This is a genomic window from Nostoc sp. S13 (assembly GCF_029379315.1).
Classification (GTDB): domain Bacteria; phylum Cyanobacteriota; class Cyanobacteriia; order Cyanobacteriales; family Nostocaceae; genus Nostoc.
The window spans coordinates 57,672-115,342 of sequence record NZ_JAQYWQ010000008.1; the positions used below are offsets into that span (position 1 = coordinate 57,672).

At 41.8% G+C, this 57,671-nt stretch carries 51 protein-coding genes and 2 pseudogenes (2 of these 53 cut by a window edge); 32 read left to right on the forward strand and 21 right to left on the reverse strand.

All coding sequences use genetic code 11. The features are described from left to right. From PUQ00_RS04600 to PUQ00_RS04610, 3 genes are all read left to right on the forward strand, one after another. A protein-coding gene (locus PUQ00_RS04600; RefSeq protein WP_300413603.1) for an SDR family oxidoreductase crosses the window boundary here: on the forward strand, nt 1-419 show its 3' end. 454 nt of this gene lie to the left of the window's left edge; the window shows 419 of its 873 coding nt (coding positions 455-873); the start codon falls outside the window, past its left edge; the stop codon is at nt 417-419. A 274-nt stretch (nt 420-693) separates the two neighbouring features. Beyond that, complete coding sequence (locus PUQ00_RS04605) at nt 694-951, forward strand: hypothetical protein (RefSeq protein ID WP_300413605.1); 258 nt, start codon at nt 694-696, stop codon at nt 949-951. 1,681 nt (nt 952-2,632) lie between these two features. Then, the gene (locus PUQ00_RS04610) at nt 2,633-5,686 is read left to right on the forward strand and encodes a PA14 domain-containing protein (RefSeq protein WP_300413607.1); all 3,054 of its coding nucleotides are present in this window, start codon (nt 2,633-2,635) and stop codon (nt 5,684-5,686) included. Between the two features lie 333 nt (nt 5,687-6,019). On the opposite strand, the gene PUQ00_RS04615 is transcribed toward PUQ00_RS04610, so the two are convergent. Together PUQ00_RS04615 and PUQ00_RS04620 are read right to left on the reverse strand one after the other, a co-directional pair. Then, complete coding sequence (locus PUQ00_RS04615; protein WP_300413609.1) at nt 6,020-7,573, reverse strand: mercuric reductase; 1,554 nt, start codon at nt 7,571-7,573, stop codon at nt 6,020-6,022. A 235-nt stretch (nt 7,574-7,808) separates the two neighbouring features. Continuing rightward, on the reverse strand, nt 7,809-8,555 hold the full coding sequence (locus PUQ00_RS04620; protein WP_300413611.1) for a TVP38/TMEM64 family protein: 747 nt from the start codon (nt 8,553-8,555) through the stop codon (nt 7,809-7,811). A gap of 345 nt (nt 8,556-8,900) precedes the next feature. On the opposite strand from PUQ00_RS04620, the gene PUQ00_RS04625 reads away from it, so the two are divergent. After that, complete coding sequence (locus tag PUQ00_RS04625) at nt 8,901-9,191, forward strand: hypothetical protein (RefSeq protein WP_300413613.1); 291 nt, start codon at nt 8,901-8,903, stop codon at nt 9,189-9,191. 12 nt (nt 9,192-9,203) lie between these two features. On the opposite strand, the gene PUQ00_RS04630 is transcribed toward PUQ00_RS04625, so the two are convergent. Then, nucleotides 9,204-9,914, reverse strand: coding sequence for a TIGR04283 family arsenosugar biosynthesis glycosyltransferase (locus PUQ00_RS04630; RefSeq protein WP_300413615.1), 711 nt, complete (start codon nt 9,912-9,914; stop codon nt 9,204-9,206). A 195-nt stretch (nt 9,915-10,109) separates the two neighbouring features. Here PUQ00_RS04630 and PUQ00_RS04635 point away from each other — a divergent pair, with 195 nt between their 5' ends. Both PUQ00_RS04635 and PUQ00_RS04640 read left to right on the forward strand, forming a co-directional pair. Next, nucleotides 10,110-10,688: a Uma2 family endonuclease gene (locus PUQ00_RS04635; RefSeq protein ID WP_300413698.1), complete on the forward strand. Its 579-nt coding sequence runs from the start codon at nt 10,110-10,112 to the stop codon at nt 10,686-10,688. Between the two features lie 10 nt (nt 10,689-10,698). Beyond that, complete coding sequence (locus PUQ00_RS04640; protein ID WP_300413617.1) at nt 10,699-11,274, forward strand: Uma2 family endonuclease; 576 nt, start codon at nt 10,699-10,701, stop codon at nt 11,272-11,274. Nucleotides 11,275-11,383: 109 nt separating this feature from the next. Here PUQ00_RS04640 and PUQ00_RS04645 read toward each other — a convergent pair whose 3' ends face one another. From PUQ00_RS04645 to PUQ00_RS04660, 4 genes are all read right to left on the reverse strand, one after another. Next, nucleotides 11,384-11,797: an Imm1 family immunity protein gene (locus tag PUQ00_RS04645; protein ID WP_300413619.1), complete on the reverse strand. Its 414-nt coding sequence runs from the start codon at nt 11,795-11,797 to the stop codon at nt 11,384-11,386. 7 nt (nt 11,798-11,804) lie between these two features. Continuing rightward, nucleotides 11,805-11,927 (reverse strand): hypothetical protein, encoded by a 123-nt coding sequence (locus PUQ00_RS04650; protein WP_300413621.1) that lies wholly within the window; start codon nt 11,925-11,927, stop codon nt 11,805-11,807. Between the two features lie 187 nt (nt 11,928-12,114). Next, complete coding sequence (locus PUQ00_RS04655) at nt 12,115-12,678, reverse strand: DUF2808 domain-containing protein (protein ID WP_300413700.1); 564 nt, start codon at nt 12,676-12,678, stop codon at nt 12,115-12,117. Nucleotides 12,679-12,701: 23 nt separating this feature from the next. Then, nucleotides 12,702-13,139 (reverse strand): DoxX family protein, encoded by a 438-nt coding sequence (locus PUQ00_RS04660; protein WP_300413623.1) that lies wholly within the window; start codon nt 13,137-13,139, stop codon nt 12,702-12,704. A 548-nt stretch (nt 13,140-13,687) separates the two neighbouring features. Here PUQ00_RS04660 and PUQ00_RS04665 point away from each other — a divergent pair. Continuing rightward, on the forward strand, nt 13,688-14,518 hold the full coding sequence (locus tag PUQ00_RS04665; RefSeq protein WP_300413625.1) for a lectin ESA-2: 831 nt from the start codon (nt 13,688-13,690) through the stop codon (nt 14,516-14,518). A 154-nt stretch (nt 14,519-14,672) separates the two neighbouring features. Here the strand turns inward: PUQ00_RS04665 and PUQ00_RS04670 are convergent, their stop codons facing one another. Next, the gene (locus PUQ00_RS04670) at nt 14,673-15,062 is read right to left on the reverse strand and encodes a Spx/MgsR family RNA polymerase-binding regulatory protein (RefSeq protein ID WP_300413626.1); all 390 of its coding nucleotides are present in this window, start codon (nt 15,060-15,062) and stop codon (nt 14,673-14,675) included. A 189-nt stretch (nt 15,063-15,251) separates the two neighbouring features. Between PUQ00_RS04670 and PUQ00_RS04675 the strand changes: the two genes are divergently transcribed. From PUQ00_RS04675 to PUQ00_RS04685, 3 genes are all read left to right on the forward strand, one after another. Next, nucleotides 15,252-17,459 carry a DEAD/DEAH box helicase gene (locus tag PUQ00_RS04675; RefSeq protein WP_300413628.1) on the forward strand — a complete coding sequence of 736 codons (2,208 nt, stop codon included), beginning with the start codon at nt 15,252-15,254 and terminating at the stop codon, nt 17,457-17,459. Nucleotides 17,460-17,672: 213 nt separating this feature from the next. Further along, a complete protein-coding gene (locus tag PUQ00_RS04680) occupies nt 17,673-18,062 on the forward strand; it encodes a hypothetical protein (protein ID WP_300413630.1) in 390 nt (129 codons plus the stop codon). Continuing rightward, nucleotides 18,046-18,213 (forward strand): hypothetical protein, encoded by a 168-nt coding sequence (locus PUQ00_RS04685; protein ID WP_300413632.1) that lies wholly within the window; start codon nt 18,046-18,048, stop codon nt 18,211-18,213. Before PUQ00_RS04680 ends, PUQ00_RS04685 begins: the two co-directional genes overlap by 17 nt. A gap of 280 nt (nt 18,214-18,493) precedes the next feature. On the opposite strand, the gene PUQ00_RS04690 is transcribed toward PUQ00_RS04685, so the two are convergent. Further along, nucleotides 18,494-19,369, reverse strand: a complete 876-nt coding sequence (locus PUQ00_RS04690; RefSeq protein WP_300413634.1) for an SMP-30/gluconolactonase/LRE family protein — start codon at nt 19,367-19,369, stop codon at nt 18,494-18,496. A gap of 255 nt (nt 19,370-19,624) precedes the next feature. Here PUQ00_RS04690 and PUQ00_RS04695 point away from each other — a divergent pair. Then, nucleotides 19,625-20,357, forward strand: a pseudogene (locus PUQ00_RS04695) (Uma2 family endonuclease). A gap of 54 nt (nt 20,358-20,411) precedes the next feature. On the opposite strand, the gene PUQ00_RS04700 reads toward PUQ00_RS04695, so the two are convergent. Then, entirely contained in the window at nt 20,412-21,350 is a 939-nt protein-coding gene (locus PUQ00_RS04700; RefSeq protein WP_300413636.1) for an NAD-dependent epimerase/dehydratase family protein, read from the reverse strand. Between the two features lie 43 nt (nt 21,351-21,393). Here PUQ00_RS04700 and PUQ00_RS04705 point away from each other — a divergent pair, with 43 nt between their 5' ends. The 6 genes from PUQ00_RS04705 to PUQ00_RS04730 all read left to right on the forward strand — a co-directional run bounded on the left by PUQ00_RS04705 (nt 21,394) and on the right by PUQ00_RS04730 (nt 26,885). Continuing rightward, entirely contained in the window at nt 21,394-21,585 is a 192-nt protein-coding gene (locus PUQ00_RS04705; RefSeq protein ID WP_300413638.1) for a hypothetical protein, read from the forward strand. 74 nt (nt 21,586-21,659) lie between these two features. Beyond that, nucleotides 21,660-22,802, forward strand: a complete 1,143-nt coding sequence (locus PUQ00_RS04710; RefSeq protein ID WP_300413640.1) for a glycosyltransferase — start codon at nt 21,660-21,662, stop codon at nt 22,800-22,802. Between the two features lie 112 nt (nt 22,803-22,914). Beyond that, nucleotides 22,915-23,673 (forward strand): sugar transferase, encoded by a 759-nt coding sequence (locus PUQ00_RS04715; protein WP_300413702.1) that lies wholly within the window; start codon nt 22,915-22,917, stop codon nt 23,671-23,673. Between the two features lie 377 nt (nt 23,674-24,050). Next, complete coding sequence (gene gmd / locus PUQ00_RS04720; protein ID WP_300413642.1) at nt 24,051-25,130, forward strand: GDP-mannose 4,6-dehydratase; 1,080 nt, start codon at nt 24,051-24,053, stop codon at nt 25,128-25,130. 24 nt (nt 25,131-25,154) lie between these two features. Continuing rightward, nucleotides 25,155-26,099, forward strand: a complete 945-nt coding sequence (locus tag PUQ00_RS04725; RefSeq protein ID WP_300413644.1) for a GDP-L-fucose synthase — start codon at nt 25,155-25,157, stop codon at nt 26,097-26,099. Between the two features lie 210 nt (nt 26,100-26,309). Beyond that, a complete protein-coding gene (locus tag PUQ00_RS04730) occupies nt 26,310-26,885 on the forward strand; it encodes a 5-formyltetrahydrofolate cyclo-ligase (RefSeq protein ID WP_300413646.1) in 576 nt (191 codons plus the stop codon). A gap of 143 nt (nt 26,886-27,028) precedes the next feature. On the opposite strand, the gene PUQ00_RS04735 is transcribed toward PUQ00_RS04730, so the two are convergent. Beyond that, entirely contained in the window at nt 27,029-28,279 is a 1,251-nt protein-coding gene (locus PUQ00_RS04735) for a 2OG-Fe(II) oxygenase (RefSeq protein ID WP_300413648.1), read from the reverse strand. 69 nt (nt 28,280-28,348) lie between these two features. Here PUQ00_RS04735 and PUQ00_RS04740 point away from each other — a divergent pair, with 69 nt between their 5' ends. Further along, nucleotides 28,349-29,185: a carbohydrate ABC transporter permease gene (locus tag PUQ00_RS04740; RefSeq protein WP_300413650.1), complete on the forward strand. Its 837-nt coding sequence runs from the start codon at nt 28,349-28,351 to the stop codon at nt 29,183-29,185. A gap of 123 nt (nt 29,186-29,308) precedes the next feature. Here PUQ00_RS04740 and PUQ00_RS04745 read toward each other — a convergent pair whose 3' ends face one another. Further along, nucleotides 29,309-29,962, reverse strand: a complete 654-nt coding sequence (locus PUQ00_RS04745) for a sugar transferase (protein ID WP_300413652.1) — start codon at nt 29,960-29,962, stop codon at nt 29,309-29,311. A 368-nt stretch (nt 29,963-30,330) separates the two neighbouring features. On the opposite strand from PUQ00_RS04745, the gene PUQ00_RS04750 reads away from it, so the two are divergent. Then, the gene (locus tag PUQ00_RS04750) at nt 30,331-30,534 is read left to right on the forward strand and encodes a helix-turn-helix domain-containing protein (RefSeq protein ID WP_300413704.1); all 204 of its coding nucleotides are present in this window, start codon (nt 30,331-30,333) and stop codon (nt 30,532-30,534) included. A gap of 252 nt (nt 30,535-30,786) precedes the next feature. Here PUQ00_RS04750 and PUQ00_RS04755 read toward each other — a convergent pair whose 3' ends face one another. Next, complete coding sequence (locus PUQ00_RS04755; protein WP_300413654.1) at nt 30,787-34,821, reverse strand: hypothetical protein; 4,035 nt, start codon at nt 34,819-34,821, stop codon at nt 30,787-30,789. 556 nt (nt 34,822-35,377) lie between these two features. Here PUQ00_RS04755 and PUQ00_RS04760 point away from each other — a divergent pair. The 4 genes from PUQ00_RS04760 (at nt 35,378) to PUQ00_RS04775 (ending at nt 39,534) form a co-directional block, all read left to right on the forward strand. Beyond that, entirely contained in the window at nt 35,378-36,079 is a 702-nt protein-coding gene (locus PUQ00_RS04760) for a Crp/Fnr family transcriptional regulator (RefSeq protein WP_292765252.1), read from the forward strand. 13 nt (nt 36,080-36,092) lie between these two features. After that, the gene (locus PUQ00_RS04765) at nt 36,093-36,833 is read left to right on the forward strand and encodes a DUF2232 domain-containing protein (protein WP_300413658.1); all 741 of its coding nucleotides are present in this window, start codon (nt 36,093-36,095) and stop codon (nt 36,831-36,833) included. An 87-nt stretch (nt 36,834-36,920) separates the two neighbouring features. Beyond that, nucleotides 36,921-38,219, forward strand: coding sequence for a nicotinate-nucleotide--dimethylbenzimidazole phosphoribosyltransferase (locus PUQ00_RS04770; protein ID WP_300413706.1), 1,299 nt, complete (start codon nt 36,921-36,923; stop codon nt 38,217-38,219). Nucleotides 38,220-38,946: 727 nt separating this feature from the next. Beyond that, on the forward strand, nt 38,947-39,534 hold the full coding sequence (locus PUQ00_RS04775; protein ID WP_300413660.1) for a PEP-CTERM sorting domain-containing protein: 588 nt from the start codon (nt 38,947-38,949) through the stop codon (nt 39,532-39,534). Nucleotides 39,535-39,667: 133 nt separating this feature from the next. Here PUQ00_RS04775 and PUQ00_RS04780 read toward each other — a convergent pair whose 3' ends face one another. Both PUQ00_RS04780 and PUQ00_RS04785 read right to left on the reverse strand, forming a co-directional pair. Beyond that, complete coding sequence (locus PUQ00_RS04780; RefSeq protein WP_300413662.1) at nt 39,668-41,632, reverse strand: di-heme oxidoredictase family protein; 1,965 nt, start codon at nt 41,630-41,632, stop codon at nt 39,668-39,670. 341 nt (nt 41,633-41,973) lie between these two features. Next, nucleotides 41,974-42,345: a hypothetical protein gene (locus PUQ00_RS04785; protein ID WP_300413708.1), complete on the reverse strand. Its 372-nt coding sequence runs from the start codon at nt 42,343-42,345 to the stop codon at nt 41,974-41,976. 356 nt (nt 42,346-42,701) lie between these two features. Here PUQ00_RS04785 and PUQ00_RS04790 point away from each other — a divergent pair, with 356 nt between their 5' ends. Beyond that, the gene (locus tag PUQ00_RS04790; RefSeq protein WP_300413664.1) at nt 42,702-43,943 is read left to right on the forward strand and encodes an extracellular solute-binding protein; all 1,242 of its coding nucleotides are present in this window, start codon (nt 42,702-42,704) and stop codon (nt 43,941-43,943) included. On the opposite strand, the gene PUQ00_RS04795 is transcribed toward PUQ00_RS04790, so the two are convergent. After that, nucleotides 43,920-44,063, reverse strand: a complete 144-nt coding sequence (locus PUQ00_RS04795) for a hypothetical protein (RefSeq protein ID WP_300413666.1) — start codon at nt 44,061-44,063, stop codon at nt 43,920-43,922. The two genes, PUQ00_RS04790 and PUQ00_RS04795, sit on opposite strands and share 24 nt — an antisense overlap. Before the next feature lie 207 nt (nt 44,064-44,270). On the opposite strand from PUQ00_RS04795, the gene PUQ00_RS04800 reads away from it, so the two are divergent. Next, a complete protein-coding gene (locus PUQ00_RS04800; RefSeq protein ID WP_300413668.1) occupies nt 44,271-44,399 on the forward strand; it encodes a hypothetical protein in 129 nt (42 codons plus the stop codon). Between the two features lie 356 nt (nt 44,400-44,755). Next, nucleotides 44,756-45,670 carry a M48 family metallopeptidase gene (locus tag PUQ00_RS04805; RefSeq protein WP_300413670.1) on the forward strand — a complete coding sequence of 305 codons (915 nt, stop codon included), beginning with the start codon at nt 44,756-44,758 and terminating at the stop codon, nt 45,668-45,670. Between the two features lie 375 nt (nt 45,671-46,045). Here PUQ00_RS04805 and PUQ00_RS04810 read toward each other — a convergent pair whose 3' ends face one another. Beyond that, the gene (locus PUQ00_RS04810; protein WP_300413672.1) at nt 46,046-46,342 is read right to left on the reverse strand and encodes a type II toxin-antitoxin system RelE/ParE family toxin; all 297 of its coding nucleotides are present in this window, start codon (nt 46,340-46,342) and stop codon (nt 46,046-46,048) included. After that, a complete protein-coding gene (locus PUQ00_RS04815) occupies nt 46,339-46,527 on the reverse strand; it encodes a hypothetical protein (protein WP_300413674.1) in 189 nt (62 codons plus the stop codon). The genes PUQ00_RS04810 and PUQ00_RS04815 overlap by 4 nt, the downstream gene beginning before the upstream one ends. 109 nt (nt 46,528-46,636) lie before the next feature. On the opposite strand from PUQ00_RS04815, the pseudogene PUQ00_RS04820 reads away from it, so the two are divergent. Next, nucleotides 46,637-47,260, forward strand: a pseudogene (locus tag PUQ00_RS04820) (Uma2 family endonuclease). Here PUQ00_RS04820 and PUQ00_RS04825 read toward each other — a convergent pair. Continuing rightward, complete coding sequence (locus PUQ00_RS04825) at nt 47,255-49,867, reverse strand: U32 family peptidase (protein WP_300413677.1); 2,613 nt, start codon at nt 49,865-49,867, stop codon at nt 47,255-47,257. The pseudogene PUQ00_RS04820 and the gene PUQ00_RS04825 sit on opposite strands and share 6 nt — an antisense overlap. 312 nt (nt 49,868-50,179) lie before the next feature. On the opposite strand from PUQ00_RS04825, the gene PUQ00_RS04830 reads away from it, so the two are divergent. Together PUQ00_RS04830 and PUQ00_RS04835 are read left to right on the forward strand one after the other, a co-directional pair. Continuing rightward, nucleotides 50,180-51,112: a glycosyltransferase family 2 protein gene (locus PUQ00_RS04830; RefSeq protein ID WP_300413679.1), complete on the forward strand. Its 933-nt coding sequence runs from the start codon at nt 50,180-50,182 to the stop codon at nt 51,110-51,112. A 175-nt stretch (nt 51,113-51,287) separates the two neighbouring features. Then, complete coding sequence (locus PUQ00_RS04835) at nt 51,288-51,494, forward strand: hypothetical protein (RefSeq protein WP_300413681.1); 207 nt, start codon at nt 51,288-51,290, stop codon at nt 51,492-51,494. 190 nt (nt 51,495-51,684) lie between these two features. Here the strand turns inward: PUQ00_RS04835 and PUQ00_RS04840 are convergent, their stop codons facing one another. Both PUQ00_RS04840 and PUQ00_RS04845 read right to left on the reverse strand, forming a co-directional pair. After that, entirely contained in the window at nt 51,685-52,824 is a 1,140-nt protein-coding gene (locus tag PUQ00_RS04840) for a restriction endonuclease, SacI family (protein WP_300413683.1), read from the reverse strand. Next, the gene (locus PUQ00_RS04845; RefSeq protein ID WP_300413685.1) at nt 52,794-53,687 is read right to left on the reverse strand and encodes a DNA adenine methylase; all 894 of its coding nucleotides are present in this window, start codon (nt 53,685-53,687) and stop codon (nt 52,794-52,796) included. Before PUQ00_RS04845 ends, PUQ00_RS04840 begins: the two co-directional genes overlap by 31 nt. Nucleotides 53,688-53,947: 260 nt before the next feature. On the opposite strand from PUQ00_RS04845, the gene PUQ00_RS04850 reads away from it, so the two are divergent. From PUQ00_RS04850 to PUQ00_RS04860, 3 genes are all read left to right on the forward strand, one after another. Beyond that, entirely contained in the window at nt 53,948-55,297 is a 1,350-nt protein-coding gene (locus tag PUQ00_RS04850; protein ID WP_300413687.1) for an FAD-binding oxidoreductase, read from the forward strand. A gap of 84 nt (nt 55,298-55,381) precedes the next feature. Next, complete coding sequence (locus PUQ00_RS04855) at nt 55,382-56,737, forward strand: heterodisulfide reductase-related iron-sulfur binding cluster (protein ID WP_300413689.1); 1,356 nt, start codon at nt 55,382-55,384, stop codon at nt 56,735-56,737. Nucleotides 56,738-57,155: 418 nt separating this feature from the next. Then, nucleotides 57,156-57,671 carry the 5' end (the start) of a P-loop NTPase fold protein gene (locus PUQ00_RS04860; RefSeq protein ID WP_300413691.1) on the forward strand. 789 nt of this gene lie beyond the right edge of the window, so 516 of the gene's 1,305 nt are visible here — the first part of the coding sequence; it begins with the start codon at nt 57,156-57,158; the stop codon falls past the right edge of the window.

Consider the following 57,671-nt stretch of genomic DNA (forward strand, 5'->3'; position numbering starts at 1 on the left):
CTTTTCGCACTAATATATTCTCGATGTTTTTCATGACTAAAGCTGCACTCAAGCATTTACAAGCAGGCAGTTCTATCATCAATACTACATCGGTAACAGCTTATAAAGGCAATCCACAACTACTAGATTACTCATCTACAAAAGGTGCGATCGTTGCCTTTACTCGCTCCTTATCACAGAATTTGGTGTCCAAAGGAATTCGCGTTAATGCTGTCGCGCCAGGGCCAATTTGGACACCTTTAATTCCCTCAACTTTTCCCGAAGATAAGGTTGAAAGTTTTGGCAAACAAGTACCAATGGAACGACCCGGACAACCAGAAGAAGTTGCTCCTAGTTACGTATTTTTAGCCTCCGATGATGCTTCTTATATGTCTGGACAAGTCTTACATGTCAATGGTGGAGAAGTTATTAACGGGTAAGTAAAATAGTTAGGAGTTAGGAATTATAAACGATATGTTAGACATCTCCGAAAAAGAATGTAGAGACGCAAAATTTCGCGTCTCTACAAGGGTTATAGATAACGCATATTTAATTTCACCAGATGTCTATTATGAATTTATAACTCTTAACTTTTAACTCATAACTCTTAACTCATAACTCCACCCTAATTGTCTTCCATTGGAGGGATGAGTGAATATTCAAATATTGATAATCTATCTAGAAGGAAACATTTAAGAAATAATAACTACATCTATGGCATCTCCTACACCACTGCATGGCACGGAACTAGTAGATTGTGCTAGAGCAAATGCCAAGGAAGGCATTGAAACTGCTGCGTATCAGTGTGGCTATGGTCAAGACCTCAACAAATTTGCACAAGAACTCAGACAAGCTTGTGAAGACATGAATTTGCAAGTGAAGGAACTCAGCGGATTGATTACTGAGCAGGACTTGATACTACAATTGGGTACTGGCGAAATTATTGCTCCAGACACGGCATCAGAATTGTAAAAGTTAGTCATTTGTCATAGTAGATTAGTGCCTATAGCGATCGCTACTTCTAATCATCGTTACAGAAAATAAGCCCAGACAATAGCGATCGCACCTAATATTCCTCCCAATAATGCTCTAGCCTAGACGCTTCTTCGGCTTGTCGTCAGACATCGCCTCGTATCCGATTACCTACAACACTCTAGGCTATATTTGATCGAAATATCGCGGACTTCTTGGCTTTGTTTCTCGATTAACCGTTCTTGAACCCTGTAGTCGAGATATTAAACCTCCATCGCCTCATCCTTAGAAAGCAAACAAAAAGCCAAAGTGTGCATTGTTTCTGGGAAACCCTAGTCTAGGCAAAAGTGGGAATGTGCAACGCCACATTTGTAATACGCTTGTAATATTTCCTACTTTCAGTAAATTGAAAACTTTCAAGACTTACGCAAAAAGGCAGTGAAAGCCATGATTTGCCGTAGGGGCAATTCATGAGTTGCTCCTAAATTTTGTACTTGATGCGTAAGTCCTAACTTTGTAAATTAACAAAATAGTAAGGGTTTCGGAGGCTGAGAATTCCTGGTGATTCGCTGGATAGTCCACCTACAACAGGTTTACTCGAAAAATACAATAATTTATTAATTCCAGCAGATTGTGTTTCCTAGCTTAAAGGCATGACTGGTGAGGCTTTTGCAAAACTTTTCGCTCCACTGACTTGAGGTTAGTACTATATCACTGCTGGCTCTTGTAATAAAGATATGAATTGATAATCAAAATGAAGCATAGATAAAGAATACTTTTTAAAATCTTTAAATATCACAAGTTTTATTTATACAAATTTTATACAATTAATATCTAGGCAGAGAAAAAGCATGAGATCATTTATAGCCGTGGACAGATAGTTTAGGACATTTGCAAATCCTAAGAGAGCGGCTGTCACAGCTATCTATAGCAGACTTGTCCTAACCATTATGGCAGCCGCTATATATGTGAGCAATTTTTATTTAAAGCTCATCAAAACTTTGAGATTTCTTTAAAAAGAATATATCAATGTGAATATTTAAACAAAGTTTCACAAAAAAGATAGACACAATACCATGATCTAGTGTCAAATGTGTAGTTGTGTAGTTGATTGATCTCAGCATAATACTTAGGTAAAGTATGTAAAAATTATTACGTTTAGTAGACTTGCTTGCTTAAGTATGTATCTGCCCCGACTGGGCGTTGGTTGGCATCAACTTCATGCATTTGCACATCAGTGAGATTAAAAGCTCTCAATCAATGGTGATTTATAATTTTTTATTAAATTCACCAAACTGAATTTGCATGCATTAAAAATTGAGAAATTTGTAGGAAGAAAACAAAGATTAAGAAGGACTTATACGCCCTTCAACTAATCTTCAGTATTTTTTGCCATACATATTTTTCTATATATCCGCTTTCAGAAAAGATATAGGAGGATATATCACGTCATACTCTTTTATTTTAATGTTGATGCGAATAGGCAGCAGATTAGCAAAAGGGTATACATAAAAAAAAGAATTTGTATCAGCAATTGAGTGAAATAGGATCAGCATTAATAAATATGTTAATAGGCAAACAATAATAGCTTATTAATATGTTGAAAATATTCAACATAAAACTAATCCAGAAGCATTGATTATGGTTTTAGTTTTAGCACTATTGCGAGGCATATATCTGAATGATTGAACAAAATAAAAGTCTTAATCAAGAGTTGTCAACATCTGCAAGTCCAGTAATTGGTACTCAATCACCTCTAGAAAACATTGGTCAGGGACAATCCAGTATTTCTGGTTCGGCTAGCAGCGTGCTCTCTCAGGGAGATGGACTCAAAGCAGAGTACTACGACAACATCGACTTTACAAACCTGAAGCTAAGTCGCACAGATCCGACGGTGAACTTTATCTGGGGCACTAATTCTCCAGATCAGTCTATCGGTGCAGATACCTTCTCAGTGCGTTGGACAGGTCAAGTGCAAGCCGAGTACAGCGAAACTTACAAGTTCTACACCACTAGTGATGATGGTGTACGACTGTCGGTAAATGGTCAACAAATCATCAATCAGTTTAACGATCACTCGGCTACAGAATACAGTGGCTCGATCGCACTGGTTGCAGGTCAGAAGTACGATATTAAACTTGAGTATTACGAAAATACTTACTCTGCCGTTTCTCAACTGTCTTGGTCAAGCGCCTCTCAGGCAAAGGAAATCATTCCCCAGTCCCAACTGTATAGTAGTAATGGCAACGTACCTGGTAATGGTAACGGACTCAAAGCAGAGTACTACGACAACATCGACTTCACAAACCTGAAGCTAAGTCGCACAGATCCGACGGTGAACTTTATCTGGGGCACTAATTCTCCAGATCAGTCTATCGGTGCAGATACCTTCTCAGTGCGTTGGACAGGTCAAGTGCAAGCCGAGTACAGCGAAACTTACAAGTTCTACACCACTAGTGATGATGGTGTACGACTGTCGGTAAATGGTCAACAAATCATCAATCAGTTTAACGATCACTCGGCTACAGAATACAGTGGCTCGATCGCACTGGTTGCAGGTCAGAAGTACGATATTAAACTTGAGTATTACGAAAATACTTACTCTGCCGTTTCTCAACTATCTTGGTCAAGCGCCTCTCAGCCAAAGGAAATCATTCCCCAGTCCCAACTGTATTCACCATATCTTCAGTCCACTATCACCTTAGGATCATCTTCCACGACTGTAAACGAAGGCGATGGTAATGTATCCGTTACTTTACTGAGGAATGGCGATTTAAGCGGCACATCATCAATCAAGTATGCCACCTTCTCTGGTACTGCCACAGCAGGAGTTGACTACGGAAGTGAAGGCATTGAAAGCGCTGGAACAGTTATTTTTGCGCCGGGAGAAAGCAGCAAACAGGTATCCATTCCAATCAATGACGATTCCTTAGCAGAAGCTGATGAAACCTTTAATTTTGTCATTGATCAGTCACAGGGGGCAACACTAGGACTCCAAAGAACTCTCGCAATTACGATTCAAGATAACGATAGCTCTGCACTCGACTTCACTAACCCAACAGTTAATGAGGGTGACGGTTCTGCGACGGTGACAGTTACACGAGGTAACGCTTTGGGGGCTGCTAGTCTGAACTATATAACCGTGGATGGGACTGCGAAAGCGGGATCTGACTATAAGGCTGCATCTGGAACCTTGAATTTTGCAGCCGGAGAAAGCAGCAAGACCATTGTTATCCCGATTATTAATGACACCGTTGATGAGTCAGATGAAACATTTACTTTGAAGTTCAGTAACGCAGTTGGAGTGAAACTAACAACTCAACAGGCAACTATCACTATTCTCGATAATGACTCTGGTAACTTTGCTTTAGATACGGTAGCTTCTGGTTTGACTCAACCCACAGCTTTTGACTGGACATCTGACGGTAAGACCATGTTCATTGCCCAGAAAAATGGGGTAGTGCGAGTCTTGAAAAACGGCAGCTTATTATCAACACCATTTGTCGATATTTCTGGAGAGGTAAATAGTGCGCACGATCGCGGTCTGTTAGGCATTGCCGTAAATCCAGATTTTGGCAAAAGTCCAAACGGCAATAACTATGTTTACTTGTTGTATGCTTACGATCCACCAGAAACTAATCCAAACAATTCTAAGAACAATCCCAATCAGTTCTTAGACAATCCCGATCAGAGTGGGAATCGTACTTCACGGCTAACTCGCATCACAGCTGACCCCAACACTAATTACACTACTGCTATTGCTGGCAGCGAAGTTGTGCTGATCGGCACAAATGGCACTTGGGACAATATCAGCCACCCAGATGGAAATAGCACAGATATTACACTTGGCTATGCACCATCAGGAATTATCAACAAAGATACTGGTAAACGGTTTACCAGTTTGCAGGATTATCTGAATAATCTCGATAAAGTCGAAAATATCCAGAATTTTGTAGCTGGCGATAGTGAATCTCACTCAGTTGGTGCTGTGCACTTTGGTACTGATGGTTCTCTGTTTGTTAGCTTCGGAGATGGCACTTCCTACAATGGGATAGACCCGCGAGCAATTCGCGCTCAGGATGTGGATAATCTGTCCGGTAAGCTCCTGCGGATTAATGCGATTACTGGTCAAGGCTTTTCAAATAATCCTTTCTACAACGGTGATCCCAATAGCAATAGTTCCAAAGTTTATAGCTTCGGTCTGCGTAACCCCTTCCGTTTCACAATTGATAAAAAAACCAATACCCCCTATATTGGTGATGTTGGCTTCAGTCATTACGAAGAAATAAATATCGCAAAACCAGGAGCTAACTTTGGCTGGCCATTCTTTGAAGGCGGCCTTGATGCGAATAATAATATCGTCAGCCTCAAACAACCACAATATTCTACCCTAGATGCAGCCCAAAACTTTTATAGTAGTGGCAAAACTGTTACAGCACCAGCTTACACTTACAAGCATTTTGGTTCCAATTCGATTACTATGGGTGACTTTTACACAGGCAAGACTTTCCCATCAATCTATCAAGGTGCCTTATTCGTTGGTGATTTCAGTCAAGGAACCATCGATGCTTTGACATTCAATAGCCAGGGTAAAGTTGTCTCAATTAAGCGGTTTGCTTCCGATGCAGACACACCTAATCTAGGAGTACCTGTACAAATTACTACTGGACTGGATGGTAATCTCTACTACGCAAACTACACTGACGGCGAAATTGATCGCTTCCGACCTGTTTAGAGATGACTTGAAGGAGGTAAGAGGAGCAAACTCCAAGGAAATTCTACACTTCGGCAAAGCTACAGTGACCACCTTGGATGATTTGGAGCCACGTAAAGAGCCGTACCCTACGGTAAGCTTAGTACAGTATTTCACAAGTTCGTAGCGTTATTAAATCTCGCAAAGCCTTACTAGTCGGTCGCTCAATTCGTCACGGATTTATGAAATGCTGTACTTAGACAACAGTGGGGGTTTAAAACCCTTACTGAAGGCAGTTTCCTCCTGCCTGCTGCCTTTATTGATCAAAGTTATTAGTTATCAGTGAACAGTCAGATAAATGTTCACTGATTTTGGTCAAGAAAACTTGGTCAGAAATCCCAATAATTTTTTAGTATTTGATGTCAGGAGTGTACGACGATAAGCATCAGCTGCTTTTTTAATAGCTTCGGCTTGAGTCGGATAAGGATGAATTACACTGCTTAACTTACTCAAACCGATCTGATTCACCATTGCCGTAGTCACTTCTGATATCATCTCACCCGCGTGACTGGCGACAATAGTTGCACCGATAATTTTATCAGACCCTTTTTTATGGTGAATTTTAAGAAATCCTGACTCTTCACCATCTGCGATCGCTCGATCTACACTATTAAAAGCTATCTTGATTGTCGTCACCTCAATACCCAATTTCTGCGCCTCATGTTCGTACATCCCTACATGGGCAATTTCTGGGTCAGTATAAGTTACCCAAGGCATTACCAGACTACTGAGTTTGGAGCGTCCTAAGCCAAAGGGAGAAAACAGCGTATTTTTAATCACAATCCGCGCTGCGGCATCAGCAGCATGGGTAAACTTCCAGTTCATGCAGATATCGCCAGCTGCATAAATTTTGGGATTGGTCGTCTGGAGATAATCATTTACCTTCACACCTTGGTGCTTGTCGTATTCTACACCCACTGCTTCTAAATTTAAACCTTCCACATTCGGCGATCGCCCCGCACCGACTAAAATTTCATCTACTGTAACCGAATCTCGATGACCATTGGCGGAAAAGTAAAGCCGTTTACCCTGGGTAACAGTTACCACTTCTTCTAATTTGGAATTCAGTACCACGCGAATTCCTTCGCTAATCAAAACCTTTTGGAGAATTTCAGCCGCCTGGGCATCTTCTTTATTCAGAAGATGAGAACCGCTATGCAAAAGTATCACCTCACAACCCAAGCGCCCAAAAGCCTGCGCCAATTCGCAGCCAATGGGGCCGCCACCAATCACCACCAAACGTTCCGGTCGTTGAATCAGCGAAAAAACTGTCTCATTAGTTAGATAACCCGCCTTTTCAATTCCCGGAATCGACAGTTGTGCAGCTCTTGCGCCAGTAGCAATTACAGCTTTTTTAAACCGGAGAGTTTTGTCACCAACTTCCACGGTATTTTTACTCGCAAATCGACCGCTACCCAAAAAGACATCGACACCCAACGATGAGAACCGCTCCGCCGAGTCGTTATGGCTGATATCAGCTCTTATGCGCCGCATTCTGGCCATGACTTTGGGAAAATCAACATCAATATTATTCTGTTGAGGAATATTAACTCCCAAGTCTTGAGCATCCCAGATTTCGCCAACGACGCGGGCAGACCGAATAATAGTTTTAGATGGTACGCAACCAACATTTAAGCAATCCCCACCCATGAGATGCTTTTCAATCAACGCCACTTTTAAACCCAAATCCAGAGCCGCCGCACCCGCCGCCACTACTAATCCCGCCGTACCAGCACCAATTACTACCAAGTCGTAAACATCGGCGGGTTGAGGATTAAGCCAATTTGGCGGATGGACGTAAGACACCAACTTTTGGTTATACTCATCCATTGGGCGAACTGTAACTCTCTCGAATTCTGAATTGGTCATTGGTGGAACCTCATTTGAGAATTAAAAATGCTCAAGTCAGCGCCTTTGCGGTATTCAAAATTAAGAATACCTGTAAATTTAGGCGGCTCAATCTTTTATTTTTAAAGCTTATTTAACAATGAATACAGCCTTTGAACTGTTTTGTCCGTCTGGAATTGACAGATACTATTAAAGCTTTCCTGTATAAAGGTTTCAGCAAGGGATAATTTGTCTTTAGCAGAAGGGGTTAGAATTTTTAATTGCTACTTACCTTCTCTTCCAAAGCTTTCCGCGCAATCCGGGTTACATAAACTGTCACAGCGACTGTAGCAATCAAACCCAAAATCCGAATTGCCCATTGTAAAGTCGGGTTGGTAGGTTGAGCCTCAGTCCCAATCATGGCCAGATTACCCGCAAGAGAACCAATATAAACATACATGATGGTTCCGGGAATCATACCTACAGAGCCGATGAAGTAATCTTTAAGTGAAACTCCGGTAATTCCAAAAGCATAGTTCAACAAAATAAAAGGAAATATGGGAGACAGTCGCGTTAACAGGACAATTTTTAATCCTTCTCTACCAACAGCTTGGTCAATGGCGGCAAATTTTTTGTTATCTGCGATTTTAGCAGCAACCCAGTCCCTTGCTAAATAACGTCCCACAAGGAAAGCAGCAGTAGCGCCAAGGGTTGCCCCAATGAACACGTAGAGAGAACCCCAAACTGCACCAAAAATTACACCCGCTCCCAAGGTGAGAATAGAACCTGGAAAAAGAGCGACGCTAGCAATAATGTAAAGGGCAATAAAAGCTATGATTCCCACCGCACCGAGGCTATCAATCCACTGCAAGGCTTCGCGTAAAATAGCTTGGGGATTAAAAGAATTTAGATTTGCAGATTTTTGTGCCAAGGCAAAGTCTGTGTTTAACAAAAAAGCAAAGCTACTTACTAGTAATATTAATAAAATTAATCTAAATCGATTTGTGATAAATTGCTTGTTCATAACTTGCAGGGGTAAGAGGAATTTTTAAATCAGTTAAAAGGGCAGTTAGAAACCGTACGTCAGTCGCCTCTCCCCCTTGGGCTACGGACACAAGTCGAAAAAAGCTGGACATTATTCTCTCGTTCCCATGCTCTTCATGGCAATGGCTAATTAGGGGCTGCTGCCTCCAGTTAAATATTGAGTCGGAATTGAGTCTCTGACTCAATGAATGCATTCCCATACTGAGTATGGGAACGAGGAAAACCTCATCAAACTACGTTTTTAGGACTTGTGTGTACACCTTAGCCCCCTTGGGAGAAGCACCTGGTGTGCGAATTCTATTTACCCTAGCTCAATGTTGACCTTTTGAGGCTCGACGTTGACCTTCTGAGGCTTGACGTTGACCTTCTGAGGCTCGAAGTTGACCTTCTGAGGCTCAATGTTGACCTTCTGAGGCTCGACGTTGACCTTCTGAGGCTCAATGTTGACCTTCTGAGGCTTAATGTTGACCTTCTGAGGCTTGAAGTTGACCTTTTGAGGCTTAATGTTGACCTTCTGAGGCTTGAAGTTGACCTTTTGAAGCTCGAAGTTGACCTTCTGAAGCTCGAAGTTGACATTTACACCTTAAATCGAATACCGCTAAGATATACTATCTAGATCAGAAATAGCTTAAACCCTCTTAAATTTTTCTCGGCGATACCAGCTACAAATTCGCTTGGGTGAAATACCGAGTAAATAAGCAATAATTACTATTTGATTAAGTATCGTAGTTTTGAAAACTCCTTTTTGCAACCATCTACGGGCTGAAGTTACAACTGGTGTGGGAATAATTACAATGCGTCCGGTGCGTTTTAAACGACGCATGAGTTCAAAGTCTTCCATGATGGGCAATTCAGGAAAACCGCCGATTTGCTGAAATACTGCTTTTGTTAAAAAAATTGCTTGGTCGCCATAGGGCATTTGGCAAAAATGCGATCGCATATTTACTCCCCACTCCACCCATCGTAAACTTAAAAGTGATGCATCAATCCGCAAGTTAAACGCACCAGCCACAGTCCCAGGCTGTTGTAGCGCCATACGAATCATGTCATCAAACCCAGTCGGTAAACGGGTATCTGCATGGAGAAATAACAGAATATTACCGTTAGCAGCTACAGCACCGGTGTTCATTTGAACAGCCCGACCGGGAGATGATGAAATAACTTTGATACCTAATGACTGAGCAATTTTTACTGTGCCATCCTCTGAGCCAGCATCTACGACAATTATTTCTATATTTGTACTCTGTTGAGTAGTTGCAATTGCTTCTTTGATATTCCCCACTTCATTGAAAGTTGGAATAATAATAGAAATTTTCGTACTTCCAATATTCTGATTCATACTTTGACTGACTGCATAAGCTAATCGCCTGTTCTAAATTATGTACAATAATCCACAATAAATCTGTTTACCATAGGTGTGTGGTAGTTCACTCTATTGGTTTTCAATCAGGTAATCTATCATTTAAAAGCGATCGCTACCTACAAGTTCGCTTGCAATCTAGCTAAAGTTGATGTTATCCCCAACATAATTACTATGACAGCTATTACCGTCAACTTAAACCCCATTATTCAACTCACTGACAACCAATTTTATCAACTCTGTCGGCAAAACCCGGAAGTCAAATTTGAACGCAATGCAGCCGGAGAACTTTTAATCATGCCACCCACAGGTAGAGAAACTGGAAATCGTAATTTTGAAATGACGGCAGATTTTGTGATTTGGAATCGCCAAACTCAACTAGGAGTTGGCTTCGATTCTTCCACTTGCTTTAAACTTCCCAATGGTGCAAACCGTTCTCCTGATGTCGCTTGGATTAGACAAGAGCGATGGGATACACTCACACTTGAACAAAAAGAAAAGTTCCCCCCAATTGCCCCAGATTTTGTTTTAGAGTTAATGTCACCCAGCGATACTTTGAGAGAAACGCAAGATAAAGTGCAGGAATATATCGATAACGGAGTGAAATTAGGTTGGTTAATTAATCCAAAAATGCGTCAGGTAGAAATTTATCGTCTTAGTCAACCAGTGGAAATATTAACATCTCCACAACAATTATCAGGAGAAGATGTTTTACCAGGGTTTATTTTAAATTTGCAAATAATCTGGAGATAAATATTTATTTATGACCGCGATTGCTATTAACTTAAACCCCATTATCCAACTCACTGACAACCAATTTTATCAGTTGTGTCGGGAAAACCCGGAAGTCAAATTTGAACGCAATGCAGCCGGAGAACTACTGATAATGTCACCTACAGGGGGAGAAACTGGAAATTGTAATATTGAAATTGCAGCAGATTTTGTGTTTTGGAATCGCCAAACTCAACTAGGAGTTTGCTTTGATTCTTCCACCTGCTTTAAACTTCCTAATGGTGCAAACCGTTCTCCTGATGTCGCTTGGATAAAAAAAGATAGATGGAATGCACTCACACCCGAACAGCAAGAAAAGTTTCCGCCAATCGCCCCAGATTTTGTTTTAGAATTAATGTCACCCAGTGAGAGTTTGCGGGAAACGCAAGCGAAAATGCAAGAATATATAAATAACGGAGTAAAATTAGGTTGGTTAATTAATCCCAAAACGCATCAAGTAGAAATTTATCGTCTTGGTAAACCGATAGAAATATTAGAATCTCCACAAGAATTATCAGGAGAAGATGTTTTACCATTTATTTTAAATTTGCAAATAATCTGGGGATAAATATTTATTGATTTCGGATTACTTGCTCAAATTGAATAATAGCATCGTACTGGTCAGGCATTGCGATATAACGCAGCAGTAAGGCGGGGTCTAAATTTGGAAAAACCTACTATACTGGCTCAACAACTCCATCTTGTTCCCAAATTACTGATTTTTCCATAGTTCCAAGTTCTGCAAATGTCTTAGCCGCTTTAAGGGTTCTATTTAAATCAATGCATGACTTAGCAGGGTAGATACCTTCTTGCCCCCCAACTATTACAGTTTCATCTGTGTCTGACTTTGATGGATCAACAAGGTAATGAAAATTATCATTATCAAACGTCACATACACCATGTATTTTTGTATACCACCACCAATAGCCATATGAGTTTCACCCTCAGTTTCTAGAGTTACAAGGGTCTTACGCTGCCCATTTAATTCTTTAATAGCTGCTTCTATTTCTAACCAACTCTGTGCTTGTTCTACACATCCTCTATTCTGATTTCCGAGCCAATGTTCAACTGAAAACTTAGAAATGAACATATCAACCTCACTTCAGCGTAATAATCTGACGACCGCTAGGGCTAATAACTTCAATTTCTTCGATAGGTTGAGTTTCTACCTGTACTAGACGTTCTCCTTCCCAAACGAAGTTATGCAACTCAAGAGCCATTGCAGCTTTGCCATTAAATAGACGATTTAAAACAGCACTTGGAATGCGATCGCACTTAATATAACTGTAGATGTACTCCTCAGTATTATCCCAAACTTTTGCAAGCGATCGCTTACCCTATTAGTTCTCAATCAGATTAAGCGTTCGTGATTCCACAACAAGCTGTCATTACCAAAACTTGCCTTGTTTATGGAAACCAGCTTCCCCTATTGCTGTAAAACTGAAACCGTCCAAAGCCCAGAAATTGCCCGTGGGATTTCTCACCCACCGGGAACGCTGTGACACCTAATAAGTAGACACCAGAAAAGCTGGGATTATTCACAGGGCGGAGGGCGATTGTAATAATCTGTCCCGGAGTTACAGGCGGGTCAAAGTTCACAGATATTGTGCGTGTTTTGCGCTCGTTTGTGACTGGGCCTAGTTTTAGTCGCGTTTCTTTGCGATTGCTCGTTCCGACAAAGGCGCGGGTATCATTAAGATTGTAGTCGATGTCTTCTGCTCCCTCCTTTTGTGCGATCGTTACCTTCTGAAGGGATTCTCCAGCATTCTCCGGCACGTTAATAGTAAAATAATAAGTTCCGCCCAAAATATTCACATCATTGTAAGTAGTTGTCGCTTTAACAAGTTTCGGCGGTTCGACAAAGTAAACAGTACCATCTCTGAGCTGCACTGCTTGAGTCACCGTCACAGCAACTCCTGCAATACTTATTGCTAACGAGAGTGTTATCCCAAACAAAGTTGCAACGCGCATGATTTTAGATATAAAAAACGCACTCATTTCAATTTTAGTTCTTTGGGAATCAGTGACTTGGGAATGATAGAAGCTTGTTTTTCAGAATCAGAAGATTTCGTGTACCACCAAGCCCAAGCAATTAAAACTGCTTGAAAGGGAAGTCTGACTACGTGTAGCCAAGGTGAGTTTGGTATATGTTCTAGCTGAATATGATTAACCGCCATGTTGATATTGGCAGGGAAAACCGCAATAAAAAGAGCAATAAGTCCCCAAGCAGCAGCTTGACTTACAGGCGGGACTAATAACCCAATACCACCCAAAATTTCATAAAAGCCACTGAGATAAACTAATCCTAAAGGGTAAGGTAGTTGTGGCGGCACAATTTTGACAAATGGTTCTGGAATCACAAAGTGTGTCACTCCCACCACAATAATAGATATAGCAAGGACGACACGTAATATTTCCTGATACTTCTTCATGGTTTTTGCTTCATTATATACTCGCCCTTATTACTTCAGTTTGACTGACGGATGTTAATCTGCAATAAAATCCCCTCCAAAGGAAAAAATCTGAGGGGCTATACAGGACTGCATCAAGCGACTTACTAACTACATCACGGCTCGGTTGGTAAACAAAAACAACATTTTTATTAAAAATTTTCTTAACAGCCCTTGTCATTTTGACTACAATGGCATTAGTATAATGACGGCAGCCTAAAAAGCTAATATTTGCTGCTTAATAATACTTTTGCTAAGTGCTTACTTGATTCTAAGGCAAAATGTAGAAGCTGTACTTAGACGTAACGACACTTAAAACGACTTCGACAAAACCATACAGAACAGAATATTCTTGACTGAATTTTTTGTTAGATGGCAAAAAGAAGCGTTTAAAATCTTAGGTTTTTTCTATGTCAAGCCTTGTAAGTTGGCAAAGGTATTGTTAATTAATTGTGCGTACTTTTTTCCGCAATCAAATCGGATTGCTATAGATTCACTTTGACTAAACGATCAAAACTTCGGAGAAAAAAATGACAACTACAACAACAACCAACGCTAATAATTTATACAATGTACAAAATCAGTGGGGTGGCGCTTCTGCTCCGTGGAATCCTGGTGGAGTATGGATAATTGGAGCTAGAGCAGATCAGCGTATTGTCCAACTCAAAGTTTCATCCAGTGACAACGGCAAGACACTTACTGGAACCACGACATATTCTGGTGAAGGCCCCATCGGTTTTAAGGCTAACTTAACTGGGAGCGACAGCTACAACGTAGAAAACCAGTGGGGAGGCTCATCTGCTGCGTGGAATCCCGGCGGGACTTGGGTACTTGGCTCTCGGGGAAATCAAAATGTTGTTGCGATCGATGTTACATCAAGCGACAATGGTAAAACCCTGACTGGAACTATCACCTATTCTGGTGAAGGCCCCATCGGTTTTAAGAGTGCTGCTGTTGATGGCCGTGTCTACAACGTAGAAAACCAATGGGGAGGCTCATCTGCTCCGTGGAATCCTGGTGGGGCTTGGGTACTTGGCTCTCGGGCAAATCAAAATGTTGTTGCGATCGATATTACATCCAGCGACAATGGTAAAACCCTGACTGGAACTATCACTTATGCTGGTGAAGGTCCCATCGGCTTTAAAGGTAACATTATCGGCAGCAACAATTACACAGTAGAAAACCAGTGGGGTGGTAATACAGCGCCGTGGAATCCTGGTGGGACTTGGCTAATCGGTAGTCGTGTGGGACAGAATGTAGTGGCGCTCAACGTCACATCTAGTGATGGTGGGAAGAACCTAACTGGAACTACAACATATTCTGGTGAAGGGCCTATCGGCTTCCGATCAAGCCAAATCTAAAAAGGCGATCGCGCTATACCGATTCTCGGTTAAGTGAGGTACAAGAACCCCACCCCCAACCCCCTGCCCACGAAACAGTGGGCAGGGGGCTATTGTAACTTGTATGATTAAGAAACGCTATAATAACGCCAAATAATATAGTTACCCCCTAGCTTTAACTATGGGGTAACTCAGCACTCAGCACTCCTGGAGCTAAATCTAATTTTTCTCGAACTATTCCCTTGTCTCTAAAGCCAACCAGCACAGCTGTTCCATTTTTGACCAAAAGTGGACGTTTGAGCAGCATTAGATCGTGAGTAAATGCATCAACCCACTGTTCATCAGCCCAAGTCTTCTTTTCATCTCCTAAAGCGCGGTAAGATTGACCGGAGGTGTTTCGCATGGGAGCAAAACCCAAAGACTTTACCCACTTTTGAATCATCTCACGGGTCGGCGGAGTATCTTTAGTGTTGATAAACTCATGGTCAATGTTGTTGTGTTGGAGCCATGTCAAAGCTTTTTTGCAAGTGCTGCAATTGGGAATTCCGTAGACTTGAATAGACATAAAATAATTAAGCAACAATCTCCATATATCACATAGCAGGTGGAACTTCTGCCACCAATGTTCTTGTCGTTGAATCTCTATGGCAGAAATTTAAGGGTAGCGATCGCTTTTAGCAATCGGTAATTCCAAGTATCGAACTCTCTGAAATACCAAGGAGTAGTTTTACTAACACTTTCATCCATAAAAAACATGAGCGATGCCTTTAGCCGACTCGCACCCTTTATCCAAGAATATATTTATCATCACCAGTGGACTGAATTGCGGCCAGTTCAAATTGCCGCTTGTCAAGTTATATTTGACACTGATGCTCACTTGCTAGTTACTGCTGCAACTGCTGCGGGTAAAACAGAAGCAGCCTTTCTGCCAGTTTTGACTCTATTACATGCTAACCCTGCTGCAACTATAGGGGCATTATATATTAGTCCCATCAAAGCTTTAATTAATGATCAATTTGAGCGCCTCAACCACTTACTCAAAGAAGCAGATATTCCAGTTTGGCACTGGCACGGTGATGTTTCTCAAAGTCGAAAAAACAAGCTTTTAAAGAATCCTCAAGGCATTCTCCAAATTACACCAGAATCTTTAGAAAGTTTGTTAATCAACAAAAATAATGACCTACTTCGCTTATTTGGTGATTTAAGATTTGTGATCATTGATGAAATTCATGCATTTATGGGTTCAGAACGTGGTTGTCAAATTATATGCCAATTACAACGTTTAGCAAACTTGACGCAAAAACAACCGCGCCGTATTGGTTTGTCGGCGACTATTGGTGATTACTCAATAGCTGAAGAGTGGTTGCGTTCTGGAACAGACAAGCCAGTGATTACACCGCAAATTGACGGAATAAAACGTCAAATAAAACTAGCTGTAGAACATTTTTATATTACTGATGAAGTAGATGAATCAGAGGCGACAGCTGATGAACAATATATTTTCAACCTCAGCAAATCTCGCAAATGCCTAATATTTGCTAATAATCGGACGCGTACCGAATCTGTAATTGCATCATTGCGACAAATTGCCACCGAACAAGGACTACCAGATATATATCATGTGCATCATGGGAGTATATCTGCTAGCTTGCGGCAAGCAGCTGAAAATGCCATGCGTCAACCGAACAATCCAGCTGTTACCGCCGCAACTCTGACTTTAGAATTAGGCATAGATATCGGTCATTTAGAACGAGTTATTCAGTTAGAATCACCCTTGTCTGTAGCTAGCTTTTTACAGCGCTTAGGACGTAGTGGTAGAAGAGGTGAAGCTGCCGATATGCGCTTTATCTGTGCCGAAGATAAACCATTACCAGAAGCTTCTCTACCAGAACAAATACCCTGGCAACTTTTGCAGTCTATCGCGATCATTCAACTTTATTTAGAGGAGCAATGGATTGAACCAATCAGACCGATTAAATATCCTTTGAGTTTGCTTTATCACCAAACAATGAGTATTTTAACAGCAACAGGGGAAATTTCACCTAATGCCCTAGCTAAACAAATTTTTAGTCTGCCGCCTTTTGCTGCTATTTCCAAAGAGGATTTCCAACTATTGCTCCGCTATTTAATTGATATTGGTCATATTCAGCATACTGAGCAAGGTAAATTAATTTTGGGTTTGGCAGGAGAAAAGATTGTGAGAAAATTTCAGTTTTATGCTGTCTTTGCTGAACAACAAGAATATATTGTTAAGCAAGGTGCAACAGAAATTGGCAGTATCGTCACACCACCTGCTGTTGGCAATCAATTTGCTTTAGCTGGGAGAACTTGGGAAGTTGTAGAAGTTGACTTTAAAAAGAAAGCTATTTTTGTTAAACAAGCTGAGGGTAAAGCTAGTATTTATTGGCGTGGTAGTGGTGGTACTATTCATACCAAAGTTTTGCAACGAATGCAGCAAATTTTATTTGAGAATATCGAGTATAGCTATTTGCAAAAAAATGCTTTGCAACGTTTACGTAAAGTTCGCCAATTAGTGCAGCAGGTTGGATTAGATAAACAAAATATCTGTCAATTGGAAAAAGGGAAATGCTGCATTTTTCCCTGGATGGGTACGGTTGCTTATCGCACCTTAGAAAGATTACTCAACTCCTACTGTCGAGAATCGCTGGAAATTACAAATATTAGCGGAGTAAATCCTTATTATTTAACAATTAAATTAGGTAAGGATAAATTTAAATATCTTTATCGTGAAATTGCTTCATTGTCTGAGCAAAGAATTAGCCTAGAAGATTTAGTCAGTACTTCAGAAGCACCGGAAATTCAAAAATATGATAAATTTATTCCTCACCAACTTTTACGAAAAGCTTTTGCTAGCGATTATTTAGATATGAGAGAACTCAAACAGCAAGTAGCACTGTGGAGAGAATATAACGCTTCTGGGTTGAGTGAAATACAGACCTAACAAGCTTTTTGACTATTGAAATTTGACTTCCGCCACACGGTACTAGCTTCCTTGGAAATAATGCTTCTCAAAAGTTAAAAAATAGTCTTATCTAGTAATATTACGTGATACATGGTTTAATAAAGTAGTCAAAGCTTAAGTAATTACTTTGCCGAAATTTTACGGTGTAAAGTAATAAAGTTTGTTAAGTATCGTAACGAAGGATTTTTCACGATGAAAATACAAAGTTTATTTACAAAAGTTTTCTGGTTGACATTGGTTTGTATCACTGTCATAACTGTGACTGTTTTCAGATTAAGCCCTAGTTTTGGTCGTTCCACAACGACAACAACGCTGCCAGCGCAACAATCAGCAGCAGAAGTAACCATAGCCTATAATTCTGGAAAGTCTCTCTATACTAGGCTAGGAGGCTACAACGCAATTGCCGCAGTCATTGACACTTCCGCAGGATACATATTCAAAGATCCACTGATTGGTAAATACTTTATTGGCTTAAGCACCAACTCAAAACAGCGCCTGCGTCAGTTGCTAGTGGAGCAATTCTGCCAAGCGACAGGTGGGGTCTTGTATTTATACTGGGCGGACTATGAAGCTTTCCCATAGTGGAATTGGTGGAGGTCTGACGAACATTGAATTTAATGCTTTTTATAATGATGTAGCCAAAGCCCTTGATGATAATGGGGTCAAATCAACAGAAAAATACCAAGTGCTAGTATTTGTCAATAGTCTCAGATCAGAGATTGTAGAAAATTGATAAAGGGGATATGACAAAAGATAGAGTCGGTGAAGTGGTACCACTCCACCGACCTCTTAAGAAACCTTCTTAATGAAGGCTTTGCACCCGATCACAACTTACGCAAAAAGTGCTGAAAAGCTTAATTTATCGAGTTGCCAAGATGCCAAGAGTACCGAAAATTCATAAAGTGTGCGTAAGTCCTTCTATAAGCCAATACAGTTCAGTTAAGTATTTCTTCCTTTTCACGAAGAAACTAAAATTAAATCTGACTTTCTTAATTATGAATTACTATTAGCTCCTAAAAATCATAAGTAGGTAATCCAGTAACATCAGTTTGGAGAGCAAACAAATCACCAGAGTAGAAACTTTTTTCAATCTCTGATTGGCTGAGTCCAACTGAAGCAGTGGTAATGTAAAGTGTTTGCAAATCTTCGCCCCCAAAAGTACAGCTAGTTGGCAATTGTACAGGTAGCTTTATTCGCAGTATCTCTTCACCCTTAGCGTTGAAACGAATCACACACCATCCATCCCACATAGCTGACCAGATATGTCCTTCACTGTCTATTGTCAACCCATCTGGGTAAAAGGATTCATTAGTTAAATCAACAAAAATACGGCGATTACTAATGTTTCCTGTTACTGAATTAAAGTCGTAAGCGTATATTTTTTTGTGTGGGGAATCTGTCAAGTAAAACGTCTTTTCGTCAGGACTCCATCCCAAACCATTAGAAACAGTTAATCCTATTTCTATGACATGCAATGAACTGTCAGGATCATAGCGATAAAGGCTAGCCTGGGGTTTTTCCAAAGAACACATTGAGCCAAACCAAAAGCGGCCTTGAGAGTCGCATTTGCCATCGTTAAAACGGTTATTTGACAGATTCCCTTCAATCTCCAAAATGGGGGTAACTTTACCTGTCTGGGTGTTGAGAAATGCCAGATGATGACGCAGCGCCATAATTAATCTATCTTTACCTGCTGTGGCGATCGCACCTACGACATCTCCCACATCAAAAAAGCAGTTTTTCCCCGTGGCGGGATTGAACTGATGCACCCGATGGTTATAAATATCAACCCAGTAGAGGAGGTTTTGGCTAGAGTCCCAGATGGGGCTTTCACCTAAGCGGGCACGGGCTTCTATAACATTGTGAAGTGGATATTGCAACTCGTTCATTTTATCAAACAACGACACCATTTACAAAAAGTAATTTCAGTGTAATTGATCCAATTTGTTAACAAAAGTTTGCCTAACTAATAGATTTATCTTGAAAATAAACAAAAAGAGAAAATATTTATTCCTGTTCAAGTAAAAACTAAAAATCAATTAATCGCGTCTTTCCCAGGTAAAAGAAAAGATTCTTTCTTTTGACTTTCGCCAAACCTTTGCCCTGATCCGTCAACTTAAAGTTAGTCGGTCAAGATTCCCCTTATGTACCAAACAGACCCGCCTCTCCCCCAAAGAAGTCCTACCTACCATGTATGATCTTCCCAGTGAATACCCGGAGGACTCTGGTTTGCCTGACGAATTTCACCTTTTTCAACCCCAACTTCTGCGCGAAACCTTCTGTCCACCTAACTATCCGCAGAGGAGGTATTTGTTGCCACCGACTTAAACCTTCACTATGACCTCCGGCATACACTGTGGTACAAACGCCCAGACTGGTTTACTGCTGTGGGAGTTTCGCGTCTCTACGAACAGCAAAACTTGCGTCTGAGTTATGTTATCTGGCAAGAAGGGGTTGCTCCTTTTGTAGTGGTAAAATTGCTTTCTCCTGGCAGTGAAAAAGAAGACTTAGGACAAACTTTGCGGGAGATTAGGCAACCGCCGACCAAATGGGAAGTTTATGAGCGGATTTTGCGAGTTCCTTACTACATTGTGTTTGACCGCTACACTGACAAACTCCAAGCATTCCAATTAGTTGCAGACCGCTACAGCGAATTGGACTTAAGTATCCCACGGGTGTGGATGCCGGGTTTGGAACTAGGATTAGGACTTTGGCAAGGTTCTTACCAACAAATTGAGCGGATTGTGGCTACGTTGGTATGATGCATCCGGGAATTGGCTTTCCACGCCGCTAGAAAAACTAGAACGAGAAAGTCAACGTGCTAACAAATTAGCAGCACAACTGCGAGAGTTAGGCGTTAACCCTGATGAGTTATGAAAATGCGATCGCATCAGTAGTGGCACACAGCGATGTACCCCTAAATATCTTTACTCACAAGGCTTTTAAAATTTCCTCATCTACAGAGAAATCTACTTCGGCTTTGTCTTTTGCATTAGCCAAATAATCATTTTCCAAGGAGTCATTCAGCCCAGAAATTAAATCATATTCAGGTTGCCAGTTTAATTCTGTTTGTGCTTTGTTCACCGAAGCAAAGAAATGCTGCACTCGCATCGGAAAAGCTTTGCGCTTGCCGAAATCAAACTTTTTCGGGTCGTAATGGACGATTTTTACAGCATCGGGTGATTTACCAGCCGCGACAGCACTAGCACGGGCTAAACCATCAAAAGTGACAAAGCGATCGCCAGAGATATTATAAATCTGTCCTATGGCCTGTTTATTACCTAAAACCTGAGTCATTGCTAGTGCCAAGTCTTTTACATGACCTAGCTGTGTGATATGCAAGCCATTTCCGGGGATGGGAATCGGGCGATCGCGCACAATTCTGTCAAAAAACCAGCCTTCCAACTCATTATAATTACGAGGCCCGTAAATATAAGTAGGACGAATAGAGGTAAAGGGCAATCCCAATTGAGTCAGATAAGCTTCTGTTTCATGCTTACCCTTGTGGCGACTTTTGGGATCTACTTGATCACCTTCTATGTGAGGCAATTGGTCAGATTTGAGATACACCCCCGCAGAACTCATATACACAAAATGTTGCACCCGGTCTTGAAAAATCTCTGCTAGTGGTTGAGTATCAGTAAGTTCCCGTCCGTTATTGTCAAAAATGACATCAAAGTTTTCTTGTGATAACTTTGCTTTTAATTGAGTAGCATCAGTGCGATCGCCTATAATTTGTCCTACTCCCTGTAAAGCAGGTGCTGGCCGATTCCCACGATTGAACAGCACCACCTCGTGTCCCTGTTCCACTAGTAGTTGAGTCAAATAGACACCAATGAACCGAGTACCACCCATAATTAGAATTCGCATAAATTCCTCCTTTTTATATCAGTTGTCGTCAAGGGAGTGGGGAGTGGGGAGTGGGGGAGATGAGGGAGGCAATGAGAATAACCAATGCCCCATGCCCAATGCCCAATGCCCCATGCCCCATGCCCAATGCCCAATGCCCAATGCCCAATCTGAGATTATCAGGTTACAGCATCTATCTGGAACCTCTAAGGGAAAGATTACGTCCTATGTGCTAATCTGGGACGCTTGCTGTTAATTAATCACAAGGGGAAACTTTTCAGTTAACGTCATCAAGTTGGCCTTTGTATTTTCCATTTATTCAAGTTAGCTGTGCCCTTGAAATATGCTCTAGTTCATGAGTGGCTGACACCCAAAGCCACCGGTGGTTCAGAACTCGTTGTCCGAGAAATTTTGAATCACATTGATGCTGATTTATATGCTCTCATCGATTTTGAATCCAGCAATAGAGAAAGTTATTTATATAAGCGTCAGATTGGCAAGACGTTTCTCCAGCACTTTCCCTATGCCCGCAACGGTGTACAAAAATACTTGCCTTTGTGGCCGTTGGCAATTGAACAACTGGATTTGCGACATTATGACGTAATTCTGTCTTCATCCCATGCTGTTGCCAAAGGAATCCTTACCACTCCTGAACAGATGCATATTTGCTACTGTCACAGCCCTATGCGCTATGCCTGGGACTTGACCTTTGATTATCTGCGCCACAGCAAAATGGGTAGTGGTTTACCTGGGTGGGTGACGCGCTATTTATTACATCGTTTGCGCCAGTGGGATGTATTGAGTGCCAATCGCGTTGATTATTTCATTGCCAACTCGAAGCATACAGCTCGGCGAATTTGGCGTTGCTATCGGCGGGAAGCAACAGTCATTTACCCACCAGTGAATATTGCGGAATTTCCATTTCTGTCTGAGAAAGAGGACTTTTACCTGACAGTTTCCCGGTTAGTGAGTTACAAGCAAATATCGTTGATTGTCAACGCTTTTAATCAACTAAAACGACCATTAGTAGTAATTGGTACAGGAGATGAAATGAAAAAGATTCGCGAGATGGCAAACTCCAATATCCAAATACTAGGATGGCAACCCGATAATGTGGTAAAAAAATATATGTCTAGGGCTAAGGCGTTCGTGTATGCAGCTTGTGAAGATTTTGGTATTGCCCTAGTGGAAGCACAGGCTTGTGGCACGCCAGTGATTGCCTACGGTGCAGGGGGTGCTTTAGAAACAGTGCGAGATATTCGCTCTTGTGTGGATACAGGGACAGGTATATTCTTCAGAACACAAACAGAGGCGGCTTTGGTGGAGGCAGTAGAAAAGTTTGAAATGTATGAGGGTTCGTTCAGTTCCGAGTATATGCGATCGCACGCCGCGCAGTTTTCACCGCAAATATTTGCAGATCGTTATCTAGATTTTGTAAACAAGTGCAACGAAAAAAGACCGTTTTTGCAGTGATGGTCTTAGTTAACGTCTTATTTTTTTGGGCTTTTGGCAATTTCCCCCCAGAAGCACCTCATTTTGGCTTTAATATTGGGACTATGTGTGGTGTGGATTATTAAGGAGTATGATGACTGCCCAGAGCTCACTCCTCTCCGGCAAGCGAGGCGTACGGCAAGACACTAGAGCGTCTACGCGTACTTTCTTAAAACGCGGTCAAAAAACAAAGACGCCAAAAGTTAAACCCAAAGGTTTATCTTTTCAGGGTTTAAACGGAGAGTTTGCCAAGCGACTGTTCGATATAGTGTTTTCGCTGTCGGTGTTAATTTTGTTCTTCCCCGTCTACTTAATCTTGGCCTTGCTGATTGCTTTCAGCTCAGAAGGTCCAATTTTTTATGTCCACGAACGGGTGGGGAAAAATTACAAAACCTTTAATTGTATTAAATTCCGAACAATGGTGAGCAATGCGGACGAAATCCTCGTGCAAATGATGGAAACATCGCCCCAGTTGCGACAAGAATTTGAGAGCAGTTTTAAGCTGAAACAAGATCCCCGGATTACCAAAATTGGTCGATTTTTGCGAATTACCAGCTTAGATGAATTTCCCCAGTTCTGGAACGTTTTAAAAGGGGACATGAGTGTAGTCGGCCCCCGACCCTTAGTAGCAGAGGAACTGCCAAAATACGGTTATCACATTGATGAGATTTTAACAATCCGTCCAGGAATTACTGGATTGTGGCAGGTGTCTGGGCGTAATGACATTCCCTACCCTCGGCGAGTCCAAATAGACCTGCATTATGTCAAATTTAGGAATTTATGGCTTGATTTATGGATCATCTTGAAAACTGTTGATATAGTCATTCTGCCCAAAAATAACGGGGCGTACTGAGTAACTACTTAGGGTCGGTTCTGTGGGGCAGTTTATGCCCCTAAGTACTAATTCTTCCCCTATGACTAAACGACTATTCATCTTTCTATAGTCTTCACAAAATCAGAGATATATGAAGTTTTGACAAAAAACAACGTACACAAAAACAATCTTGATCTATCTGGTAAAAGAAAAAATATACATAATTAAACAATCTTCATCTATCTCAGGTTGGTTTACGTGTTAAATTCCTTTTTATTAAGTATATTTATTTAGGCAAAAAGTATCATAACCACAATAACTCGTAGGTTTCCCATTAGGCAATTCGGCAATTAGCTGCTAGGTTGTATCAGATTGCCTGTAACTTTTTAATCAAAGACAATAAGGGATAATTGAGTATGACGCAAGAAAAGCGAGCGTTAATTACTGGTATTACTGGTCAAGATGGTTCATATCTAAGTGAGTTTTTGCTAGAAAAAGGTTATGAGGTTCATGGCATTATTCGCCGAACTTCTACCTTCAACACAGACCGCATCGATCATATTTACGAAGACCCCCACAAAGAGGGAGTGCGATTGTTTTTGCACTATGGTGACTTGACGGATGGTACGACGTTGCGGCGTATTTTAGAAGAAGTCAAGCCAGTAGAGATTTACAACCTCGGCGCTCAATCCCATGTCAGAGTCAGCTTTGATTCACCCGAATATACGGTGGATGCTGTTGGAATGGGGACGCTGCGTCTGTTAGAAGCAATTCGAGACTACCAACAGCGTACCGGAATTCAGGTGCGATTTTACCAGGCGGGTTCTTCAGAAATGTACGGTTTAGTACAAGCAATACCTCAAACTGAGACAACGCCCTTTTATCCGCGCAGTCCCTATGCCTGTGCGAAAGTTTACGCCCACTGGCAAACTGTAAATTATCGTGAGTCTTATGGTTTGTTTGCTTGTAACGGCATACTTTTTAACCACGAATCACCACGACGCGGTGAAACCTTTGTAACGCGCAAAATTACTAGAGCAGTGGCTGGTATTGTTGCTGGTAAGCAGAAAAAAATTTATATGGGTAATCTAGACGCCAAGCGAGATTGGGGCTATGCAAAGGATTACGTCAAAGCCATGTGGTTGATGTTGCAGAAAGACCAACCAGAGGATTACGTAATTTCTACTGGTGAAACTCACTCGGTGCGGGAGTTTTTGGAACTGGCATTTAATTATGTAAATCTCAATTGGCAAGATTATGTAGAGTTTGATGAGCGTTACCTCCGTCCATCTGAGGTAGAGTTATTGATTGGCGATTCTACCAAAGCACGGCAGAAGTTGGGCTGGGCACCATCAATAACCTTTGAAGAACTAGTTTCCCTAATGGTAGAAGCAGACTTACAAGCATTAGGTCACACTTCGCCCAATGGAAATGGTTCGCAATTTCCACATGATATTGCTACTACTCGTCAAGAACTGGGTGCTTTGCACTTCTGATTTCGCACCACAGAGGATAAAAATATGACAGCCTTAGAACTAAAAAATCAACGCATTCTGGTCACTGGTGGGTCGGGGTTTCTAGGTCGTCAGGTGATAGATCAACTGTGTAAAGCAGGGGCTGATCGTGAGAAGATTACAATACCGCGATCGCACGATTGCGATCTACGTGTTTGGGAAAATAGCCAGCGTGCAGTTGACCAGCAAGACATAATCATTCACCTAGCAGCTCATGTCGGTGGCATCGGTTTGAACCGCGAAAAACCCGCAGAGTTGTTCTATAATAACTTGATCATGGGAACCCAGCTAATTCACGCTGCCTATCAAGCTGGAGTCGAAAAATTCGTTTGTGTTGGCACAATCTGCGCCTATCCTAAATTTACCCCAGTACCATTCAAAGAAGATGATCTTTGGAATGGCTACCCAGAGGAAACCAACGCCCCCTACGGAATTGCTAAAAAAGCACTTTTAGTCCAATTGCAATCTTACCGCCAGCAGTACGGTTTTAATGGGATTTACCTACTGCCAGTGAATTTATATGGCCCAGAAGATAATTTTGACCCCGGAAGTTCCCACGTTATTCCAGCATTAGTTCGCAAAGTTCACGAAGCCCAAATTAACAAAGAAAAGCAACTCCCAGTTTGGGGTGATGGTAGTCCCACACGCGAGTTTCTCTATTCAGAAGATGCAGCGCGGGGGATTGTTATGGGGACTCAATTCTATAACGAATCGGAACCAGTTAACTTGGGAACGGGTGATGAAATCTCTATCCTTAATTTAGTAACTCTAATCTGCGAATTGATGGAGTTTAAGGGTGAAATTGTTTGGCAAACTGACAAGCCTAATGGTCAACCCCGCCGTTGTTTAGATACTGAAAGGGCAAAGCAAGCCTTTAATTTCACGGCTCAGGTGAGCTTTGAAGAAGGGTTAAAGAATACCATTGAGTGGTACCGTCAACACGCTGTATAACGATGTACTACAACGATCACTCGTTTGTATGCAGTATACTCTGACCTCTCTCCTAAAAGGAGAGAGGCTTTGAATTTTACTCCCCTTCCCTTATAGGGAAGGGGTTGGGGGTTAGGTCTCTATTGGACTCAACTAAGAAACGCTACAGTAAATCTAGGGTAGTATAAGCTGGGCGATACCCAGCTTATTTATTTGCTCCTATAAATTTTTATGGACAAAGTTAATCATCAACTAAATAAAGCAGAACTACGCCGCACTTTACTCAAAACACGTCAATCAATGTCCGTTGGAGAGTGGAAAGAAAAAAGCGATCACTTATGCTCTCATTTACAAAACTCTACTTTATTCACCCAAGCAAAAACAATACTCGCTTATTTCAGCTTTCGTCAAGAACCTGACCTCAGTCCACTATTTGCAGACACCAAATACCGTTGGGGATTTCCTCGCTGCGTTGATAAATCCCTATATTGGCATATTTGGACACCTGAAGATTCTGTGCAAAGTGGCGCTTATGGGATTACTGAACCACACCCCGACGCTCCAATCTTAGATGCTGCTGAAGTGGATTTGATTCTCGTCCCCAGTGTAGCTTGCGACTATCAAGGATATCGTTTGGGTTATGGCGGCGGATATTATGATCGCTTGCTCAGTTTACCGCAGTGGCAGACAAAGCCGACTATCGGAATTGTCTTTGAGTTTGCATATTTGTCCCAAATACCGATTGAACTTTGGGATAAACCACTACAAGCTGTTTCTACAGAAACCGGATTGACTCCAAAAGGCTGAAGGATTCAGGATGATGAAGACGATTAGATCCGATTTTTGGCGTTGCTGATTTGATGTATGAAAGTTATTAGTTGTGCAACCAAAACTCTTGTAGAGACGTAAAGTTTTACGTCTCTACATTAACTTACAAACTTTTTTTACTTCTAATCACCATCAGTATTATCAAGTACAACGTACTTGCGATTTTCTTCCCGTAACCGGGCATCTTGATCATTGTAAAAGAACGACAGGAGAACAAAACGCCGTCCACTTGTGACAGGAGTAGCTTCATGCAGTAGAGAGCAAGAAAAAATCACCGCTTCTCCCACATTGGGACTATAAAGCTGGAGTCCATACTCTGGAAATCGTAGTTCTCCGCCTTCGTAATCACCAGTATTGAGATTCAGCGACATAGCAAATCGTCGGTGCGCCGTACCTTTGGTAGTATTATCACGATGACGATTAAAGAAGCCTTTATTAGTTGCTTCGTAACAGGATACTAGGTAGCGTTCAAAGTGAGTGATGCTAAATTGGAACACCTTCTCGATTTCTGGCTTAACCCGTTGTATGATTATTTTATCGATTTGCTTTAATAGTTGAGGATCAGAAATTAAATAGTCTCGGCGTTTTTTAAATTCATAGTCATAGGCTGGGATTGTTTTGCCATCGATTTCTTGCATGAAGCCAGAATCCTGACCACCATCTGCTTCGTACAAATGAATTAAATGTTGACAAATACTTTGATTCAGCACATTGGGTATAAATAAAACAGGTGCTTGTCTGGCTGCTGGAATATTTTGTGAGATTGCAGGTAAGCTATTGATAAACTCAAATACTTGTTCCCAAGGTTGAGTAGTAGCTAAGATTGGCAAAACTTTTAGAACTCGTAAATTTTCATCCAAAACAAAAATTTTTGGTCTGTATTGGAGCTCGTTACTTGCCTGATTACTTGGTTGACAAATACCGTATTGGAAACTGACTTTTTGTTCAAAATCCCAAAGAAATTTGAAATAAGTTTTATTATCTATTAACTCTGCCAGAAAAGTGTCATCTGGGTCTATACTCACACCAAAAAATGGCACTTGATACGCAGCTAACTGCTGCTGTTGATTACATAACTCATCAATAATCTTCCGAATATAGTTGTTTTTAGAACTTCCGAAAAAAAACAAAATGCTCCGATATCCGCCAACCGAATTAAAGTGGAAGGCTGGATTTGAAGTTGAGGGAAGAATGAACCAGGGAATCGGGTCGCCAACAGTAAGAGGTAGCATAAGAGTGACGATTAATAAAATTCGGCTTGCTTCTAAACTTGACCAGACTGCACGGTTTAATACATGATGATAATTTTGAAAATGCTCCTCCTGATTCAGTCCCAGGTTACATCCTGTTGAATTATAAAATAAAATTTGCAATCATTTTGGCGATTTTTGTGCTTAGTGTGAAAAAATCTTTCAGAAAAGATAATTTACCTTATTAATCAAATGCTGAACTGGAAAAAATCACGATCGCAAAATCTGCTAATGTATGCGCTATTGGGAGCGATCGCACTGCTGATGCTCTTTCCTTTACTATGGCTAATTAGTACATCCTTAAAATCGCCTACGGAAAATATTTTTCAGTCGCCGCCACAGTTATTGCCTGCGTCACCAACACTAAATAACTTCTCTAGTGTGTGGAACTCTCTACCTTTTGGACAATATCTGTATAACAGTACTCTGGTGTCAGTGCTGACTGTGGGCTTAAATCTGCTGTTTTGCGCTTTAGCTGCGTACCCGTTGGCAAGATTATCGTTTGTGGGGCGAGACTGGATTTTTGTAGCGATTGTCTCCACGATTATGATTCCCTTCCAAATCGTGATGATTCCCCTGTATATTTTGACAGTCCAGTTGGGTTTGACAAATAGTTATTTAGGGATGATTTTTCCGAGTTTAGCTTCTGCCTTTGGCATTTTTCTGTTGCGCCAAGCTTTCATGAGTGTCCCCAAAGAGATAGAAGAAGCCGCCCGAATGGATGGCAGTTCGGAATTAGGTTTGTGGTGGCATATAATGTTACCAGCTGTTCGCCCAGCACTGGTAACTTTAGCTATTTTTGTATTCATTGGTGCTTGGAGTGATTTTTTGTGGCCTTTAATTGTGATCCAAGACGAAAATTTATACACTCTTCCCTTGGGAGTCGCAAAGCTAGCAGGGACATTTTCCCTTGACTGGCGGTTAGTAGCTGCTGGTTCAGTGATTGCGATCGCCCCAGTATTATTACTATTTTTATTTTTACAACGTTACATTGTCCCCACGGAAACTGGTAGCGGCATCAAAGGATAAAAATCTCTCCCAATCAATAATGCCCAATGCCCAATACTTCTTTACGAGAGGCTACGCCAACGGCTTCTCTACGAGACGCTACGCGAACGCTCAGTACAAGTGCCCAATACCCAATGCCCCAATTCAATAAGCACCAGTCTTTTTCAATACCACCCCAATAGTTTTAATAATCAGACTCAGGTCATAAGTTATAGACCACTTGCGTTGATAATCTATATCCATCTTGACAATGGTTTCAAAGTCTGTAATGCTTGAGCGCCCATTAGCTTGCCATTCTCCGGTAATACCTGGTTTGACTCGTAATCTATCCCAGTGGTGTAGATCGTAATTACTGACCTCATCAGGAGTAGGTGGACGAGTACCAACTAAACTCATGTCCCCTAACAAAACATTCCAAAATTGGGGTAATTCGTCCAAGCTAGTACACCGCAAAAATTTACCCACATAAGTAATGCGAGGATCGTCAACAGATTTAAAAATGTGACCTTTGGCTTGATTTTCAACCAAATGCTTGAATTTATCGGCATCGACAATCATCGAACGGAATTTCCACATGCGGAAAGTTTTTCCGTTTAAACCACAGCGAATTTGAGAATAAAGTATTGTATTTGGATCATGTACAAAGGTAACAATTGCTACGGGAATTGCTACTGTAAATGTAATAAACAGCCCCAAAATAGCTCCAACAATGTCAATTAATCGTTTTCTCACGCTTAAAGTTGACGGGTGTAAAGGCTGTTGCGAACAATTAACTGAATAAAGATAAAGATGATTCATAAGGATTAACTTATCTACAACAGGACTTTTTGTATTAGTAGTGTAGACATGGACATAAATTTTAGGCGATTTTTACTGTTTTTGTTTTGACTACTGAGTGTTAACATACACAAAATTTAAACAATATAAAAACCGAAGACCTAAAGTTTACAGAATCTTTCAATTAAGGTAGTAAATTATAAATTTACAGTGTTTTTTCTATCAAATGAAAATGATTTCCATGAAGAATCTGGATAGAAAGGCGGTTCTTTTCCAGTCCAGCCGCCTTCTCTGTTACGATTAAATCAAGTTAGCTTGTAGCTGCTAAGTTGACTTGTAGAAAAAGTTTGTATTAGTAGTTTGTCTAGATGACTTCAAGCGAAAATTTTATGGCACTAAGAGAGTCTTTAGGACTCACTCAAAGACAAATAGCAGAAGCTGTTGGCGTTACAGATCAAACTGTTTCTAATTGGGAGCGGAGGATTCACGCTCCGCGACTGACCTTAAGACAGACTATTAAGCTCTGCAAAATCACAAAATGCACAGTCGAGAATTTGGCTGATTTATTTGAACCAGAAAAGGATCAGGCTTAATCCGTCTAGCCTACCAGTACCGTTTACGCCGACATCGCAACCCCTAACCATAGTTGAAAACTAGCTAGAACTGTGTGCCTGTCAATATAACTACAGGTTAGCAGAACAGTTTAACTAGTGGGAGCAAAATCGCTGTGATCTGATATTGACCGATGCTCTATCATCTCTTGTGGTATTATACCACACAAGGACAAGCCTGATTATTACAGCCAAAAGCAGGATTTAAGCAATAGCAAAATTTTATTTTCGGACTCAATGATCAACCTCTAAGGCGAAATTCACCGTATATGGTTCCTCCAGTGATTGCTGATTACTAGCCTTGATCGCATCTAAATAGTGACGCAAAGACAACAGCTGTTGGGAATTGGGACGATAAGTGAGACTCCCTTGTTTTTCAAAAAGTGGTGCCGTGGCGATCGCCTGATAGTCAGGGTTTTCTTGCGAACTCTGGGTGAGCCAGGCTGAGTCTGTGACTGAAGGTATCAAGCCCGAAGGCAGTTCACCTGACAAAAAAGCTAGCAGCCGTTGCTGACAAGTGCGAGTATTGATCCCACGACCCTCAAATAACTGGATAACTTCACCGAAAGATAAGGGTCGGTCTGGTAGCAGTCGCAGCAATTCTGTAAATAGGAAATAATCAGTGTATTGTTGCCTGGGTATATCTAATATTTGAGGATGTAGAGGCAGCATCGCCAAACCATAGGCAACCCGACTGCAATTAGGAGCGCCGTTTTCGCCGAGATATAAATCTTGAATAATCCTAACGTTGGGGAGTTTTTGCCGTAACCACCGGTTCACCGTTGCGATACAAGCCACCCCACCAGTCAGGATAGCTTGATTAATTGCTTCTGTGGGGATGCCACGAGCTACCAATAACTTATTGAGTTCTCGGTTCAGGCGGCGCACAAACGGGATAAATACCTGGCTTTCTAAGTCTCGTCGCTGCAAAATCCACTGCTGATCAGCCAATTCCAGGGTAAAAGAGTCTTGATGTTGCAAAATCAGCTTTAGGGCTAGTGCCGCATCTAATACCGCCTGTCCCAGTAGAGAACTTTCTAGACGCTGCTGGAGGCGAATCCGAGCGATCATATCTGGTTCCCCGACTCTGGGTAGTTCTAATTCTTCCAACCCTAAACTCTGCCAATGCATTTGGTCTAAACCGGGAATTGACGGTTGCCATTGCCAAGGATTACTGGTAACAGTTTTGCGATTGCTTGGTGTTTGGGGGCGTGATTGCCGAGATTTAGGTGGCAATAGCAGCTGGCAGATTATATCTTGTTCAATTCCCTTGCCAGCATAGGCAAAACTGTGGAGCATGAAATCATTGTATGTCAATTGCAGCAAGGTTTCTGGTATATCGACCAGTAACATTTCTGTGGCAGTTGTGCCAATGTTAATCACCAGGGTGTTGCCAACAATGGGATGTTCGCTGGTTTTTGCCGGATGAGAACCTTGACTATCGCTTAATTTTACTTGCTCACCGTTAGCAGCATCGAGTTCCGGGAGTAGACTAGCGATCGCTTCTTCGACAAAAAAGACTTGCTGCGGATGTTGGATCAGTTTGCTAGTGAGTAAAGCTTCCCGCACATTGAAGCGGTATTGTTCCGACCAACTAGATGGACAGGTGCAAATCACACCAGCAATATTATTGATAATCTGCGGAAAATTTTGTTCGCTGATCCCAACAGCAGCAGCCATTAAACTAGGTGTGGTACTAGTATGATCAGATTTGAGGGTTAATAGTAGCTTAGATAGCGATCGCACAACCCAAATCAAAGGGCCTGCCGAAAATTCATTTAATTGCAAAACAGGTTCCCATTTCTGTCTTTCACTCTTGTAGGGAATAGCTACTTGTAAATAAGGCTTCAACTGCGCCGAGTAGAGATTATTTTTCGTCGGCTCTGCTGTTGATCTCGGTGTTGCAGGAGTGGTGGCCGAGTGATCAGGCACTTTATCTTGGGCAACAGCCGCAGGTGCTGACTGCTCATGTGCTTCCATACTTTCATTTTCACTGTGAGGTACAGAAGCTGTAGGCAGATAAACCTCTGTTGGTAAACGAAACGATTGTTGAAAGGAACTTGTTCCCGGCGGATTTTCTGCTGACCAGTAGATAGGATGTACAACAAAAGTCGAACGATTTAGTAATGCGGCAGAAATTCCTGTTGTACCTAAATCAATTCCTAAATACCAGACTGATTCTAGAATATTGAGCGCAACTTCTGGATTGTTGATCGAGTTGGAAATTACAGGTAAAGAACTTTCTTGAACAGGAGTTGTGACTTCCTTTTTTTCAGTTTCTACCTGGGGAACTGCCAAACTGGAGAAAGCAGTAGTTGAGGTATTCTCTGCTATTTGGAGATTTTCAGGGGAGGTTATGGGGATTGTGTCTTGAGTGTTACCAATTACTACCGGGTAAATATCCAAGTTAGTATCTGGCTGCAACTCAGAATTTAGCTGCCGATCAAAATTAGCCAAATCCCGATCTAATTGCTGCAACTGTTCGTCATCTAAAGAAATATCAGGTACGGCTGGAGCCTGGTTTAACTCAACAGAAAGCAAGTTTTCCTGCGGTGAAGCAGTAATATAGTTATCTGAAGATGGTTGTGTTTGATCATCTTTAATTAATACTTCCGATGTGGCAATATCTTCTGGTGCATCCGCTACGGGAAGGGTAGGCTTCTCTACCAGACCCTGCGCGTAGCTTGCTTCCCCGTAGGGGTATGGCAACCCAATTTCTGCTACTTCTGGAGTAACTGGGGCTGTAGTTGTGGCATTATCTACAGAGGCTGATGGTTCTAGCAGTTGCTGCTCAGTAGCTATATCAGGTAATAGGTCAGTTAGGGTATTAATTGTATCAACACTAGCTGGCTGAGTGCCCAGTTGCAGCGGGAAACTGTCTGTTTGTGGCGTAAACAAGCTAACAGGCGAGTTTTGGTCAGTATCCTCTTCAAAAAATAGTTCTTCCTCTGGCTCTGATGATGAATCTGTGGTTTCTACTAAAGTCTCTTGGGTTGAAAGACCCATATTCACGGTTGGAGGGACAGGTGCGCCCTCAGCGATGTTCAACGGTGATGGCGAGGCTGTATGAGCAGATAAGTCAACATCGAGGCTGTGATTATTTACATCACCAGTACCAAACAAACTGGCGTAAAGTTGGTCTACTTCATCACCAATTAACTCAGAAATATCTGAGGGTAACTCGGTCGAGCTTTCAGAAGATTGAGACGAGTGTAAACCAAGCTGCAACAGGGCTGCATCTAAATCCTCTGTGAGGGTAGTCTCCTGTGGCTCAGAATTAATCGTCAGTGAAGATGAAGTTTCTGGCTGTATAAGCTCCAAGGGTTGGGGCGCAACTTCAGCAGCGATCTCGGCCGGGTCAGCCAATGAAGGTAATGTTTCAGATTCTACCCCCAGGAAAGATGACTGAGAACTAGGGGATTGTTGCTGCAAATGCTGGGTCAAATTGTTAAGAAAGCTGGCCATCATCTGTTCGCTTTGCATCCCCTTGCTATGCATTCTTGCCAGTGCTTGCGACAGGGATTCATAATAAGTATTAATGTTGCGCTGTAGTGCATCAAAGACTACATTCACCGTCCCATCTAGTGATAATAGGCGTTGATCCAACTCGCTGGCCAGCTGAGTTAACCGCTCCCCACCGTCTGGTGATTCTAAAAAAGGTTGAGTTGCAGAGGTTGTTGGTTCCGAATTTATGTGATTAGTTACTCCTGATGAACTGGGCGTATTTGCCAAATTCTGTCCCACCAGTGGCGTTAAAGTTGGCACAAGACGACTCATGAGTACCTGTAAAAACTCGGTAATTATCTGCTCCTGGTTTGTCAACTGCTGCGCTAAGGAGTAGTTTTGCAATCGCCTTTGTTCTAGCTGCCGAATTTCTTGTATGAGAGTGGCTCGCTCTTGCAACAGCAATTCTAATTCCGATCGCAATGGCTGGATCAATCTCGAAAATTCACTTTTTAATTGTCCTGCCCCAACAGTACTCTGTTCCTGATTGGGTTCGATCTGTGGTAGTGGATACTGGTTAGTACCATGATCAAGTAATTTTGTTAATAAAGGCGAACGCCGTTCTTCAGAAGACTGATTTGGGATGCCGCTCTCTAATGCTTCTTTTTCTTGTAACTTCACCAAGAAGTCGCGAATTCGTTCTAAAACTTCTTTAGGCTCTTGCGCCTGACCAGACAGAAATTTAGACAGGCGCTTGCCACCGTTGGCAAGTAAGTTGTCAATGTCTGCGATCAGCTTTTGAATTTCATCTGCACTGAAAGTCACTTTTATTACCTTACCTAAAAATGTATGTCAACTAATGTGACAATTACTTTACAATCACCGTACCCCGATGGGGATCTTGCTACGCGCAGCGTCGACCATAGGAGAAGTTTTGAGTGACAAAAGCCGCTGCTTGGACTTGTGACTGTCATTATGTTATGGATTACTGGGAGTCGTGGCAATCTTCAGTCATCGTTTGTTTAAAAAGCTTAGTCTTGCAGCTCATTGGTTGTCTATTTTGGAAAATCGCTAAAATACCTGAGCAATAATTTACTCCCTTTAGTATCATTGATGTTGTTTGCCTATATTCTTAATTAATCAAGTTTGCAGTGCAGCTAGCCCCTAACAATACTTCCGCCGGCTATAAACTACTTTTTGCAAAACTTTTACCCCGTTTAAACTTATAGGTAAAGATTATTTAGAAAAACTGTTCTTGTCACTTTCTTATCTAGCATAGTTTAGTTTTATCTTTGAAAGGGAGCTGTGCAATCATAGCTGAGGCTAAAAATGGCGCTCTTGTTTGTTGTGTGTATATAGCAACTTGAATAAAAATGTCGTAATGGAAGACCGATATAGCTTGCAAGCACAGGCTAATCCCTGGATGATCAACTCTGCTCCCTTTTTTCAAGGGTTGCCAGAAACTGCTGTGGAATCAGCCCTGATTCATCTTGTCACCCGCACTCACCCAGCTAATCAGGTGATTCTTCTAGAAAATGACTGGGGCGGTTCTGTGTATTTTATTTTGGATGGATGGGTAAAAATTCGCACCTACAATCTGGAAGGAAAAGAGGTAACGCTGAATATTCTTGGGAAAGGGGAATTGTTTGGTGAAATGGCCGCACTAGATGAAGTACCTCGATCTACAGATGTGATTACCTTGGCTCCGACGGTAATTGGTAGTATGCCTGCTCAGGATTTTGTCAAGTTACTTCAGATAGAACCTTTGGCGGGAGTTCGATTGGCGCAACTCATGGCACGACGTTTACGGCAAGTAAATCGCCGATTGCGGTTACGGGAATCTGATAGTCAGTCACGGGTGGCAGATACGTTGCTATTTTTGGCAGAAGGACAGGGAAAAAAAGGGCAAACAGGAACCGAAATCCCCAATTTACCTCATCGAGAATTGAGTAGTTTGAGCGGACTGGCGCGGGAAACAGTGACACGAGTGTTGACAAGGCTAGAAAAAAAAGGGTTGATTAAACGGGATCAAGACACTGTTTGTATTCCCGATTTGTCAGCCTTAGAAAGAATGATCGTTTAAAAACTTGTCAGATATGAGTATTTTAGATTCTCTGCCAGATGAGCCGGAGGAAGACCCATCCCCGGAATCTCCAACTCCCCACAATCATTGGTTAGACAAAGAACAGGAGTTAATGCCTCCTCAACTCAAGGCTGATGCGCCGTTGAGGATGGTAGAAACGGCGTTTTTAGCCAGTACTGCTAGCTTAATTTGGTTTATTAATTTCTACTTTCCCTTGGGGCCAGTTTTGCGGATATTTTTTCCGGTGCCGATTGCTCTAGTTTATCTGCGCTGGGGCAAGCGTGCGGCATGGATGGCAGCACTCACCTCCGGGTTACTGCTGACGGTACTAATGGGGCCAACCCGCAGTTTGCTGTTTGTTATGCCCTACGGGTTCATGGGCGTGCTTTTGGGGGCGACGTGGTATCGTCGTCGTGTTCCCTGGATTGTTTCTATTACCTTGGGTACGCTGTTGGGTACTTTGGGATTCTTTTTTCAGGTGTGGTTGCTGTCTGTTTTGACTGGTCAAGACATGTGGATTTATGTGATTACTCAGGTGACTAAGTTTATTGAGTGGGTATTTTTTTGCTTGAGTTTGTTGGCGAGTCCCAGTGTGTTTTTGATTCAAGTGGCAGCGATCGCTTTAATTATACTCAACAACTTTATCTACCTTTTTGTGGTACATCTGGCAGCATGGTTCCTTTTTGACCGTCTGGGCAACCCTATTCCCCGTCCACCACACTGGGTGCAAGTCCTCATGGATTATGAGGGATAGTTATTTGTCCTTTGTCCTTTGTCCTTTGTCATTGGTCATTTGTCAGTTACCAATGCCCAATACCCAATATCCAATACCCAATGCCCAATGCCCAATGCCCAAATTCGTATTTATACCCAAAAAGAACAGGGTGAAGAATGGCTGCGACAGTATCGTGGTTGTCTACCCGTATTTGCTTGTGTTTTAGGATTTACTGAAACTGGTTTAATCCCAGGAATTTCAGCAGCTGGTCGCACTCCAGAAGATCGGAAATATACCGCTTGTGCCGATGCCGAGTTTTTGTATTACGGCCCAGAACATAAAGCTCAATATCCCCTACCACCATTAGCGGCTGGGGCTTCACCAGTGCTGATTTCTCGCGCCGTCTTTGAGTCACTAAAAACACCAGTTTATTTGTTGAATGCTGGTTTACCCCAGCCTCCTGCTGTGCCAGTAATTGATTTGGGTGGCACTCCTGCTAAGTGTTTAAGTGGAGGTGTTGCGATGGAAATCACAACGGTACACCATTTGTTTGAACAAGGGCTACTTTGGGGAGAACGCCTTGCTGCCAATATCCAACAGGGATATCTGATTGTCGGTGAGTGCGTCGTCGGAGGCACTACAACTGCCCTGGCAATCTTAACTGGTTTGGGTATAGAAGCTGCCGGAAAAGTTAACAGTAGTCACCCTGTTTGTAACCACGCGCAAAAGTGGGCACTAGTGCAAGCTGGGCTGGAGAAGATGAGGGAAAGCAAGGAGCAGGAGGAGATAAACTTTCAATCTCGAATCCAAAATTGTTCAACTGAGGGAAGCGTTCCGCAGGAAAGTCCAAAATCTCAAATCGTTCGACTGAGCGTACCCCTACGCGGAAGCAAGCTACGCGCAGCGTCTGGTAGAGAAGCCGAAGTCCAAAATTCTGTAGATCCTCTACAACTTGTCGCCGCTGTGGGTGATCCCATGCAGGTGGTGGTAGCTGGAATGGCGATCGCAGCTAGTCGTAGTTGTGGTGTAATGCTGGCTGGTGGGACGCAAATGCTGGCGGTTTATGCGCTGATCAGTGCGATCGCTCAAGTTTACACTTTATCATGGCGACCAGAAGCAGTAGTTGTAGGCACAACTCGCTGGGTGGCAGAAGATCCTACTGGCGCTACAGTTGACTTAGCCCTTAGCTTAGGAAAAGTTAGCTTAACTCCGAGTGGAAGAACCCCTCCCCTATTAGCAACTGATCTGAGCTTTGCTGATTCTCGTTATCCCCAACTGAGAGCTTATGAGCAGGGCTTTGTTAAAGAAGGTATGGGTGCTGGAGCCGCTTGCATAGCCGCCCATCTTAGCCAAGATTGGCAGCCACACCAACTTTTGGCAGCCATTGAAGCCCAACTTGAACGGCTAAGTACAGCATCTCATTAATTTGTAGCGAATTCTCTGCATAACTCTGCGCTCCTACCCTGCGGATCGCGCCGCGCCTATGCGTTTAAATTTCAACCCTCAATTCGCTACAATTTTACCAAAGCCGTACTTAGGCAAATCAACAGTTAATAAGCTAATCGTCATTCAAATTGCATCTGTCTGCGTGTCTGCTGAACTTTTGATCTCAGGAAGTCACAAGCTCCTAACTTATCTGTGTGTCTGTGCGTCAGAGCGTCTTTCTACCAATTTGAACTAAGTAGGTAGGTGAGAAAATTTATAGCTATGTCATTGCGAACTGAGTGTAAAGTGTAAAGCCTTCACTTCTCTCAAAGGGAAACGCTCCCGCGTTTGAGAGGCTTGTCTGCGACACGCTGCCGCGTTCGCCAACGGCATAGTTTCGCTTAACGGGGTAGCGTCTCGTAGAGAAGCGAAGTAAACCAATAGTAAGGTTTTTAAGCTTTTTACATTTCGTTATATAGTTAGGTTTATTTATGCCTACCTACTTATCGCTCTTTAATCACTCTCACCAAAGAATAAAGGCAAAGTTCTTATGGCACAAGACTTTTGACTGAAAAATCATGATTAATAGCATTGTGTTAGAAAATAAAGGCTTCAACCCTCTGACTATATGAGGTTTAAAAGTTAGCTGAGATTTTTAGTTGGCGAGAGTGATGGAAGAGGATTATGCAACTTTGTTTACTTTCTTATTTTTTAGGAGAATTATCTGATGAAATTAGTCAAAAAACTTGGTATTGCTACCGCTAGTGCTGTTATAAGTATCACTGGTGTCGGTGCATCTTCTGCGGCACAAGCTGTACAGTTATTTGATTTTCAGTATTCTTTTCCCAGTTATCAGGCTAATGGTACACCGATTTCCGCTAGCGGCATCCTTACCACCACCGATCTAGATCCCATAAACAACAATTACACAATCACAGGAATCAGTGGCACAAGGAAAGCCCAAGGAATTACTGAGACAATCATCGGGTTGCTCTCACCAGGTACATACGGAATCAATGATAATCTCTTAAATGCGAGTACGCCCCTGTTAACCCAGAACGGTTTTTCTTACCTGGTTTCTGGAAGCGGAGAAGACGGAAATGGGAATGTTAACCTCTTTTACAGTAGTTTCAATGAAGGTTATTCAGAGCTTTCAAGCGATGTAGATTATGGCAGCTTTAGTGTTATACCACGTCCTGTTCCCGAACCCTACACAGTAAGTGGCTCATTGCTTGCTCTTGGTTTTGGCTGGTGGACAAAGCGAAAGCAAGCAGTAGCTTTTCAGAAGAAGCCCCACAAAGGGATTTATCTGTAGGTTCATAGTGGATCTCCGATCTAGATTGCGTTAGAATCCCCTTGCCATCTTACTCTTACAGTAATACCAAGTCGCCTTCATGATATATCACTAGACGACTTGGTATTAACATACGATATCAGCCGTAAGTTTATTAAAAACTTCCAGGATTGTCATCAAGTGCCAGCAAGAAATTAATCAGGTCTGTTTGCTGGTTGGAATTAAACCCAGCCTGTTTATCTACGTAGAAGTAATGACCTGTGCCATCAAGGTTACTACGCACTAAACTAGGGTTAGCTTTGTTGGCTTTCACAACTAAGGCACGAAGATCACGATCAACTAAGGCACGCAAGCTGCTAGCTGCATCGGCGGGTATACCTTGGCTTAGAGTGCCAGAAAGACCTAAGCCACTCTTGTTAACAACTGTGAAACTACCATTTGAGTCAACTTTCAGGCTTCCTGCCGCTACTGCTGCACCACCATCATGCAAATATGGTGCACTTACATAAAGACCACGCAAGGTAGTAGTTTTATAACCACCTTTTGGCAATATACCTTTGGGTAGAGTTGTGGGAGTATCGGAGATGCCCTGCGTTGGTAAATCTAGGACTTCAGCATTCGCAGGTATGGGAACGGGAGTATTAAAAGTGTATAACTTGGGTGGTACTAACAATTTATTCAGCGCCAAGTGAGATTCAGCACGGGCTGGGTTAGTATGAATTTCATCAATTGGATGAATTTTGTTGTCAGTGAAGAATGGTGGAATATGGCAAGTTGCACAATTGGCTTTCTCAAATACTTTTGCGCCACGTTTAACAGAATTGCTGTTCAACGCTTGCCAGTTTTCCGAAGTCTGGTTGGCAGGTGGTACTAAGCTATTTTGGAAAGCAGACATGGCATTGTCAGCAAATAAGAAAGTGCCGCTAGCAATATCACTGGGGTTTCCAGTATTTGGGCTGAAAACCAAACCGTTTAAAGTAAACAAACTGGGGCGCAGGTTTGGGTAGGTTCCTGTACCAGGGGCAGGAATTTGGTCTTCTAATTCTGCTTGTGTAGGATTCGGTGCGATCTTCCGCAGCCATTCAGAGGGTTTTACTATCACTCCTTCTGGTAAACGTAGACTCTTAACGGCAGCGTTTTGAAGAAATGTACCAATATAAACCTCTGGGTCAATACCAAGAGTATCTGCACTAAGTTGAGCAGCTGCCAACAGATTAATTTCTGAAGAGTGAACAGCATTATTAAGAAAGGTCAGTCCAGCAAATGGGCCAACGGCTCCTTCTCCTGATGCTGCATAAGGATGATTTTTAAACGTGAATAGACTGGGGATTTGAGTAGTGTCTCTAATGCCATCTGGTGAACTCTCGAAATGACCGAAAGGTACATCTAGTACAGCATCGTCGAAGGCTTTTTCTAACTTCTCAGGATCGGGTAGTTCTACCTTATTACCTTTACTGTCAATAATAGTCTTACCATTGCCTTTGTATTGTGGATCTAGGGGATTAAAGTTTAACCGTGCAAACCCTCCGGCTGTATTTGGTGCTAAGGCAATAAACAAAGGGATGGCTAGTTCCCCATTAGGTACTCCTGAAAGAGTTTTACCATCACTAGAAAGGCTTGTATGACAAAGCGCACAGGTAATGTTGCCACCATTAGGTGTGGTTCCTAGTGCAACACTCTGTCCCTTTTGAATTTTTAAACCTGTAGGAATAACAGTCCCTTTGGGAAAAGTTCGACTACCTATAGTTAAATTCTTCTGGAGAGTAATTTTTAGGTTTGTCGTTGATCGTCCGTGCAAATTAGCGATCGCTGCACCTATTTCATTTGATACAACATTGAAGCCTTGTCCTAAACCAAATACTCCTTGCAAACCAAATGTGTCGCCAATCTTACGGTTGAAGAATATATCTTCACCTTGCGCTATTAATTCTTGAGTAATTTTAACTGCTCCTACACGCTGATAAGAAATGGGATTATTAGGATTGAGTCCCTTATTTACAACTAGTTGTGATGCTTCTTGAGGACTTAGCAGTTTGCCGAAATAGTCGTAATAGCCTAGCGGTTGAGTCGGAGCAGGTTGCAAAAAGTCAATTTTTGCGAAAGCTGTCTGGCTTGTCATCAACCAATTTGATAACAAGATGCCAAAAACACTAATGATGAAAACGCAGATTAATAAGAAAATCTTGGTTTTTGAACGATAGAATACCCTAAAGACACGAGTCTTAGGGTGATTGTTTTTTTGTTTCATAGTAAGGTAGTGACTAAAAGCCTATAGGTAGGTATATCACACTCTTACGTAAATATATGTAATAGTGTGTTTAAGTTTTTTATCAAGTTGATAGCTGAACTAGTTGCTTATACTTTTATATATGGACATAAAGCGATCGCTCGACATTGAACCTAAAGGCTTGCCTTCCCTACCTCCAGACATTTTTTTAATTCGTTGAACTCAGGTTAAATTTAATGAATTCTCTCTCTAAGTAATTGTTCTTCTAAAGCAGCAATGCGATTGTATGCTGCTGTTAATTGCGCTGTCAGTCGTTGTATTTGAATTTCTGGTGTTATGTTATCTCCACGTTGACGATGCATGTCTAGATAAATGCCATCTGTCAATACATCCTTGTGTGTCATTTGTGGATTTAAACTGTTACGTCCTTTGAACTGGTAGTCCTCAGACGCGCCATTTTCCTGATAATTATCCTTTGCTTGTGTATTCGCTAAAGAACACTCCGAGAAAGCTTGAGTGACTTTACCATCAAGCTGCTCAATTATTTGGCACACGGCATCCAGTTTTTCGCTTAAAGTCAGGATCTGCTGCTGTAATAGCTCTATTTAATACCTTTATCCGTACATTTTCTCTATGTTATTCAATTTACTAGCAACCTTAATTATACTTAGGGATTATTTAAGTATTGATAATTTTTGGTAGAAATGTGACATTTAAATCATTAATTCTAAATACAAGTAAAGCTTGACCATAAGTACCACTAAGGAAATTTATGGAGAAAAATTAATATTTAGCTAGTGATTTGCCGAAAAACTCTGTAATTTGAGTCAAATATTCAAAATTATCGGTATTCCCAAGAAAAAATACCGATAATTTTTCAACTCCACTTTTTTAGCTAGTTAGCCTTTGGTGAATCTCTGCTTAATATTAGGTATAATCAAAAATCTCAAATCCAAAATCAATGGATCGACGGTCTTTTTTGCTAGGTACAGGCACACTGGCACTTTCACAACTGCTTTTTGGCTGTGGTGGAAACAACCAGAGGCAACTAAAAGTAGAGTTATTAAAAGGTTCTATACCTGGTCAGGTAGTTAATCAGTTCCAGAAAGGTTTGCAGCAACAGGTGGAGTTAAAGTTTGCTCCAGTTGAGCAGATAGAGGATTTATTTGAGCAATTACAACAAAATTGGCGGCAAAAACAACTAGAAGCTGCTAATCAGCAAAAACCGAGTCCCTTTTTCCAGTGGATACAGGATTTATTTGAGTCGATAAAAAATGGGCGGCGAAAACCAAAAGCTACTGATGCAGACCTAGTGACATTGGGAGATTACTGGCTAAAAGCAGCTATTGAGCAGAACCTGATTGAATCATTTGAAAAGGAAGAGGTAAACCAATTAAAGCACTGGTCTGCTTTGGATGAAAAGTGGAAGAAACTAGTAACGCGTAACGACAAAGGTGACTTGGATATTCAAGGAAAGGTGTGGGGTGCGCCTTACCGCTGGGGTAGCACGATGATTGTTTATAACCGTGACAAGTTTCAAGAATTAGGATGGACACCCAGAGATTGGAGTGATTTGTGGCGACATGGATTGCAGCAGCGCATTTCTCTACTCAATCAACCACGAGAAGTTGTTGGTTTGGTCTTAAAGAAGCTCGGAAAATCTTACAATACAGAAAATCTTGACCAAGTACCAGATTTAGAAAAGGAATTACAGATATTAAACCAACAGGTGAAGTTCTACAGTTCCAATAACTATTTGGAACCTCTAATTATGGGAGACACTTGGCTAGCGGTTGGTTGGTCGAGCGACATACTGCCAGTTCTGGGACGTTATCCACAACTTGCCGCAGTTATTCCCCAGTCAGGAACGGCTATTTGGGCAGACTTGTGGGTACGTCCCAAAGGTATTACTTGGGTAGGTTCCGAAGGTATTATTAGGGGTACTTTATCAAAGCAATGGATTGATTTTTGTTGGCAACCAAGCATAGCTAAACAAATTTCTGTACTCACCAAAAGTAATTCGCCAATTTCTACAAATATTACCGCTTCCGATATCCAAGAACCATTATGGAACCTCTTACACAGCGATGTCTACGATGGGCTACGCCTAGGCAAAGTTTTGGATAAAAGTGAATTTTTGCTTCCCTTACTCCCATCAGTAATAAAACAATACGAGTCTTTATTCGCCAAAATTAAGGTTTAATTGGGCATTGGGCATTGGGCATTGGGCATTGGGCATTGGGCATTGGGCATTGGGCATGGGGCATTGGGCATTGGGCATTGGGCATTGGGCATTGGGCATTGGGCATTGGGCATTGGGCAATTCAATTTTAGATTTTGGTGAAGCAGCGCGGGAACAGGGGAGCCAGTGCTTCAAGTCGGCGGAACCCCGCAACGCAGTGGCTCCCCATGAGCCAATACAGTTCAGTTAAGCATTTCTTGCTTCTCTTCCTTCTCTTCCTTTGCGACGGCAGTCGCTACAACTCTTAGCCACCCCCTTGCGGAGGTTCCCTCCGTTGGGGGGAGTGGCGTGGGAACCCCCCTTCGGGTTCACCAGTCGCCTACGGCGGGAAACCCGCCTACAGCGCTGGATTCACCGCAACGCGCTGCCTCTCCTTTGCGGTTCGTTAAAAAAATTGACTTTGACAAAGAGTTTTAGCCTTAACTGAACCCTATTGGTCTAATAGACTTATCCACAAATAAACCTCAAAATAGCTGAAACCCTTACATAGCTGGCTTTTTAGCTTATATAAAACAGGAACCTCTAAAACCCTCTCCAGAGCTAGGTTTCAGCCAAATAAAGTTCTCATTTCCGGATAAGTCTAATAGCCAATAAGTAATTTGCATAGATAAAATTGTAAATTTCCAAATTTCCGAGTCAGTTAGTCATTAGTAGGGGCGCTACTTGCGATTTGTTTACTACCCAAACCCCTAGCGACAGGCCTAGTGAAAGCACAAGCCGTTCGTATTGAGTAACTGAAGTTCCCAAACACTCCAAGATAAAGCTCAAAACCCATGACGAGAAAATTATTAACTGGACTGAGTTCAAAAGTCTACGAACACCCCTTCGATCGCAAAGCCTTGGCTTCTTTGCAAAATATGCCCGGTGTCTCCTTGCTACTCAAAAAAATTAATGAATACGGCATCGATCGCCTACTCAGGCTACAAAGCCTTGGTAGTGAAATTAGAATTTCGCCCCGTAATTTTCCCCAATTGTATCAAGCATTTGTAGAAACCTGCGAAATTCTTGATGTTGTTCCAGTTCCTGAACTGTATCTGTTTAGAGGCACAGGTCACATTGAAACCTACATTGTTGGGGTGGAAAAACCCCTTGTCGGTATCAATTTAGATGCAATGGAGTGGCTTGGCGCAGATGAGTTGCTTTACGTTTTCGGACACGAAGTCGCTCGCATCAAGAGTCAGCATATGGTTTATCACCAAATGGCAATTGTTATGCCAACTTTGAAAAATTTGTTGAGCAGTACCACACTGGGGGTAGGTGGTTTGGTAGCTAGTGGAATGGAACTGGGTTTGTATAATTGGCGGATGATGGCTAGATTCACTGCTGATCGGGCTGGTTTGCTGGCTTGTCAGGATATTGACGTCGCAACTATTACACTGATGAAACTTGCAGGTTTGCCAGATGAGTACTTGACTACTGCTGTAATCGAAGATTTTCTCGTCCAAGCCCGTGAGTTTGCATCCAATAGCTTTGATACTGTTGATAAAGTTACCAAAATATTAAGCTATACAGAACCCGGGCTTTCCTGGGTAGTTATGCGGGCTGGTGAGTTATTAAAATGGGTTGATTCAGGAGAATATGAGAATGTAATTCAACAGAAAAATTTAAAGACACCAGAAGAACCGGAAGAAAAAGAAGGAAAGACACCGGAAGAAAAGGAGGGGTGGAATTTTTTGACTTCTTGGTGATTATATTTTAAATTACCGATTTTAAATTAAATTTTTCAATTCAAAATAGGTTTGTGACGCTCAATGAATTGCTAATTAATGTGCTATCAGCAATTCCAAATCCTTTGATTGAGCATAGAGTCAGCCCCAACTCTTGGAGACGCTACGCGAACGGGGAAGTCAACCCCTTCGGGGAATTAAAAATTAAAAATTAAAAATTAAAAATTAATAATCCCCATAAATCAATTTAGCGCAAAGTCTGAGCGGAGGTTGACGACGCTCGCGGACTCGCTCTCCGTGGCGCTATCCGTTGGCACAGCCCGCCGCAGGCATCAGAACTTTGTAAGAGAGGGGCTTGTACCCTTTTCGTTTTCGGTCAAAGTTCCTGGTAAAGAATCAAGTTTCATCAATGATAGATTCGATTTGTTGAGAACCATGAAGAACAGCAAGAACATCAATTTGGTCAGACTTAATATAATAAATAATGCGATAAGAGCCTTCAATAACTTCTCTAATCTGCTTAGTTTCAAATTCTGGGATAATGCGACCCGACAATGGAAATTGAGCAATTTGCTCAGAGCGTTGAGTTAATCGCTCAACCAGTCTTTGAGGATAGTGAGGAGAATTTTGAAATATATAAGTATAAATAGATGATAAATGATTAACAGCTGTTTCTGTCCAAAAAACTTTCACGGTTGCAATCCAAATTTTGCACGTACTTCTTCAATAGAAACGACTCTTGCCGCTTCACTATCAGTTAATCCCGCTTCTATTGCTTGTCTTACATAAATTTCATACATTAAATCATCCCATGTAAAATTTTCTGGCAATTTGTCAATTAGCCGTCGTGCTTCTTCCTTGATATTTTTGATTTCCATAACATTCATTGACTACAATCACGTCTATCTGGTTATTATAGCGATTCTCCTCACTGATGTGATACTAAAGAATTTGCTAAACTCTAAATCATCATCAGGAGTAAGCGTGATGTTTCAAGCCTTACCAAAAACGATCGCTTTTGAAGAATTCCTCAATTGGAAGCCAGATGGCGGATGTTATGAACTACACGATGGGGTTATTGTTGAAATACAGCCAGTAGGAGATCATGAAGAGATTAATGGTTTTTTAGCGGGTGAAATAACTTTAGAGTTCAAATGATTAAAACTCCCTTACCTCATACCCAAGCAAGCACTGGTGAAAGTTCCTGACAAAGAATCAGGTTATTCGCCTGATGCGATCGTCATAAATCAAAAGAATCTTTCATCAGAACCGATGTGGAAAAAGTCTTCAACGGTTACTCAAGCTGCGTCCGTTCCCTTAGTTATCGAAGTCGTCAGCACTAATTGGAGGGATGATTATGCATCCAAGTTGGTTGACTACGAAACTTTTGGCGTTCCTGAATACTGGATTGTTGATTATTTAGCTTTGGGCGGTAGAAGGTACATAGGTAATCCCAAACAACCGACTATTTCCGTTTATTATTTGGTGGATGGTGAGTATCAAGTTAACCTGTTTCGGGGAAATGACCGCATCGTATCGCCTACATTCCCAGAATTAAATTTGACTGCTGAACAGATTTTTCAACCTGGGCGTTCAGAAAATCAATTATGATCGCAGTGCTGACACTCCCATAGGGCCACGAGTTACACCTAGCTGATTTTGCAGTTTCAACTCGCGCCATAGTTGGGAACCTGTAATCTCACCTTGCAATAATTGACTATAGCAATGTATTGTTTTACTCACTTGGTCTGAGGTTTCATTCACAAATTCAATCCGAAAGTGACGTAATCCCAGTTCTATGAGGCGCTGTACGTACTCTGCTCCGGTTTGAGCAGTGCTGTTAAATACAGTATTGCGGCAACCTACATCTGCTTTGAGAACGTGTTCACTGCCTACACGGTCTTTTAATTTCACTTCATGCTTTTCACAAGGTCGTCCACAGTTTGTGTAGTCTGTCCCTGTCGATAGAAAAGCACAAAAAACACAATGCTCCATATGAAACATCGGCATATGCTGATGGATTGTCACCTCAAACCACTGGGGTGGACAGCTGGTGAGCAGGTCTTGCAGTTGGGTAATATTCAGGTCATAGGATGCCGTCAACCTTTCCAAACCAAAGCGTTGCTGAAAGTAGTCTGCTGTTAAAGGATTAGCAACGTTAAGCGAAAAATCTCCGATATAACGGTCTGCTGCAAAGAATTGCAGTTGGTCATAGTTTCGTATTAAATAGCCATCTGCCTCACAAGCACGTACTTGCTGTAAAATCCAGTTTTCCCCTGGTTTAGTAATTCGAGGAGGTGCAACCCAAATTGTGAGGAGTGGGGATTGTTGCCTTTGTTTATGTACTAGCTGCACCGCTTCTCGGTAGGCGCGGAGGTCTTCAAATTCACAGTACAGTGTTTCAATACCAGCTTTCAGGGCGGCTTGGAGTTGCTTGAGGTTTCGTACCAAGACTATGAGTGAAGGAGATGTAGCTTTAGCTTCCCGCAGAGTAGGAAATGAGGGTAATGAGGAAGGGAGTAAGTCTTGGAAAGAGACATCATAACGTAATTGCCAGCGTTTGGATTGACTTCGCAATTCTTCCAACTGCACCACGATTTCCCGCCGCATCCGGTTCAACTCACTTACAGGTAGCATAACAGTACTAGTGAGATAGTTGGTTAGCGTTCCCAAACAGAAAGGTGTGTTACCGAGACGACCGAATTGTTCTTGTAAACGCTCTGTGTCTAGGGGTTTAGTGTGCGCTTCAAGCAGTGAAATTGCAGACTCAATTTGTACAATATTACCAAGTTGATCACGAGCGATCGCAATCAATGGCTGACCAACTTCTCCATAAACTTCTATATTAATGGGACGCTGAAATTGTGGGTTATCGCCAGCAAAACTCTGACGCAGTTGCTTATCTAATTCTGGATCACTGGTTTTCCAAATGCGATCGCCTATATGCACCCGCCGCAGGTTCAAGTCATTTCGACCAAAGGTTAGCATAGTTTCTTTACCTTTGGACACCACAGCATAAACCCGGCCGCCTTCTTCCTTGGCCTCTGGATGACCGCAGTCAAACACAATTCCATCTCCTGGTTTGACAGGCGCTTCCAGTTTGACTGTTACCTGTTCGTTGTGGATGCGGGTGACTTCACCTAAATAAACCCCACGTTTTTTACCAAAGCGGGCGTGAACTAGTTCTTGATTATTAATCCCGCCAAACCAGCCCGTGTAGAGTCCGCGAGAAAATGCCATTTCTAAGTTGTAATGTTCTTGATTTGTTTGACCTCTCCCCCAACCCCTCTTTGAAACGGAGAGGGGAGCTTTTATTCCCCCTTCCCTTGTAGGAAAGGGGGTTAGGGGGTTAGGTCTTTCCAATTTCTCCATCACCCCATCCAGGGCTTGCCGATAAACACGGGTGACATTAGCAACATACTCTGGAGCTTTCAGACGACCTTCAATTTTGAGACAAGTTACGCCTGATTTCACTAAATCTGGTAAAACATCTAACCCTGCTAAGTCTTGAGGACTAAGTAAATATTTGCGTTCTTTTAAATTCACAACTTCCCCATCAGCGATTAAATCGTAGGGCATCCGGCAAGCTTGGGCACATTCGCCTCGGTTGGCAGAACGTCCGCCTAAAGCCTCACTAGTCAAGCACTGACCGGAATACGCCACGCACAAAGCACCGTGAACAAAGACTTCCAAGGGCAGCGAAGCTTCTTGTTGGGCAATCTGCTGCTGAATTTTATTGATTTCCTGAAGAGAACATTCACGCGCCAGCACCACCAATTGACAGCCGAGGGACTTGGCAAATTCCACCCCAGCCGCACTGGTGATCGTCATTTGCGTGGAAGCATGGATGGGAAAATCAGGTGATAGATGACGGATGAGACGGCATATACCCACATCTTGGACAATCACCGCATCCACACCTGCTGCAATAATTGTGCGGAGATATTGCTGCGCTTCTGCTAGTTCTTTGGGAAATATTAGTGTGTTGACAGTGACATAACCCTTTACGCCCCGACGGTGCAGAAATGTCATCAATTGGGGTAAGTCTGCCTCAGTAAAATTTTGTGCCCGCATTCTGGCGTTAAACCGATCCAAACCGAAGTAAATCGCATCTGCCCCATTTTCCACAGCAGCTTTAGCACAGTCCCAATTACCTGCTGGCGCGAGTAGTTCAGGACGTTGAGGGGATAGTTGGGAAAGGGAGATATTGCTTTTCATCAGATTTAGGGAGGGTTAACTAGCACCATAGTGATTTTATCTAAGTTGTCGAGGAATGGTGGGAAAGGGTAGCTAGAGGCGATCGCTATTTAAAATTAACAGAAGTTCAATAATTCCTTATGACTGTTTTTAAGTATTTTCCTTAATAATTTTAGATTTTCTTATTTTACTTATTACTTATTTCAGTAAATATGCGGTAATAGATATAGATTTATGCAAACTATTATAGATTAAGTATTTTGGGAATTTTCTAATCTAAATTTTGAGAATTTTCAATTAAATACATTACAAGATATATACAGATGAAAGTATATGGAACAGCCACTTGTATCTATTGTAATTGCAACATATAATAGAGCCTCAAGTTTACGTAGCTATAGTTTTCCAGCGATCGCTAAACTCAACTATCCAAACTATGAGGTAGTAATAGTTGATGATGCCTCAACAGACGATACACAAAGTTTTCTCAAGACTGGTGACGAGAATATAAAAAACCTTCTTGTTCTAAGGAATAATCAAAACAAAGGAGCTTGCTTTTCTAGAAATCTCGGTGTTGCTCACACCAAAGGTAAGATTATTGTCCTAATGGACGACGATGTAAGTCCATTCCCTGATTGCTTTAATGAATTAATTAAAGTCTACACAGAAGATCCAGATGTGATGACTATTTGGGGATGTATTTACGAACAAGGTGGTTCTAGCAAAGGAACAATAACATTTGGTACTGGTAGCCTCTGGTCATTACGACGAGAAATGTTTGATCATTTTCGCTTCGATACAAATCTTCGATATTTTAGAAGCAGTGCTTGCGACGAACACGAGTTAGCACGACGAATACAAAAGCATGGTTTTAAGATTATTAAGGCTAAAACAGTCAAAGCAGATCATTTCCAGGCTCCTGCTGAAAATAGAATCTGGAGAGGACTAGGCGGAGATTTGAATTATCTTTATGAAAAGTTGAAATATGGATCTGTTCTCCAGTACTATGCATTGTTAATTCTTGGGTTTATATTGATACTAAAACGACTACTGCCAAAAGTAGAGTTGAATAAAAGCTTTAATAATCATCCTTATCATCAAGTTCTACAAACACCGAATCGTCTATTTTTATTTATCAAAAAGCGAGAATTTTATCTAGCTGGAAAATTGTTGTTTTATATTATGGTAGATATTCCATTCAGAGCTAAAACGAAGGAAATTGGCGAATCATTTGCTAAAACCTATAGCACTAAATGGCCTGCATGATATTGTCTGTCTTCTGCTTAGTTTATCTAGTTGATAGGATTTTACCAAATCAAACAGACTACCCCACTAAAATTTCATTCTTTAGCATCAGTGCTTTCAGCTTTTGGTTCAACAGGCTTAAAATCATACTAGAGGAATTGCTAAAACATTTATAGCAATTCCGGCATCAGCAAGCTTGAAGATTGATGGCTATTATACTGTCAGTGCCAGCGTTATTGAGTATGAATCCTTACCAAAATCTGATCAGAGTGGAATGCCAACTTATCCGATTCCAGTAATGCTGATTGGGAGATTAGCTGTAGATAATTCGGTTAAAGGACAAGGTTTGGGAGGCAAATTGTTAGTTGATGCTCTCTATCGTGCTGTTCGTGCTTCTCAATAAATTAGAATATATGCTGTCAGAGGTGATGCTATCGATTTGCAAGCAAAGGAATTTTATCTCAAGTATGAGTTTATTCCTTTTCAAGACAATTAACTCTCACTATTTCTGCCGATAGCAACGATAGTTAGAGAGTTTAGTTGCTTTGGACACGCTACACCAACGTAAAGGTCCTGTAATAATAAATAGACATTCATTCTTCTAACTCCTCTTTGCAACTTTCAGCAGCTTGGCGTAGTGCGAGGAATGCCTCTTTTAAAGGTTGGCTTACAGCACTGTCAGGTTCATCAAGTACTAATTGTTGATATGCCTCCAAAAAAACCATTCGTAATCGATGGAAAAGATGTAGGAAATGACGAATAAAACTGATACAATCCAGAACTACAAGTTCAATTCCACCTGTTTGTTCATAAATGCCTGAAGCATATTCTTGAACAGATTGATCAATCAAGTATGTAGTTATAAAGATATAGTTGTCAATATTTTGACGAGAATTTCTAATTTTCTGGATGGCACGGTTAATATCATCCACCGTAACCTTCTTCATTTTCATTTCATAGCTAGTAATTACATTCTCTTCGTTGAGAAGTATAATTTCTACATCTCCAAGTGCCCCTGTTTGCTCATCCGCAGCATTATGGCTTGCAAGAACTAGATGGCTTTGTCCCAAATAAGCTGAAGCCGCTTGGTAAGCAGCAGCTACAATCAGAACAGGCAAGCGACTAGAATGACGACAGTTCAAGTGCTGCTCAATCAACTTGACAATTGTTTCAGTAGAGAGCGGAGTCCCACCTTCAACTGTTCTCAAATCTGCCAGCAGACTAGCAATACGTTGACGCTTTTCGTTTTTAACGATTAAAAGATATCTGATAGTTTCGGCAAGCATATCTTCAGCTAAGACTCTACCTGAATAAACGTCATCAAGCAGGTAAAGTACAGTTTTGTAAAGAATTGGAGGTTTGCCGACTAAATTTACTTCAGGTGTAAGAAAAATATTTCGATTACGCAGTGCTGGAGTGAGGAAAGCCGTTGTTGGGTTACATGGTAATTCGTGTTTATTAATAAAGCTCGTAATATATCTTTCATCGTATGTCCGGCCTGAATAACAGTCTAAACCACCAATTTCGGTATAGGGTTTGCGAATATCTAGATTTGGTTTATGAGATTTTGCCAAACAACAGGCTAACAGCAATCGAACACCCGCTCGATTTTGAGGGTTACGACACACAAATTCCACATTACTAGAGATAGCAGTATCATCTATAACTGGTTGTGTCAAATCGAAAACAACCCTTTCAAAAGCTAAATCAAGGATAGCTGCTGGGGTTGACATTGAGATTTTGCCTGTTGTGTCTGAGTGCTATTAACAGTATTTTTTGTAATATCGTCTAGCGCATAATTTACCCACAGGGTTTCCGTTCGCAATCCTTTTGTAGAATGGCAAACTTTAGTGGGTGCTTCGATGCTTTTCCAATCACTATAAAGTTCTTCCATAAGAGAGCATTGATAACTTGAGATAGCAACTTTGCCTTTGATATTATGAAGAATATTACTCAGTTCCCGATGTTGTTCATCTGTCATCTCATAAGCGTAAGCTTGACGATCGCCTCTTGAAGCATGTGGATACGGAGGATCGCAATAAAACAAAGTCTCTTCAGAATCGTAGCGTTGAATCACTTTAATTGCTGAGTCATGCTCAATCTGAACTCGTAAAAGTCTTTGAACAATCCCAGGCAAATCTTCTACACTTCCTAACCATCTGGAAACTGCACCAGCCATCCCTGCACGGCTTGTTAGTTTACAGTGTGCCCACCTACCAGAACTTGCCTTCTGTGCTAACCCAGTTCTAACCTGTCTAGCTCTGATGAAGAATCGTCTAGCTCTTTCAAAATCAGATAAATCTTGGGTAGGCTCAGAGATTGCTATCTCGAATTCTTCACGAGAAAAGGGAGTCAGACCAATAGCTTCAATTAAACTTTCTTTTTGCTCCCTCAATACACGAAAAAAGTTTACTAATTCACCATCAAAGTCATTGTACGTTTCTAATGGTGAAGGATGACGATTGAGCAAAACTGCCGCTGAACCTCCAAATGGTTCACAGTAATGTTGGGCATTTGGTAATAGAGGTAAAAGCCAATCAAGATGGCTGAACTTCCCACCATACCAGCCAAAAGCTATCAGCTTGGTTTTACCCATTTTTTTATCCTTGTAGAGTAGGCTTCTAATCTTTAAAAAGAGGTCTAAAATACTATGGCACAAAAGTATGAAATCAGCGATATCTTCTGTACGAGACCCTATGCGTAGCTTGCTTGCCCGTAGGGGTACACTGTTAGTCTAAATTCTTAACCCCCGACAATTGGGCTGTTTTCTGATGACTGACGGTAACAATCCGCTTTTTTGGTCAGTTTAGCCGGTAAATTAGATGTAGGGCGTAAAAAATAAACTAAATCAAAGCGATGTCTAACGACAAGCCGCAAGGCGTGTGCGCTTCTTATTTTGCATCTATCGTCGGGGAAGAAAATGCTGTTTGCCTTTGGGAAAATATCGAACTAGGTCAGCAAAAACGTATCCAACAGGCTATAGCTTCTGGAAATTCACCCAGTTGTATCGTCTATCCCCGCAGCCAAGAACAGCTAGCTGCTGTCATCGCCACAGCTCACACAAACAACTGGCGCGTCCTCTCCTGTGGTAGTGGCAGTAAACTCAGCTGGGGCGGTTTAGTTAAGGGCGTTGATGTCGTAGTCAGTACAGAACGCATCAACCAACTGATTGAACACGCTGTTGGGGATTTCACTGTCACGGTAGAAGCTGGGATGAAATTCTCTCATCTCCAAGCACTTTTAGGAAAGTCGCGGCAATTTCTTGCCATTGACCCCACAGCCCCAGAGTCGGCAACCATTGGCGGTATTGTCGCCACCGGTGATACAGGTTCTCTGCGGCAACGTTATGGTAGTGTGCGCGACCAGTTACTAGGTATTACCTTTGTGCGTGCTGATGGACAAGTCGCCAAAGCTGGGGGAAGAGTAGTCAAAAATGTTGCCGGATATGACTTGATGAAGTTGCTTACTGGGTCTTATGGCACATTAGGAGTTATTAGTCAACTAACTTTTCGCCTGTATCCGCTACCAGAAGCATCGGGCACGGTGGTACTAACAGGCAGTGCAGAGGCTGTGTCTCAAGCTGCTAATATCCTTCGAGGTTCGGCGTTAACACCAGTCCAGGCTGATTTGCTATCAACTAAACTGGTGTCCAGCTTAGGTTTGGGTCAAGGACTAGGATTAATTGCCCGCTTTCAAAGTATTAATGAGAGTGTTAAGGAACAGTCAAACCGAGTTTTGGAAGTAGGGCAAAAGTTAGGTTTAGATGGGGCAATTTTTGCAGATGATGATGAAGTTACTCTATGGCAGAGATTGCAAGAACGAATACATACTACTGCTACAGAATCAGTAATTACCTGCAAAATAGGAGTGTTACCGACTGCTGCCGTAGAAATTTTGACCCAGGTAGAGTTGGGTTTAATTCATATAAGTAGTGGTTTGGGTTTGTTACAATTAGAGGATAAAAATCAGGTTTTGAAAGTGCGCGACGAGCTAGGCTCTGCCAAAAGCGATGCCTACGGCGGGCTACGCCTACGCACTCAAGCTCATAGAGGTTTTTTAACAATATTGTCAGCACCAGTGACGGTTAAACAACAAATAGATGTTTGGGGCTACACGGAAAATGCTTTGCCATTGATGCGCCGTATTAAGGAACAGTTTGATAGTAAGAATATTTTAAGTCCTGGTCGGTTTGTGGGTGGGATTTAATTTTAACGTAGACGCGGAGCGGCTTCCCGCAGGGTACCGCAGAGACGTTGAGGGCGCTGAGATAGAGAGGAGAAAGAGAGAAATATGCAAGTTTCAGAAAATTCTGTTAATAATACGGCTAGTTTAAAGAATTTGAAAGGGTTTGATGAGAATCATCCACCTGACCCAAAATTGATTGATAGTTGTGTACATTGTGGATTTTGTCTCTCGACTTGTCCCAGTTATCGGGTGCTTGGGAAGGAGATGGATTCTCCTAGGGGACGTATCTATTTAATGGATGCAATTAATCAGGGTGAGATTGCCCTGAATACAGCCACGGTAGAACATTTTGATTCTTGTTTGGGCTGTCTTGCTTGTGTGAGTACTTGTCCTTCTGGTGTGCAATATGACAAATTGATTTCTGCAACTCGTCATCAAGTTGAACGAAATTATCCCCGCAGTTTGCCAGACCGATTTTTTCGTCAATTGATATTTTCTCTGTTTCCCTATCCTAAACTTTTACGGATTTTATTAGTTCCGTTATTAGTTTATCAAAAGTTGGGATTTGCCAAATTATTTCGCGCTACGGGTTTACTCAAGAAAATATCGCCCCGTTTGGCAGCAATGGAATCTATTCTGCCAGAAATTACTCTCAAATCTTTTCAAGATAACTTACCTGCTGTTATTCGCGCCAAAGGTGAGAAACGGTATCGAGTCGGGGTAATTTTAGGTTGCGTACAACGGCTGTTTTTCTCCTCAGTGAATGAAGCAACTGTACGAGTTTTAACAGCAAATGGTTGTGAAGTTGTGATTCCAAAATCTCAAGGTTGTTGTGCAGCGCTTCCCGAACACCAAGGACAAGCAGAACAGGCGAAAGCTTTAGCAAGGCAGATGATTGATAGTTTTGCTAATACTGATGTAGATTTCGTAATTATCAATGCTGCTGGTTGCGGTCATACTTTGAAGGAATACGGTCACATTTTAGAAGATGACCCAGAATATCGGGAAAAGGCAAAGGATTTTGCCGCTAAGGTTAAAGATGCTCAAGAATTTTTGGCAACTGTTGGATTAACAGCAAAACTATCGCCACTAACTGATAAACCCTTGAATTTAGTTTATCAAGATGCTTGTCATTTATTGCATGGACAAAAGATTAGCGTACAACCGCGTCAGGTATTGCGACAAATTCCAGGTGTGAAGTTGAGAGAACCAATAGATGCAGCTTTATGTTGTGGCAGCGCTGGGGTTTATAATATGCTGCAACCTGATGTTTCTGAGGAATTGGGTCAGCAAAAAGTGCAGAATTTGTTGAATACTGGTGCTGAGTTAATTGCTTCTGCTAATCCGGGGTGTACTTTGCAAATTACTAAACATTTGCAGTTGCAAGGTAAAAAGATTGCAGTTATTCACCCGATAGAGTTGTTGGATTATTCGATTCGGGGTGAAAAGTTGGAATTGTAAATATTTCTTCTGGGCTGGGCGTCTTGTCATTGATTTTAAAGCAAAGAGCCAAAGCTACGTTTTTAATCCTAGTTTTTACTCCCCTCCTCGCTTGCGGAGAGGGGTTGGGGGTGGGGTTCATCTGAATTCTGTTTAATTAAGCAGACATAAATAATCAGTCAATCTAAGAGGATGTTTTAAAAGTAGTTTGCTGTGATTTTAGGCACTTATTGTTCCCCCCTAGCCCCCCTTAAAAAGGGGGGAACCGGAATCAAAATCCCCCTTAAAAAGGTGGATTTAGGGAGAACTAAAACGTTTTGTTACCGAGAAGAGGACTTTTAAAACATCCTCTAAAGAAGTTTTTCCGAAATAGCGGCTTTGTCGTCTGTATAATCACTGAAATGGGCAAGAGCGTCAGGCTGATTTCAGGTGATTTGTGATGAAACTAGATTTAGTTAGGTTTTTTCAGGCTTGCAACCCTAGCAAGACTCTGGTTGTGAGCAAACCGGAAGATAGACAGTATTATATTGATTTTTCCAAAGTTCGTGGTGCCAAGATTATTGAGGAATTAGGGCGAACTATTACCCGCCTTTCACCTGAAGAAGCTACCTGTCAATTATTTACCGGACATATCGGCTGTGGCAAATCCACTGAGTTACTGCGGCTAAAAGCAGAATTAGAGCAGCAGGGATTTCATGTGGTTTATTTTGAGTCTAGCCAAAGCCTGGATATGGCTGATATTGATATTACAGATATTTTATTAGCAGTAGCTCGTGAGGTGAGTCAAAGCCTGGAAGCAATAAAAATTAACCTTAAACCAGGATACTTTAAAAATCTATTTACAGAAATTGCTGAGTTTTTGCAAACGCCGCTAAATATTGGGGTTGAGGCTCAATTATCTGTAGGTATTGCCAAGATTACTGCCAAAACTAAAGATAGTCCCAAACTTCGCGGT

Coding starts and splice junctions, on each gene's coding strand:
- PUQ00_RS04605 (WP_300413605.1), top strand. CDS start 694: ATGGCATCTCCTACACCACTGCATGGCACGGAACTAGTAGATTGTGCT.
- PUQ00_RS04610 (WP_300413607.1), top strand. CDS start 2,633: ATGATTGAACAAAATAAAAGTCTTAATCAAGAGTTGTCAACATCTGCA.
- PUQ00_RS04615 (WP_300413609.1), bottom strand. CDS start 7,573: ATGACCAATTCAGAATTCGAGAGAGTTACAGTTCGCCCAATGGATGAG.
- PUQ00_RS04620 (WP_300413611.1), bottom strand. CDS start 8,555: ATGAACAAGCAATTTATCACAAATCGATTTAGATTAATTTTATTAATA.
- PUQ00_RS04630 (WP_300413615.1), bottom strand. CDS start 9,914: ATGAATCAGAATATTGGAAGTACGAAAATTTCTATTATTATTCCAACT.
- PUQ00_RS04635 (WP_300413698.1), top strand. CDS start 10,110: ATGACAGCTATTACCGTCAACTTAAACCCCATTATTCAACTCACTGAC.
- PUQ00_RS04640 (WP_300413617.1), top strand. CDS start 10,699: ATGACCGCGATTGCTATTAACTTAAACCCCATTATCCAACTCACTGAC.
- PUQ00_RS04645 (WP_300413619.1), bottom strand. CDS start 11,797: ATGTTCATTTCTAAGTTTTCAGTTGAACATTGGCTCGGAAATCAGAAT.
- PUQ00_RS04650 (WP_300413621.1), bottom strand. CDS start 11,927: ATGGCTCTTGAGTTGCATAACTTCGTTTGGGAAGGAGAACGTCTAGTA.
- PUQ00_RS04655 (WP_300413700.1), bottom strand. CDS start 12,678: ATGCGCGTTGCAACTTTGTTTGGGATAACACTCTCGTTAGCAATAAGT.
- PUQ00_RS04660 (WP_300413623.1), bottom strand. CDS start 13,139: ATGAAGAAGTATCAGGAAATATTACGTGTCGTCCTTGCTATATCTATT.
- PUQ00_RS04665 (WP_300413625.1), top strand. CDS start 13,688: ATGACAACTACAACAACAACCAACGCTAATAATTTATACAATGTACAA.
- PUQ00_RS04670 (WP_300413626.1), bottom strand. CDS start 15,062: ATGTCTATTCAAGTCTACGGAATTCCCAATTGCAGCACTTGCAAAAAA.
- PUQ00_RS04675 (WP_300413628.1), top strand. CDS start 15,252: ATGAGCGATGCCTTTAGCCGACTCGCACCCTTTATCCAAGAATATATT.
- PUQ00_RS04680 (WP_300413630.1), top strand. CDS start 17,673: ATGAAAATACAAAGTTTATTTACAAAAGTTTTCTGGTTGACATTGGTT.
- PUQ00_RS04685 (WP_300413632.1), top strand. CDS start 18,046: ATGAAGCTTTCCCATAGTGGAATTGGTGGAGGTCTGACGAACATTGAA.
- PUQ00_RS04690 (WP_300413634.1), bottom strand. CDS start 19,369: ATGAACGAGTTGCAATATCCACTTCACAATGTTATAGAAGCCCGTGCC.
- PUQ00_RS04700 (WP_300413636.1), bottom strand. CDS start 21,350: ATGCGAATTCTAATTATGGGTGGTACTCGGTTCATTGGTGTCTATTTG.
- PUQ00_RS04715 (WP_300413702.1), top strand. CDS start 22,915: ATGACTGCCCAGAGCTCACTCCTCTCCGGCAAGCGAGGCGTACGGCAA.
- gmd (WP_300413642.1), top strand. CDS start 24,051: ATGACGCAAGAAAAGCGAGCGTTAATTACTGGTATTACTGGTCAAGAT.
- PUQ00_RS04725 (WP_300413644.1), top strand. CDS start 25,155: ATGACAGCCTTAGAACTAAAAAATCAACGCATTCTGGTCACTGGTGGG.
- PUQ00_RS04730 (WP_300413646.1), top strand. CDS start 26,310: ATGGACAAAGTTAATCATCAACTAAATAAAGCAGAACTACGCCGCACT.
- PUQ00_RS04740 (WP_300413650.1), top strand. CDS start 28,349: ATGCTGAACTGGAAAAAATCACGATCGCAAAATCTGCTAATGTATGCG.
- PUQ00_RS04745 (WP_300413652.1), bottom strand. CDS start 29,962: ATGAATCATCTTTATCTTTATTCAGTTAATTGTTCGCAACAGCCTTTA.
- PUQ00_RS04750 (WP_300413704.1), top strand. CDS start 30,331: ATGGCACTAAGAGAGTCTTTAGGACTCACTCAAAGACAAATAGCAGAA.
- PUQ00_RS04760 (WP_292765252.1), top strand. CDS start 35,378: ATGGAAGACCGATATAGCTTGCAAGCACAGGCTAATCCCTGGATGATC.
- PUQ00_RS04765 (WP_300413658.1), top strand. CDS start 36,093: ATGAGTATTTTAGATTCTCTGCCAGATGAGCCGGAGGAAGACCCATCC.
- PUQ00_RS04770 (WP_300413706.1), top strand. CDS start 36,921: ATGCCCAATGCCCAAATTCGTATTTATACCCAAAAAGAACAGGGTGAA.
- PUQ00_RS04775 (WP_300413660.1), top strand. CDS start 38,947: ATGAAATTAGTCAAAAAACTTGGTATTGCTACCGCTAGTGCTGTTATA.
- PUQ00_RS04780 (WP_300413662.1), bottom strand. CDS start 41,632: ATGACAAGCCAGACAGCTTTCGCAAAAATTGACTTTTTGCAACCTGCT.
- PUQ00_RS04790 (WP_300413664.1), top strand. CDS start 42,702: ATGGATCGACGGTCTTTTTTGCTAGGTACAGGCACACTGGCACTTTCA.
- PUQ00_RS04805 (WP_300413670.1), top strand. CDS start 44,756: ATGACGAGAAAATTATTAACTGGACTGAGTTCAAAAGTCTACGAACAC.
- PUQ00_RS04815 (WP_300413674.1), bottom strand. CDS start 46,527: ATGGAAATCAAAAATATCAAGGAAGAAGCACGACGGCTAATTGACAAA.
- PUQ00_RS04825 (WP_300413677.1), bottom strand. CDS start 49,867: ATGAAAAGCAATATCTCCCTTTCCCAACTATCCCCTCAACGTCCTGAA.
- PUQ00_RS04830 (WP_300413679.1), top strand. CDS start 50,180: ATGGAACAGCCACTTGTATCTATTGTAATTGCAACATATAATAGAGCC.
- PUQ00_RS04840 (WP_300413683.1), bottom strand. CDS start 52,824: ATGTCAACCCCAGCAGCTATCCTTGATTTAGCTTTTGAAAGGGTTGTT.
- PUQ00_RS04845 (WP_300413685.1), bottom strand. CDS start 53,687: ATGGGTAAAACCAAGCTGATAGCTTTTGGCTGGTATGGTGGGAAGTTC.
- PUQ00_RS04850 (WP_300413687.1), top strand. CDS start 53,948: ATGTCTAACGACAAGCCGCAAGGCGTGTGCGCTTCTTATTTTGCATCT.
- PUQ00_RS04855 (WP_300413689.1), top strand. CDS start 55,382: ATGCAAGTTTCAGAAAATTCTGTTAATAATACGGCTAGTTTAAAGAAT.